Annotated in this window: 51 protein-coding genes (1 of these 51 running past the window's edge); 15 read left to right on the top strand and 36 right to left on the bottom strand. The window is 47.8% G+C overall.

All coding sequences use genetic code 11. From position 1 onward, the window contains the following. Positions 1-425 carry the 5' end (the start) of a 2-isopropylmalate synthase gene (locus KO512_RS19320; protein WP_215953957.1) on the bottom strand. 1,114 nt of this gene lie to the left of the window's left edge, so the window shows 425 of its 1,539 coding nt (coding positions 1-425); it begins with the start codon at positions 423-425; its stop codon lies beyond the left edge, outside the window. Between the two features lie 246 nt (positions 426-671). Here KO512_RS19320 and KO512_RS19315 point away from each other — a divergent pair, with 246 nt between their 5' ends. After that, positions 672-1,856: a MalY/PatB family protein gene (locus KO512_RS19315; protein WP_215953956.1), complete on the top strand. Its 1,185-nt coding sequence runs from the start codon at positions 672-674 to the stop codon at positions 1,854-1,856. 380 nt (positions 1,857-2,236) lie between these two features. Here KO512_RS19315 and epmA read toward each other — a convergent pair whose 3' ends face one another. From epmA to efp, 3 genes are all read right to left on the bottom strand, one after another. Next, a complete protein-coding gene (epmA, locus tag KO512_RS19310) occupies positions 2,237-3,208 on the bottom strand; it encodes an EF-P lysine aminoacylase EpmA (protein ID WP_215953955.1) in 972 nt (323 codons plus the stop codon). Between the two features lie 5 nt (positions 3,209-3,213). Beyond that, a complete protein-coding gene (locus KO512_RS19305; protein WP_215953954.1) occupies positions 3,214-3,573 on the bottom strand; it encodes a hypothetical protein in 360 nt (119 codons plus the stop codon). Between the two features lie 97 nt (positions 3,574-3,670). Beyond that, on the bottom strand, positions 3,671-4,234 hold the full coding sequence (gene efp / locus KO512_RS19300; protein WP_215953953.1) for an elongation factor P: 564 nt from the start codon (positions 4,232-4,234) through the stop codon (positions 3,671-3,673). Between the two features lie 110 nt (positions 4,235-4,344). Here efp and epmB point away from each other — a divergent pair, with 110 nt between their 5' ends. After that, complete coding sequence (gene epmB / locus KO512_RS19295) at positions 4,345-5,355, top strand: EF-P beta-lysylation protein EpmB (RefSeq protein WP_215953952.1); 1,011 nt, start codon at positions 4,345-4,347, stop codon at positions 5,353-5,355. A gap of 7 nt (positions 5,356-5,362) precedes the next feature. Then, complete coding sequence (locus KO512_RS19290) at positions 5,363-6,196, top strand: glucosaminidase domain-containing protein (RefSeq protein ID WP_215953951.1); 834 nt, start codon at positions 5,363-5,365, stop codon at positions 6,194-6,196. A 72-nt stretch (positions 6,197-6,268) separates the two neighbouring features. Here KO512_RS19290 and KO512_RS19285 read toward each other — a convergent pair whose 3' ends face one another. Together KO512_RS19285 and KO512_RS19280 are read right to left on the bottom strand one after the other, a co-directional pair. Beyond that, on the bottom strand, positions 6,269-9,574 hold the full coding sequence (locus tag KO512_RS19285) for an EAL domain-containing protein (protein ID WP_215953950.1): 3,306 nt from the start codon (positions 9,572-9,574) through the stop codon (positions 6,269-6,271). Positions 9,575-10,002: 428 nt separating this feature from the next. Then, positions 10,003-10,320 carry a DUF1820 family protein gene (locus KO512_RS19280; protein ID WP_215953949.1) on the bottom strand — a complete coding sequence of 106 codons (318 nt, stop codon included), beginning with the start codon at positions 10,318-10,320 and terminating at the stop codon, positions 10,003-10,005. A gap of 160 nt (positions 10,321-10,480) precedes the next feature. On the opposite strand from KO512_RS19280, the gene miaB reads away from it, so the two are divergent. From miaB to lnt, 5 genes are all read left to right on the top strand, one after another. Beyond that, entirely contained in the window at positions 10,481-11,839 is a 1,359-nt protein-coding gene (gene miaB / locus KO512_RS19275) for a tRNA (N6-isopentenyl adenosine(37)-C2)-methylthiotransferase MiaB (RefSeq protein WP_215953948.1), read from the top strand. 75 nt (positions 11,840-11,914) lie between these two features. After that, on the top strand, positions 11,915-12,925 hold the full coding sequence (locus tag KO512_RS19270) for a PhoH family protein (protein WP_215953947.1): 1,011 nt from the start codon (positions 11,915-11,917) through the stop codon (positions 12,923-12,925). After that, a complete protein-coding gene (gene ybeY / locus KO512_RS19265; protein ID WP_215953946.1) occupies positions 12,925-13,383 on the top strand; it encodes an rRNA maturation RNase YbeY in 459 nt (152 codons plus the stop codon). Before KO512_RS19270 ends, ybeY begins: the two co-directional genes overlap by 1 nt. A 28-nt stretch (positions 13,384-13,411) precedes the next feature. Then, positions 13,412-14,269, top strand: a complete 858-nt coding sequence (locus KO512_RS19260) for an HlyC/CorC family transporter (protein WP_215953945.1) — start codon at positions 13,412-13,414, stop codon at positions 14,267-14,269. Beyond that, positions 14,269-15,789 (top strand): apolipoprotein N-acyltransferase, encoded by a 1,521-nt coding sequence (gene lnt / locus KO512_RS19255; protein WP_215953944.1) that lies wholly within the window; start codon positions 14,269-14,271, stop codon positions 15,787-15,789. Before KO512_RS19260 ends, lnt begins: the two co-directional genes overlap by 1 nt. Here lnt and KO512_RS19250 read toward each other — a convergent pair. Next, positions 15,745-16,287, bottom strand: a complete 543-nt coding sequence (locus tag KO512_RS19250) for a zinc ribbon-containing protein (protein WP_215953943.1) — start codon at positions 16,285-16,287, stop codon at positions 15,745-15,747. The two genes, lnt and KO512_RS19250, sit on opposite strands and share 45 nt — an antisense overlap. Before the next feature lie 125 nt (positions 16,288-16,412). Between KO512_RS19250 and leuS the strand changes: the two genes are divergently transcribed. From leuS to holA, 3 genes are read left to right on the top strand one after another with little or no spacing between them, the layout of a single operon-like run. Continuing rightward, positions 16,413-19,001, top strand: a complete 2,589-nt coding sequence (leuS, locus tag KO512_RS19245; protein WP_215953942.1) for a leucine--tRNA ligase — start codon at positions 16,413-16,415, stop codon at positions 18,999-19,001. A 10-nt stretch (positions 19,002-19,011) separates the two neighbouring features. Further along, a complete protein-coding gene (gene lptE / locus KO512_RS19240; RefSeq protein ID WP_215953941.1) occupies positions 19,012-19,527 on the top strand; it encodes an LPS assembly lipoprotein LptE in 516 nt (171 codons plus the stop codon). Between the two features lie 18 nt (positions 19,528-19,545). After that, a complete protein-coding gene (gene holA, locus KO512_RS19235; RefSeq protein ID WP_215953940.1) occupies positions 19,546-20,565 on the top strand; it encodes a DNA polymerase III subunit delta in 1,020 nt (339 codons plus the stop codon). A 33-nt stretch (positions 20,566-20,598) separates the two neighbouring features. Here holA and KO512_RS19230 read toward each other — a convergent pair whose 3' ends face one another. From KO512_RS19230 to KO512_RS19150, 17 genes are all read right to left on the bottom strand, one after another. Further along, positions 20,599-21,231, bottom strand: a complete 633-nt coding sequence (locus KO512_RS19230; RefSeq protein WP_215953939.1) for a GNAT family N-acetyltransferase — start codon at positions 21,229-21,231, stop codon at positions 20,599-20,601. A 298-nt stretch (positions 21,232-21,529) separates the two neighbouring features. Further along, positions 21,530-21,970, bottom strand: coding sequence for an OsmC family protein (locus KO512_RS19225; protein WP_215953938.1), 441 nt, complete (start codon positions 21,968-21,970; stop codon positions 21,530-21,532). A 495-nt stretch (positions 21,971-22,465) separates the two neighbouring features. Continuing rightward, positions 22,466-23,488 carry a glycosyltransferase family 2 protein gene (locus KO512_RS19220; RefSeq protein WP_215953937.1) on the bottom strand — a complete coding sequence of 341 codons (1,023 nt, stop codon included), beginning with the start codon at positions 23,486-23,488 and terminating at the stop codon, positions 22,466-22,468. Between the two features lie 82 nt (positions 23,489-23,570). Continuing rightward, on the bottom strand, positions 23,571-24,518 hold the full coding sequence (locus tag KO512_RS19215; protein ID WP_215953936.1) for a lysylphosphatidylglycerol synthase domain-containing protein: 948 nt from the start codon (positions 24,516-24,518) through the stop codon (positions 23,571-23,573). Next, the gene (lipA, locus tag KO512_RS19210) at positions 24,518-25,522 is read right to left on the bottom strand and encodes a lipoyl synthase (RefSeq protein ID WP_215953935.1); all 1,005 of its coding nucleotides are present in this window, start codon (positions 25,520-25,522) and stop codon (positions 24,518-24,520) included. Before lipA ends, KO512_RS19215 begins: the two co-directional genes overlap by 1 nt. After that, positions 25,515-26,177, bottom strand: coding sequence for a lipoyl(octanoyl) transferase LipB (gene lipB, locus KO512_RS19205; RefSeq protein ID WP_215953989.1), 663 nt, complete (start codon positions 26,175-26,177; stop codon positions 25,515-25,517). The genes lipA and lipB overlap by 8 nt, the downstream gene beginning before the upstream one ends. Continuing rightward, a complete protein-coding gene (locus KO512_RS19200) occupies positions 26,177-26,458 on the bottom strand; it encodes a YbeD family protein (protein WP_215953934.1) in 282 nt (93 codons plus the stop codon). Before KO512_RS19200 ends, lipB begins: the two co-directional genes overlap by 1 nt. A 17-nt stretch (positions 26,459-26,475) precedes the next feature. Then, positions 26,476-27,327 (bottom strand): D-amino acid aminotransferase, encoded by an 852-nt coding sequence (locus KO512_RS19195; RefSeq protein WP_215953933.1) that lies wholly within the window; start codon positions 27,325-27,327, stop codon positions 26,476-26,478. Positions 27,328-27,394: 67 nt separating this feature from the next. Then, positions 27,395-28,564, bottom strand: a complete 1,170-nt coding sequence (locus KO512_RS19190) for a D-alanyl-D-alanine carboxypeptidase family protein (RefSeq protein WP_215953932.1) — start codon at positions 28,562-28,564, stop codon at positions 27,395-27,397. Between the two features lie 117 nt (positions 28,565-28,681). Further along, on the bottom strand, positions 28,682-29,512 hold the full coding sequence (locus KO512_RS19185) for a septal ring lytic transglycosylase RlpA family protein (protein ID WP_215953931.1): 831 nt from the start codon (positions 29,510-29,512) through the stop codon (positions 28,682-28,684). 5 nt (positions 29,513-29,517) lie between these two features. Next, on the bottom strand, positions 29,518-30,525 hold the full coding sequence (gene mltB / locus KO512_RS19180) for a lytic murein transglycosylase B (RefSeq protein ID WP_215953930.1): 1,008 nt from the start codon (positions 30,523-30,525) through the stop codon (positions 29,518-29,520). Positions 30,526-30,669: 144 nt separating this feature from the next. Next, positions 30,670-31,806, bottom strand: a complete 1,137-nt coding sequence (gene rodA, locus KO512_RS19175; protein ID WP_215953929.1) for a rod shape-determining protein RodA — start codon at positions 31,804-31,806, stop codon at positions 30,670-30,672. Then, on the bottom strand, positions 31,799-33,733 hold the full coding sequence (gene mrdA, locus KO512_RS19170) for a penicillin-binding protein 2 (protein ID WP_215953928.1): 1,935 nt from the start codon (positions 33,731-33,733) through the stop codon (positions 31,799-31,801). The genes rodA and mrdA overlap by 8 nt, the downstream gene beginning before the upstream one ends. A gap of 47 nt (positions 33,734-33,780) precedes the next feature. Further along, entirely contained in the window at positions 33,781-34,248 is a 468-nt protein-coding gene (gene rlmH / locus KO512_RS19165; protein WP_215953927.1) for a 23S rRNA (pseudouridine(1915)-N(3))-methyltransferase RlmH, read from the bottom strand. A 49-nt stretch (positions 34,249-34,297) separates the two neighbouring features. Next, the gene (gene rsfS / locus KO512_RS19160) at positions 34,298-34,645 is read right to left on the bottom strand and encodes a ribosome silencing factor (RefSeq protein ID WP_215953926.1); all 348 of its coding nucleotides are present in this window, start codon (positions 34,643-34,645) and stop codon (positions 34,298-34,300) included. A gap of 6 nt (positions 34,646-34,651) precedes the next feature. Continuing rightward, positions 34,652-35,317 (bottom strand): nicotinate-nucleotide adenylyltransferase, encoded by a 666-nt coding sequence (nadD, locus tag KO512_RS19155; RefSeq protein ID WP_252735130.1) that lies wholly within the window; start codon positions 35,315-35,317, stop codon positions 34,652-34,654. Positions 35,318-35,323: 6 nt separating this feature from the next. After that, positions 35,324-36,580, bottom strand: a complete 1,257-nt coding sequence (locus KO512_RS19150; RefSeq protein WP_215953925.1) for a glutamate-5-semialdehyde dehydrogenase — start codon at positions 36,578-36,580, stop codon at positions 35,324-35,326. Between the two features lie 206 nt (positions 36,581-36,786). Here KO512_RS19150 and KO512_RS19145 point away from each other — a divergent pair, with 206 nt between their 5' ends. From KO512_RS19145 to KO512_RS19135, 3 genes are all read left to right on the top strand, one after another. After that, the gene (locus KO512_RS19145; protein WP_215953924.1) at positions 36,787-38,181 is read left to right on the top strand and encodes a hypothetical protein; all 1,395 of its coding nucleotides are present in this window, start codon (positions 36,787-36,789) and stop codon (positions 38,179-38,181) included. 139 nt (positions 38,182-38,320) lie between these two features. Further along, positions 38,321-39,112: a sulfite exporter TauE/SafE family protein gene (locus KO512_RS19140; protein ID WP_215953923.1), complete on the top strand. Its 792-nt coding sequence runs from the start codon at positions 38,321-38,323 to the stop codon at positions 39,110-39,112. 45 nt (positions 39,113-39,157) lie between these two features. Next, entirely contained in the window at positions 39,158-39,781 is a 624-nt protein-coding gene (locus KO512_RS19135; protein ID WP_215953922.1) for a LysE family translocator, read from the top strand. A gap of 348 nt (positions 39,782-40,129) precedes the next feature. On the opposite strand, the gene rpsA is transcribed toward KO512_RS19135, so the two are convergent. From rpsA to KO512_RS19080, 11 genes are all read right to left on the bottom strand, one after another. After that, a complete protein-coding gene (rpsA, locus tag KO512_RS19130; RefSeq protein ID WP_215953921.1) occupies positions 40,130-41,809 on the bottom strand; it encodes a 30S ribosomal protein S1 in 1,680 nt (559 codons plus the stop codon). A gap of 318 nt (positions 41,810-42,127) precedes the next feature. Then, positions 42,128-44,413 (bottom strand): DNA topoisomerase IV subunit A, encoded by a 2,286-nt coding sequence (parC, locus tag KO512_RS19125; RefSeq protein ID WP_215953920.1) that lies wholly within the window; start codon positions 44,411-44,413, stop codon positions 42,128-42,130. Between the two features lie 81 nt (positions 44,414-44,494). Then, positions 44,495-46,387 (bottom strand): DNA topoisomerase IV subunit B, encoded by a 1,893-nt coding sequence (gene parE, locus KO512_RS19120; RefSeq protein WP_215953919.1) that lies wholly within the window; start codon positions 46,385-46,387, stop codon positions 44,495-44,497. Then, the gene (locus KO512_RS19115) at positions 46,380-47,024 is read right to left on the bottom strand and encodes a YqiA/YcfP family alpha/beta fold hydrolase (RefSeq protein WP_215953918.1); all 645 of its coding nucleotides are present in this window, start codon (positions 47,022-47,024) and stop codon (positions 46,380-46,382) included. Before KO512_RS19115 ends, parE begins: the two co-directional genes overlap by 8 nt. 88 nt (positions 47,025-47,112) lie before the next feature. Continuing rightward, entirely contained in the window at positions 47,113-47,877 is a 765-nt protein-coding gene (locus KO512_RS19110; protein WP_215953917.1) for a metallophosphoesterase, read from the bottom strand. Continuing rightward, positions 47,874-48,314, bottom strand: coding sequence for a DUF1249 domain-containing protein (locus tag KO512_RS19105; RefSeq protein ID WP_215953916.1), 441 nt, complete (start codon positions 48,312-48,314; stop codon positions 47,874-47,876). Before KO512_RS19105 ends, KO512_RS19110 begins: the two co-directional genes overlap by 4 nt. Before the next feature lie 74 nt (positions 48,315-48,388). After that, positions 48,389-49,033, bottom strand: coding sequence for an NUDIX domain-containing protein (locus KO512_RS19100; protein WP_215953915.1), 645 nt, complete (start codon positions 49,031-49,033; stop codon positions 48,389-48,391). Between the two features lie 293 nt (positions 49,034-49,326). Then, entirely contained in the window at positions 49,327-51,132 is a 1,806-nt protein-coding gene (locus KO512_RS19095) for an EAL domain-containing protein (RefSeq protein ID WP_252735129.1), read from the bottom strand. Positions 51,133-51,958: 826 nt separating this feature from the next. Further along, positions 51,959-53,179 carry a M24 family metallopeptidase gene (locus tag KO512_RS19090; RefSeq protein ID WP_215953914.1) on the bottom strand — a complete coding sequence of 407 codons (1,221 nt, stop codon included), beginning with the start codon at positions 53,177-53,179 and terminating at the stop codon, positions 51,959-51,961. Between the two features lie 91 nt (positions 53,180-53,270). Continuing rightward, positions 53,271-54,155 (bottom strand): HalD/BesD family halogenase, encoded by an 885-nt coding sequence (locus KO512_RS19085; protein WP_215953913.1) that lies wholly within the window; start codon positions 54,153-54,155, stop codon positions 53,271-53,273. A gap of 31 nt (positions 54,156-54,186) precedes the next feature. Next, the gene (locus KO512_RS19080; protein ID WP_215953912.1) at positions 54,187-55,776 is read right to left on the bottom strand and encodes a BCCT family transporter; all 1,590 of its coding nucleotides are present in this window, start codon (positions 55,774-55,776) and stop codon (positions 54,187-54,189) included. A 351-nt stretch (positions 55,777-56,127) separates the two neighbouring features. Here KO512_RS19080 and KO512_RS19075 point away from each other — a divergent pair, with 351 nt between their 5' ends. After that, a complete protein-coding gene (locus KO512_RS19075; protein WP_215953911.1) occupies positions 56,128-57,009 on the top strand; it encodes a LysR family transcriptional regulator in 882 nt (293 codons plus the stop codon). A gap of 226 nt (positions 57,010-57,235) precedes the next feature. Here the strand turns inward: KO512_RS19075 and KO512_RS19070 are convergent, their stop codons facing one another. Next, positions 57,236-57,496: a hypothetical protein gene (locus KO512_RS19070; protein WP_215953910.1), complete on the bottom strand. Its 261-nt coding sequence runs from the start codon at positions 57,494-57,496 to the stop codon at positions 57,236-57,238. Between the last annotated feature and the right edge of the window lie 175 nt (positions 57,497-57,671).

Below are 57,671 nucleotides of genomic sequence, written 5' to 3'. Positions count from 1 at the left end.
AGAGAAAACTCCACATCGCTGATCAGGTTACGCGCGCGTTTAACCGCATAAACCGCTTGCTCGACAACCTTATCGGGATCCATCTGCAATTTATATTTCATATGGATAGGCGAGGTGGCGATAAAGGTGTGAATACGGCCAGAGTTAGCGTTCACTAATGCCTCACCGGCCCGGTCTATATCGGCATCCAGTGCCCGAGACAGTGAACAGATAGTGCTGTCTTTAATGGTATCGGCAATCGCTTTCACCGAGGCAAAATCCCCTGGGGATGCAATCGCAAAGCCCGCTTCAATGACATCCACCCGCATTTTCTCCAGCTGTTTAGCAATCCGCAGCTTCTCTTCCCGGGTCATGGATGCGCCAGGGCTCTGTTCGCCATCTCGCAAAGTTGTATCAAAAATAATTACACGGTTATTATCGGTCATGACCGGACTCCAAAACTGATTAACGACAGCGATACCCAGCGCTGTAAACAGGCGGCATGGCTAAGCCGGAAAAGGGATCAACAGGTGGCGGTACAGAAAGTTGCAAAGGTAAAAATTTGCCGGAAAATCAGGGCCGCATCCACTATATTATCTGATTCTGACTAATATAACTTCCTGATGGCTATTTGCAACTCAATGACGTACAAATAAACCTCTGTCAGCCTCTAAATTAAAGGGACACAGCCGATGAGTAAGCGTGATTTCAACAACCCAAATTCAGCCACACCTTTCGATTGCCCCGTCGATCGTCAAACCACCTCCAGCCAGAAATGGGAAAAATACCGCGATAGCGATATTCTGCCAATGTGGGTCGCTGACACCGATTTCATGGCGCCCCCGGCCGTTATTGAAGCACTGCAGGCACGGGTTGATCATGGCATCTTTGGTTATACCAACACGCCTGCCGAACTCAATCAGTTGATCATCGAACGGATGCACTCGCTCTACCAGTGGGACATCAAAGAGGAGTGGTTAGTCTGGCTACCCGGACTCGTATGCGGCCTTAACCTTGCCTGCCGCAGCGTGGGTGCAAGTCAGGATCAAGTCGCCACCCCCAAACCGGTCTACCCACCCTTTATGTCGGCACCACGACTATCTGATCGCCGCTTAATCACCGTGCCGATGATTGAACAGCAACAACGTTGGCTGATCGATTTTGATGCCCTAGAACAGTCCATTACCGACAGTACCTCACTGCTACTCTTTTGCAACCCGCATAATCCAGGCGGCACCGTTTATCGCCCAGAAGAGCTACAACGACTCGCGGATATCTGCCTGAAACATGGGCTTACCGTCTGTTCCGACGAGATTCACTGCGATCTGATTATGGAGCCCGGCCTGAAACATACCCCCCTTGGCTCACTCAATACAGAGATCGCTGCCAAAACCATCACCCTGATGGCCCCCAGCAAAACCTTTAATATCGCAGGGCTCGGCTGCTCCTTTGCCATCATCCCTGATCCACAGTTACGTAAACAGTTTCAGCAGATACGTAAAGGGATCGTGCCAGATGTAAACTTACTGGGTTACACCGCCACCATTGCAGCCTATAAAGAGGGCGGCGACTGGCATCAGCAACAACTGGATTACCTCAAAGGCAATCGTGATTACCTGACCAAAGAGATCAATCAGATACCGGGCCTACGGCTCAATCCTGTGGAGGCCACCTATCTGGCTTGGATCGACGTATCGGCTGCGAAATTGGAAAACCCTGCTCACTTCTTCGAGCAAGCAGGGGTAGGGATGTCGCCTGGACGGGACTTCGGCGATGAACGCTTTATGCGACTCAACTTCGGTTGCCCACGCAGTATGTTAATTGAAGCGGTAGATCGGATTCGCCGCGCGATGCTAAGCCATTTGCCTAGCGGGTGAAAAGTGAAGTAAATGACTAGGCATCGCTGCCTAGTCATTGTAAAACCTCATTTTGAATAGATAGCACATCAAAAGCCTCTCCCTATGCAGGTCTTTACGCTCTGATAACTCAGATAGACTAACCCAACTAAATGAGTGACATTAATTCTGTGGCTAGTTATTTATCTTTACAATTATATTTACCACTTTTACCGTTATTCCACTTACAGACATTTGTCTCTTTTATCTGCCCCTTCTTGTTATAGGACACTACTGTAGGCGCTTCGCAATCCAATAAAAACAAAAGGCGTGAACATGCTATTTATTACTGAATGGAATAAATATTGAGCATGACGAGGAAAAAAATTCGCACAACAAACAACAGTTTAGTCACACTTTTATTAAGCCCGATCAAAGGGAAGTGCTATCACGTCGCTAATGTTTTGGGTTCCTAGCGCCAACATGACTAACCGGTCAAGCCCGATGGCAACCCCAGCACACTCAGGCAGGCCACTTTGCAATGCGTCCACCAGCAGTTGATCGGTCGGTCTAAGCGGTAAACCTTCCGTTTGACGCTGCTGGATATCCTGTTGAAAACGACGAGCCTGCTCGTCACCATCGGTCAGCTCAAAGTAACCATTTGCGAGCTCAACGCCTGCCACAAATAGCTCAAATCGACAGGCAACTAAGCCCCCTTCAGCATCGAGCGCCGTGCGTGCCAATGCCGCCTGACTCGCGGGATAATCATAAACAAACACCGCACCTTGATCCGCCAATTGCGGCTCGATCACATGGGACATCAGCAGATTCAACCAGTTATCCCGATTGTCATCTTCCATCTGAACGTCTATATGCTGTCGAGTTGCTGCAGCGAGCTCTGCAACAGTGACCGCTTGCAGGTCTATTTGAAGGTATTGCCGAAATAGCTCTGCGTAGCTGATCCGCTTAAAATCATCGAAACCGATAATGGGGCCCACCAGCGCTTCAACCTCATCCATCAACTGATAGTGATCAAATCCAGGTCGATACCATTCCAACATAGTAAATTCTGGATTATGCCGCCGACCACACTCACCGTTACGAAACGCCTTACAGACCTGGTAGATCGCCCCGCTTCCCGAAGCCAGCAAACGTTTCATGGCATATTCAGGTGAGCTTTGCAGATAACGCACCTGCTCCTGCTGCCTCGGCAGAGGATGATAACGGCATTCAATGGTATCGATGTAGGGATCACTCACCGCCGACGATGTCATCAGAGGGGTTTCAACTTCCAAAACCTTGCGCTCGGCAAAAAAAGCTCGGATCTGGGCAAGAATCTCAGCTCGACGTCGAAGGTTTTCAATCGGTGCGGTTGCCCGCCACTGTTCACTCATTAAAATCACTCATTAATACCAACAACTACGCCAAGGACAAAAAGTATATCGGCCATCTGTACATCGCCGCTCCTGCGCATCCCTGCGCCCGCGGCATACACTGATACAAATGCCTGTACATCGCCTCTCCTGCGCATCCCTGCGCCCGCGGCATACACTGATACAAATGCCTGTACATCGCCGCTCCTGCGCATCCCTGCGCCCGCGGCATACACTGATACAATTGCCTGTACATCGCCGCTCCTGCGCATCCCTGCACCCGCGGCATACACTGATACAAGTGCCTGTACATCGCAGCTCCTGCGCATCCCTGCGCCCGCGGCATACACTGATACAAACTCCTGTACATCGCCGCTCCTGCACATCCCTGCGCCCGCGGCATACCGTACATCCTGTACATAAAATGGCAGCCGAGGCTGCCATTATTAAGGTCACACTAGCGCGTTAAAAACGCGGAGTTACTTATGCACGAGAAACGTAATCGCCGGAACGGGTATCTATTTTCAAGATATCGCCCTGTTCAATAAACAGAGGAACACGCACCACCGCACCGGACTGCAATTTAGCCGGCTTAGAGCCGCCCTGCGCCGTATCTCCTTTCAGACCAGGATCTGTTTCGACCACTTCCAACTCAACAAAGTTAGGCGGTGTAATTGAGATAGGGTTATTGTCCCACAGTGTTACCAGACACTTATCCTGCTCTTTAAGCCATAGGTGGGCATCGCCGATAGCGGTTTTATCCGCAGCAACCTGTTCATAGCTTTGCGGGTCCATGAAGTGCCACATCTCGCCATCGCAATACAGATATTCCATATCCGTATCCATAACATCAGCCCCTTCTGCCGTTTCATTCGACTTAAAGGTACGTTCCCAGGTACGACCGGTAATCAGGTTTTTCAGTTTTACGCGGGTGAAAGCCTGTCCCTTACCTGGTTTAACGAATTCAACATCTACCATTGAACAAGGATCACCCTCGATCATCACTTTCAGGCCGTTTTTAAACTGGTTGGATGGGTAATTTGCCATATTGATCTCGAAATAGATTAGACTCAGGTGATCTGTTGCCACCGCAAAATTGACACACATTCTACTTGAAAGGAGAATGCGAGCAAATTTTCCAGCGAAATTAATCAAATATGAACTCAATCATTCCATTGCCGGACGCTTGGCAGACCCTGCTTAGCCAGACATTAGAAAGTCCGGAGGAGCTGATTCGTTATCTCCAATTGCCAGAAACCCTGTTACAGGGCGCGCAGCTTGGCCATGCAGAGTTTGCCATGCGTATTCCCCGCCCTTGGTTGGACCGTATTGAGAAGGGTAACCCTGATGACCCACTCCTGCGACAAGTATTACCTTTGGGTGAAGAACTGGATGATGTGCCTGGGTTTACCAAAGATCCCCTGGAAGAGATGGACAGTAACCCGATCGATGGTTTAATTCACAAATATAAAGGCCGAGTACTGATCATACTCACCGGCGCCTGTGCGATTAATTGTCGCTACTGTTTTCGTCGCCACTTTCCCTACGCGGACAATCGTCTCGGGCCACAGCAATGGCAGAAAATTCTGGACTATATTTCCGCCGATAGCAGTATTACCGAGGTGATTTTTTCCGGTGGTGATCCGCTGGTATCCAGCGATGCCCGCTTGAAACAGTTTATTTCGGATCTCGAGCAGATCCCCCATCTCACTCGATTACGCATTCACAGTCGCTTACCGGTAGTGCTGCCGCAACGGATTACCGACGGTCTAACATCGATTCTGAGCCAGAGTCGTCTCAAAGTGGTTACGGTCATTCATAGCAACCACCCACAAGAGCTCGATGACCAAGTGGCCTCAGCGATCCAGCGTCTTCGCCACGCCGAGGTGACCGTATTAAATCAGGCGGTCCTCCTGAGAGGCATAAATGACAGCGTTGACACTCTTAAGGCGCTGAGTGAAAAGTTGTTCAATATCGGTGTATTGCCCTACTACCTGTTTACCTTTGATCCGATCAAGGGAGCAGCCCACTTTGATCTTCCTGATGAGGAAGCAAAACAACTATTACGCCAATTACAGGACCAACTGCCCGGCTATTTAGTACCCCGCTTAGCACGAGAGATTCCCGGACGAGGCTCTAAAACTTTGCTATCGATCGATCAGGATTAAATCAACCATGTCCCACAAGGCAGAACGAAATCCGTTACAAACCGTGCTGTTGTTTATCGTCGCCTTAGGCTTTGGGTTTGGAACCCTAGTGCAGATCGCCGATCAGTCCCAGCAACATGATCAGCAGTCTCTGACGATTCAATATAAATCACTAAAAACAGCTGACGACATCGTTCAGTTAAGCAATCCCACACGCGCTATTGCTTACACGTCGGTTGTCTCCTTAGCAAAACTGCCGGTAGCTGATAAAAAACAACGTTTTATCGCTCTCCTGTTACCCGCTATCCTCATCAGCAAACAGAAACACCAACAGCAACGGCAAAAACTGGACAAAATTCTCGCGACTGATCACCCAACCAACCTTGAGCAAACATGGCTTAACCGTCAGATGGCGCTATATGATGTTGAAACACCCGCCCAACTGAAACAACGAATGATCAACCTACCCAATAGCCTAATACTGGCTCAGGCTGCACTTGAAACTGGCTGGGGAAGTTCTCGATTTTTTGTCAAAGCGAACAATGTTTTCGGTATCTGGTCATTCGATCCCGATGAGAAACGGATGATGGCCAGCCAACAACGGGAGGGGAAAAAAATCTATGTTAAGCGCTATGACTCTCTACTCGGCGCGATAGATGATTACTTTTTAACACTCGGCCGGGGTAGCGCATACAAGGAGTTACGTCAGGCTGCGCGCAAAACCCAAAACAGCCAGCAACTGATCCGCCACTTGCATCGCTATAGTGAACTGGGAGAGGACTACATTCAGCGCTTAGATTCGCTGATTCGGCATAATAATTTAAAACAGTACGATAATTATCACTTACAAAACAAGGCATAAGTTTCGGTTACAGCACGCATAGGTTTATTGATTTAACCCTAAACACTCGCTGCAGATGACGTTAGCAGATCACTAACGATCATCTTCACCGCTAACCTGCTGTAACAACTTATCGAGAGGTTCCGGATAACCCAAGCCATACCCCTGACCATAATCGACACCGATCTCACGCAACATGTCACAGATTTCATCATTTTCGACAAACTCGGCAATGGTCGTTTTATTCATCACATGGCCAATATCGTTGATCGATTTAACCATCGCTTGATCCAGTTCATCATCCAAAATGCCTTTCACAAACATGCCATCGATCTTCAAATTATCCACAGGCAAGTTTTTCAAATAAGCAAAAGAGGATAACCCACTACCAAAATCATCTAATGAAAACTGACAGCCATAAGCCTTCAGCGCATTAATAAACCGCTGCGCTTCCAGTAGATTTGCAATCGCAGCGGTTTCCGTGATTTCAAACTTTACTTTGTAGGGCAGCAGTGTCGAGCTTTCCAAATGACCAATAATAGCCTCTTTAATACGCTGATCCCCTAAGCTGCTACCGGATAGATTAATCGCACAGCAACCAAAATATTGGCTGAACTGAGTAAAGTTCCGATTCAACCAAGCAAACGCATGACTCACGACCCACTCATCGATCCGGCCTGCTAACTGATATCGCTCGGCTGCGGGCAGAAACGCACCGGGCGGAATAATATGACCGTCTCGATCTTTCATTCTAAGCAGAATTTCGATATCGGGCTTAAGGTGTTTGTTTTGCAATGGCACAATCAGTTGGCCATAGAGCGTAAAGCGATTCTCTTCAAGGGCCGCATTAATTTCAGAAACCCAATGCATCTCACCTTCCCGCTGAGCCAACATCTCATTGCCTACAGTGTAAAGGTGGACTCGGTTACGCCCAGCATCCTTAGCGGTATAGCAGGCGGAATCAGCCTGCTTCATGACTTCAGTTAAATTAGCCGAGTGTTCTGTGATCGCAACAACCCCAACGCTGACGCCAATATTAAACGACTGCTGCTCCCAGCAAAATTTAAACTCCGCGATCGCATCTCGTAAGCTCTCAGCCACCGTGTGTGCTTTTTCTAGCGAGCAGTTTTGCAACAGAATCCCGAACTCATCACCCCCTAATCGCGCAAGGGTGTCATTGGCGCGCACATGGCTTTGTAATATCGAGGCGATCTGTCGCAGCAGCTCATCACCCGCCACATGCCCACAGGTATCATTGACCACTTTGAACTGGTCTAGATCTAAAAAGCAGAAAGCATGTTCACAACTAGGAGAGCGCTGATGCTGAAACATCGACTGCAAGCGCATCTCAAACTCTCGCCGATTGATCAGGCCAGTCAACTGATCGTGGCTGGCATGGTAACTCATCTGCTCTGAAATCAGACGATTCTCGGTAACATCCAACAACGTCACGACATAATTGGTCAGTTTGCCCATAAAATCATAGATAGGAGCGATATTTACCTGTGCCCAGAAAAGGACATTCGACTTCCGCCGATTACCCAGAATACCTCCCCAATTGGGCTGCTCGGCCAGTTTCGGCCAAAGTTCTCGGTATGAAGTTTCCCCCGGTTGATCGAAGTGGAGCATATTGATATTTTGACCGACAACATCCTCAAGCGTGAAGCCGGTCTCTTCGGTAAATCGCGGACTGGAATACTCAATCTCACCGTCAGGCCGTGTAATCAAGACCATATTAGGACTGAACTCTACCGCCTTTGAAACTTTCATCAACTCCTGCTCGGCTCGCCGACGCTCTTCGACTTCATATTGCAATAAAGCGGTTCGTTCTTTGACCAGCTGACTAATGCGTAAAGTGCTGCCGGTTAGGGAAAGTAGCCAGCCCCCAACCAACGCGGTAAATAACATCCCCCCAATAAGAATAATCCAACTGCTCCACTGGGAAAAGTGGTATAAAAACTCAGGCTTAGCACTGTATTTGAACAGATAGACCCGTTCTCCCATCAGGTATTCTCGGTTCCAAACAAGCTGCTCTGCTGCAACCGGCGGCGACACCTCCGTGGGATAGATCTGTACCTGACTATCGGTAATATCAAACAGTTCTAGCTTTATCTGGTTCGCCTGATTAACCCGTTCGTTTAACACCGAATCGATAAAATCAGCTATCCGATAAACCGTTGCAACAACACCTTCGTCAGAGACACCATCAATACCCGCATGACTAACATGCAGGTACTCAACGATTCCCCATTGCGCACCAGACTCCTGAACCAGCTTGAAGGGAGCTGTCGCAATAGGCACATTAAGCTGTCGTGCTTTTTCCACCGCCACAAGTGCAATAGGGTTGCTCGCTATATCGAAACCAAATGCCCGCTTATTTTCAAAAAAGGGTTCGATATAGCTGATGGGGTAATAAAAGTCTCTTTCACCTGCGACAACTAAAGCGTCATTTCCATTTTTTTCCACTATACGCTCAGGAAAACCTTGAGACCTTTCGTACACCGATCGATTAGCGCTAGATATACGAGGCGTCCACTCCAGAGCCTGTAATTCAGGATAACGCTGCAAGATATGCACCGTAAAATTAGAGAAATCTTCTTTATCAATATGGTCGCTGCTTAAAAAAAGACTCTGCAACGAGAAAAGCACTTCACGGCCCGCTTCCAGCCGCCCTTCTATATTTGAATGCAGTTGCTCTGCCTGTTGAGTAAACTTTAAGCGACGTTCTTCCAGTTCGTAATTTTTAGTAATTAAAAACAAAACCGCAATAACAATCAGCAACCCAATCATCGGTAACACGACTGCCAGCTTGCGTGAATACAACGAACTCTGCTGGCGCGCAAAAAGCGCAAGTAAAACCGGTGCCACAACAATGGCGCCAATGCTATCGCCAATAAACCAAGTGAGCCAGCCAACAAAAAACTGTTCACTATCGACAACACCAAACAGCAGTAAAGTCATATTAGCCATAAAACTGGAAAGCACCGATGCCAGCGGACCGATAATCAGTAGAAAAAAGGCGATCTGTTTATCATCTATCAGGTTCGGAAAACCGCCTAATAAACGGTAAACCAGCCATACGGCGCCTGCCGCTTCTAATAAAGCCGCGCCACTAAGCAGGAACATCAACATCAACGACCGTAACAATGCCTCGATACTACTGATATCTAGCCAACTGCTGGCATAAAAAATCATAAAAGCGACAAATAAGCCGAAACAGGCTCGATAACCCCGCAACAAGATAGCCGTGATCGATACGCCGGCCGCAGGCCATACCGCTGAGGCATCACTAGGTGGAATCGATAACAAGCCTTCTGATAGATATGCCAGCAACAAATAAGCCATACCCGGCAGAACATGGGTACAAAATAGATCCGTAAAACGATCGAATAGTCTCATTGAAGAAGTTAGCTGTGATGACATATTTAAACGGCGTTCTCTATAAATGCTGGGCGTAGTAAAACTATATACGCTAAGTAAAACTCAACTTCGCATTGATATTGGGCTAAAACAAGCTAACGTGCAAAATAACTTTCTATTGCGGAACCTTTAAATAGCCAATTAGATTTCTTGAGTTTAACTCACTAACCCCATTCACTGATCAGAATTATCAAGAAAACGCCAGCCCTATCGACTAAGGCAGTTGATATTTAGCACCGCCAAAAAAACAGCCGCATGTCATAAAGCAATTGAGTAGATTGGGAAAAGCGCAGAAAATCTTAGAAAGCCGCTATCGGCGAGGTCAGGACACAATATTTTAGGCTAGAGATGGACAGCCGCATGAAGCGTCAACACAGATATTATGTTGCCGCTCTTGGCTCGATTTTTTATGGATTTCTAGGAGGCATTACCGGAAAAGGTGTCACGGTGCCTTTTACTTCAGTAATTTTTGCTGGGCCTTGATGCTTGACCTCGTCGATACGAATAACCGCTTGCATCGGAATATAACTGCGTTCGACATCTTCAAACTGCTTTTTTAACTTCTCTTCAGCGGGGTCGACAACCATTGAACTCTGACTACCAAAGACGATATTTTCTATCTCAAGAAAGCCCCAAAGATCACTTTGATAGACGTTCTGCGCATAGATCTCATAGATCTCGTTCTGATTTAGAAATTTTATCCGGTAGATCGGGTCACTTGCCATAGTTCATCATACTCAACAAAAAGGTTAACTGCGGTTATTATGGGGGCGCTTTATCTGATTACAAGTGGTCAGCAGCAGCGGTTAAAAACTATGCAGTTGAGTTGCCATAAAGTATAATTCCTGCCCTTTTCATTTCTCCAAGCGGTAGAGCAGGTGTGTCATGGCCAAAAAGTTATTTATTAAAACCCACGGTTGCCAGATGAACGAATATGATTCATCTCGTATGGCTGATCTACTGGGAGAAAGCCATGAACTGGAGCTAACCGACAATCAGGCAGAAGCCGACGTGCTGCTACTGAACACCTGTTCGATTCGGGAAAAAGCTCAAGAAAAAGTATTTCACCAGCTGGGCCGTTGGCGCAAACTGAAAGCTAAGAACCCCGATCTAAAGATCGGTGTCGGTGGCTGTGTCGCCTCGCAAGAAGGTGAAGCCATTCTTAAACGTGCGCCCTATGTGGACATGATCTTTGGGCCACAAACCCTGCACCGTCTGCCTGAGATGATCGATATCACCAATGCCGGCACCCATAAGAAAGGTATCGTTGATATCAGTTTCCCTGAAATCGAAAAATTCGACCACCTCCCCGCCCCACGGGTTGAAGGTGCCGAAGCATTCGTTTCCATTATGGAAGGCTGCAGCAAATACTGCACTTTCTGCGTTGTGCCCTACACCCGTGGTGAAGAAGTCAGCCGGCCAATGGATGATATTATCGCCGAAGCGGTTGAACTCTCAGAACAGGGCGTTCGCGAAATCCACCTGCTAGGCCAGAACGTTAATGCCTACCGCGGCAACACCCATGACGGTGATAGCGCCGATCTCGCCGAGCTGATTCGTTGTATCGCTGGCATCGATGGTATCGATCGTATCCGCTTCACCACCTCGCATCCGGTTGAATTTAGCGATAGCTTAGTCGAAGTTTACCGCGACGTACCAGAACTGGTGAGCTTCCTGCACCTACCCGTACAAAGTGGTTCGGATCGTATTTTGATGGCGATGAAGCGGGGCCACATGGCGCTGGAATACAAATCATTGATTCGTAAAATTCGCGCCGCCCGCCCCGATATCACTCTGTCATCAGACTTTATAATTGGCTTCCCTGGCGAGACTGAAGCTGACTTTGAAGCCACCATGAACTTGATTGCAGAGATCGGCTTCGACAACTCCTATAGTTTCATTTATAGCCGCCGCCCCGGCACACCCGCCGCCGATCTGCCCGATGATGTATCGGAAGAGACTAAGAAGCAGCGGCTCAATATTCTGCAGAACCGTATCACCCAGCAAGCATTGCAGATTAGCCGGCGCATGGTCGATACAGTACAGCGTATTCTGGTTACCGATTATTCCCGCAAAGACCCAGGCATGCTGCAAGGGCGTACCGAAAATAACCGAGTGGTTAATTTCCGCTGTGAAAACCCAGATCAGATCGGTCACTTTGCGGATGTGCGCATCGCCGAGGTTTACACCAATTCATTACTGGGTGAGTTGGTCGGTTCTGAACTGGACGGTACACTGCAATAAGCGATGCTGGTTCGCCTCTCATTCGGCCGACCTAATCGCTACTTTAAATAGATTCGTTATCTTAAGGATGCATTCTTGAATACAGCGCAAACCATTCAGCTCACCCTCGAGCCGAATAATACCCAATCACTCGCTAACCTTTGTGGTCAGCTCGATGAACATCTGCGTCTAATAGAGCAAAGGCTTGGTATCGAGATCAGCAACCGAGGCAACCATTTTAAACTAGCGGGCAAATCCAATGTCGTGCGAGCTGGGGCCAAAATGCTCGAACAACTGTATGAAGATGCGCAGCAGGGCGAAGAGATAACCCCAGATCAGATCCACCTACTACTGCAACAATCCGGTGTCGAACAGCTCTCCGGCGGTGAAGCTACTGCACCGGTGTATCAGGCCGATATCGCCATTCAAACCCGCAAAACGCTGATTCGTCCCCGTGGGCCGAATCAACAAACCTATGTGCGTACAATACTGACCCATGATATTAATTTCGGTATAGGCCCTGCCGGCACCGGCAAAACCTACCTTGCTGTGGCCTGTGCCTGTGAAGCTTTGGAGCGTGAAGAGGTCAGTCGCATCTTACTGGTGCGCCCTGCGGTTGAAGCAGGTGAGAAGCTAGGTTTTCTACCCGGCGATTTAAGTCAAAAAGTTGACCCTTATCTACGCCCACTCTACGACGCCCTCTATGAGATGCTGGGTATCGAACGGGTTAGTAAGCTGATTGAGCGCAATATTATCGAAGTGGCACCACTGGCCTATATGCGCGGTCGCACCCTCAATGGCTCGTTTGTTATCCTCGATGAAAGCCAAAACACCACCCGGGAACAGATGAAGATGTTTCTCACCCGGATCGGCTTTGGTTCAACCGCGGTAATTACCGGTGACACCACCCAGATCGATTTACCTAAGGGTGTCCGCTCCGGCCTGATTCATGCCAGTGAAGTCCTCAAAGACGTCAAAGGCATCGGCTTTACCCGCTTTACCGCTAAAGACGTGGTGCGCCATCCACTGGTCGGACATATCGTTGAGGCCTATGATCACTATGAACAACATCACGACGCTCAGTCGGGCAATCAGCAGGGACACTAATGACTTACTATGTTGACCGCCAATGCCAAATAGCGGATGAGAACCTACCCAGCGAAGCGCAGCTCACGGAATGGGTTAGCGCTGCCTTGAAGGGCCGGCTAGAGGATGCTGAACTATCGATCCGTATCGTCGACGCTGAGGAGAGCCAAGCACTGAACCATCAGTACCGTGGCAAAGACAGCTCCACCAATGTGCTATCCTTCCCATTCGAGATGCCAGAGGGCATAGAGCTCGACCTACTGGGTGATCTGGTCATCTGCGCCGAGGTGGTTGCCCGCGAGGCGGAACAGCAAAATAAGCCACTTTTAAATCATTGGTGTCATATGGTTGTGCATGGAGTCTTGCATCTGCTTGGATTCGACCATATAAATAACGATGAAGCGGAAGAGATGGAACAGCTTGAGCGGGACATTCTTGCCAGTTTAGAGATACCTGACCCTTATTTAGTTTCTGAATAAGCCTGACACCTAACACACGGAGCACCACATGAGCGAAGAGCGATCGGGACATAGCCAGCATAAATCCTGGCTGGGCAAGCTCTCCCAGATTTTTTCTGACGAGCCGAAAACCCGAGAAGACCTGTTGGCCGACCTAAAGGACGCCACCGATGAAAACGTTCTAGATCAAGAAGCCTTCAGCATCATTGAAGGCGCCATGCAAGTTGCTGATCAGCAAGTGCGTGATGTTATGATCCCCCGTTCGCAGATGATTGTGGTCGAAGCCGACCAAACCCCGAAAGAGTTTCTACCTATTATCATCTCTTCGGCTCACTCCCGTTTTCCCGTGATTGGCGAAAACCCCGATGATATTCTCGGACTATTGTTGGTGAAAGACCTATTGCCACTCATTCTCGATGAAAACCATCTGGAAAACTTCGATATTCGTCAATATGTGCGTAAAGCGACCTTTATTCCTGAGAGCAAACGCCTTAACGTGCTACTCAAAGAGTTTCGTGCGACCCGTACTCATATGGCCATTGTGGTCGACGAATACGCCGGCGTTTCTGGGGTCATTACTATCGAAGATGTGCTTGAGCAGATTGTCGGGCAGATTGAAGATGAACACGATGTCGAAGATGATGACGGCAATATCAAGCCCTTTGATGATAACGGCTATATCGTTAAAGCCCTGACTCCCATCGAAGACTTTAACGAATTTTTCGATATCGGTATGCCAGATGACGACTTTGACACCATCGGCGGCCTAGTCACGCAAAAATTTGGTCACCTGCCCCGCAAAGATGAGAGCGTTGAAATCGATGCTTTTACCTTTAAGATTCTAAGCGCAGACAACCGTCGAATCCGCCTGCTTCAGGTAATTCGGTCAGAATCGGTCAAACAATAATGACTAACCATACCTCTTTGATATTCTGGCGAGTATTGCTAAGCACTATAGCAGGCGCGCTTGCCCCGCTATCGCTAGCACCATTTGACTACTGGTATCTGGGAGGTGTGTCTGTCGCCTTATTGTTTACACTGCTACATAACTGCTCACCCCGCGTGGGCGGCTGGCTCGGCTGGTGCTACGGTTTAGGCTTCTTCGGCAGTGGTGTGTCTTGGGTGTTTGTCAGTATTCATGAGTATGGCAACGCATCGACACTCTTAGCAGGTTCGATGACGGCTCTGTTTGTCGCCGCACTGGCTATCTTATTCGCCATACAGATATGGCTTTATACCCGACTCTTTCGCAACCTCATTGGTTTCTGCGCCTTATGGATACTATTTGAATGGCTGCGTAGCTGGTTATTCACCGGGTTCCCTTGGCTTTATCTTGGCTATGGCCTCATCGATACACCACTGGCGGTATTTGCACCACTAGGCGGTGTATGGCTGCTTAGCCTCTATGTTGTTTTAACCGCCACGCTACTAATCACCCTCATTAAACGTCTTAAACAGCCCTTACAAGCCGCGACTATTTTAATGGTGCTTGGGTTGCCTTGGATTGCGATAGAACAGAACCAGATCCCTACTCGTTGGACCACCCCCGTCGGCGAACCGCTCAAAGTAATGGTGGTACAAGCCGATATTCCACAACAACTTAAATGGCGTCCGAGTGAACTGGAAACGATTTTACAAACCTATGTCGATCTCAGTCAGGACAGCGATAAGGTTGATCTATTAGTCTGGCCAGAAACAGCGATCCCCAGCTTTTATCGCACGGCTAAAACGATGCTCAGCCCACTCATAAGCTATTTAGAAAACAACGATACCGCACTCATCAGCGGCATCCCCTCGATCTATCGTGACCCAGAAGCACCGAAAGGCCGACGCTACACCAATAGCCTCACACTGTTTGCTGGCGGTAGCGGCAGCTACGATAAGCAGCGCTTAGTGCCGTTTGGTGAATATGTACCACTGGAAAACCAGTTGCGCGGCATTATCGACTTCTTCGACCTACCTATGTCGGAGTTCAGCCTTGGAGCCTCGAATCAGCCGCTGTTAGAAGCCGCTGGCACTCAGATCGCGCCCTTTATCTGTTATGAAATTGCCTATCCAGAATTGGTGAGAGAACAGAGTTTACAAAGTGACCTATTACTCACCGTCAGCAATGATACCTGGTTTGGCCACTCAAGTGCCCCAGCACAACATCTGCAGATCGCCCGTATGAGAGCATTAGAAAACGGCCGCTGGGTGATTCGCTCAACCAATAACGGTATTAGTGCGTTAATCTCCCCCGAGGGTAAGATCGACACAACCATACCGCCCTATGAGCAAGCGGTTATGATCGGCGAGGTTCGCCGTATGCAGGGCCACACTCCCTATCAGGAGTGGGGCATTAAGCCGTTACAGATTGTTATCGGCTTGTTATTACTATTCGGATTATTCACTGCCCCACGGAGCAGACTGGCGCGTAAAGACCTCTGAGCCACACTTAGGGCAGGCTTCCAAACGACTCGTACTGGTATGCACGACGGATTCACCACACGCAACACAGGTGAACGTTCCTGGGGCGGCAATCTCACCAGCAGTATACTGATCATCCCCTTCGGCTAAACGCTGCTGTAATTCGGTGATACCGATTCGCGTTTTATCGGCTAAATCCATCAACTGAGTGGCGATGGTTTGCTCAAGATAATCAAGATCAAAATTCAACCAAGCGGCAATCCCCTCTCCAGTTTCATGGGCGTAATAACCCAGCTGTTTTAAATCGCGTTTGAGGTAGGCGCTTAGTAGGTCCATCTCGTCACGGGTCATATCTTCAGCGGCTAACTCTAACTCGACAGCCTCTTCGATTTTCTCCTGCAAGTAACTCCATGACCAATGTTCTGCAGATTCTAAATCCTGACGTAAACGGTTTAATACCCGATCATATTGCGCGCTACGATCTTTACCACGACTTTCTTTACTTCCCTTGTTACTCATATCACTCTCCAAAGCCGACTTAAAACTATATGTAGCATTACATATATTGTATCCTATGCAACACACTTGAAACTATCCTTTGACCGGCACCCTATAATAGCCGGTTTTTTATCATCAGAGTCAAAATGAACGAACAATATAACCCGCAGCATATTGAGCCTGAAGTCCAGAAACACTGGGTCGACAACGAGAGCTTCAAAGCCACTGAAGACCTGTCAAAAGAGAAGTTCTACTGTCTCTCCATGTTCCCCTACCCGAGTGGTCGGCTACACATGGGACACGTACGTAACTACACGATTGGCGATGTGGTTTCACGTTACCAGCGAATGCAGGGCAAAAATGTCCTACAACCGATGGGATGGGACGCTTTCGGCTTGCCTGCGGAAAATGCGGCTCTGAAAAATAAGGTCCCACCGGCTAGCTGGACCTACGAAAACATCGATTACATGCGCACCCAGCTAAATCTGATGGGTTTCGGCTATGACTGGAGTCGTGAGATTGCCACCTGCCACCCCTCTTATTACCGTTGGGAGCAGTGGTTCTTTACGCGACTGATGAAGAAAGGTCTGGTCTACAAAAAAGACTCTGAGGTTAACTGGGACCCCGTCGACCAGACCGTATTAGCCAATGAACAGGTGATCGATGGTCGCGGCTGGCGTTCCGGCGCACTCGTCGAGCGTAAAAAGATCCCTCAATGGTTCTTGAAGATCACCGATTACGCCGATGAGCTGCTGGATGACCTCGACAAGCTGGATGAATGGCCTGAACAGGTTCGCACCATGCAGCGTAACTGGATTGGCCGCTCTGAAGGGGTCGACCTGAGCTTTCATGTCGACGGTTTTGGCGAACTCGAAGTGTTCACCACCCGTCCTGACACCCTCATGGGCGTGACCTATGTCGCCGTTGCTCCTGGCCACCCTCTGGTGCAACAGGCTATCGCCAATAACCCTGAGTTGGCAGCGTTTGTCGACGAATGCAAAAACATGAAAGTGGCCGAAGCCGACATGGCCACCATGGAGAAAAAAGGCTTTGCTCTCGGCATTGAAGCGACCCACCCGCTTACCGGCCAGAAAGTCCCCGTTTGGACCGCTAATTTCGTCTTGATGGACTACGGCTCAGGCGCTGTTATGTCGGTTCCTGCACACGATCAGCGGGATTACGAATTTGCTAAAAAGTACAACTTGCCAATCAAACAGGTTGTCCGCCCAGCCGATAATCGTGAAATCGATATCGACAAAGAAGCCTTCACCGATAAAGGTGTATTGGTTAACTCTGGTGATTTTGATGATTTAGAGTTCGAAGTCGCCTTTAAAGCGATCTCCTCCGAGCTGCAAAGCAAAGGCAAGGGCAAAACCACCATTAATTATCGCCTACGTGATTGGGGAGTCTCCCGTCAGCGTTATTGGGGTACGCCTATCCCAGTGATCAACTGCGATCGCTGTGGCGCCGTGCCCGTACCTGAAGATCAACTGCCTGTAGTATTGCCTGTTGATGTGACTTTTGACGGTGTTGGCTCACCAATCAAGAAGATGGATAGCTTCAAGAAAACCACCTGTCCTTGCTGTGGTGGTGATGCAGAACGGGAAACCGATACCTTCGACACCTTTATGGAGTCCTCTTGGTATTACGCTCGTTACGCCTGCCGTAATGCCGATACCATGCTAGAACCCGAAGCAGCTAATTACTGGTTGCCGGTAAATCAGTATATTGGTGGTATCGAACACGCTATCCTGCACCTACTTTACTCGCGTTTCTTCCACAAACTGATGCGTGATGAAGGCCTAGTGAACTCTGACGAGCCGATCGAACGCCTGCTGTGTCAAGGCATGGTATTAGCTGACACCTACTACCGCGAAGATGAAAATGGCGGCAAGACCTGGATTTCGCCAACTGAAGTAAAGGTTGAGCGTGACGAAAAAGGCCGTGTTACTCAGGCCGTTCATCTCGCCGATGGCCAACCTGTTGATTCCGCTGGTATGGGCAAGATGTCCAAGTCGAAAAACAACGGTATCGATCCCCAAGTGATGATCGACAAATACGGTGCCGACACCGTTCGTCTGTTTATGATGTTTGCAGCCCCGCCAGAACAATCATTGGAGTGGTCTGATTCCGGTGTCGAGGGTGCTCACCGCTTCCTCCGTCGCCTGTGGAAACTGGTGTTCGATCATCTTCAACTCTCTGGTGAAGTGGTAGCACTGCAGCCGGATAGTCTTAATGATCGCCAAAAAGAGCTGCGCCGCAAAACACATGAAACCATTAAAAAGGTTTCCGATGATATTGAACGTCGCCAAACCTTTAATACCGCCATTGCTGCGGTAATGGAACTCAGCAACGCCATTAGTCGGTTTGTCGATGACAGTGATCAAGGCCGTGCAGTCGTTCGTGAAGCACTCACAGCCGCCGTGCAATTGCTCGCGCCGATTGTGCCACATATTACCCATCAACTATGGGCAGACCTCGGTAATAGCAACAACCTGCTAGAAGCCCCTTGGCCAACCCTTGATGAAGACGCATTGACGCTAGCGAATGTACAGATGGTGGTTCAGGTTAACGGTAAGGTCCGTGGTAAAATCACCCTGCCTGCCGACTCCGAAGAAAGCATCGTACTGCATACCGCGCTCGCCGATGAAGGTGTTCAGCGTCACATGGAGGGTAAAACAATCCGTAAACAGATTGTGGTACCCAATAAACTCGTTAACATCGTGGTAGGTTAAGGAAATAAACATGACAAGCTGCCAAAGCCGGCTATCGGCTACCGTATTCTTTATTGCTTGTTGTCTGCTGCTGTCAGCCTGTGGGTTTCACCTACGTGGCAGCGCAGATATAGCCGAGCCACTACGGCAGCTAACGCTGAAAACGCCAGAACGCTCCCGTAGCCAACTGGCGCCTATTCTTCGTCGACAACTGGAAGCCAACGGCGTCAGCGTCAATCAGGGCGCAGGTTATTTGTTAACCATCGTCTCAGAGAAGCGTAGTCGACGTGAAGCAACCTTGGGAGCCGATGCCGATATTGATGAATACGAACTCACCACTAAAGTGAACTTTATCGTTAGAGATCCACAGGGAGAGATTGTCTTAGAGCGTGATATCGAAGCCGAACGCACCTATGATTACGATACAGATGCCGAGACCGCCAGTAACGCGCAAGAAGCGCAACTGTACACCGAAATGGACCGTCAGCTGGCTAATCAAATTCTGCGCCTCTATACCCATGTAAAACCGACGACCCTGACCCCTTAACTGCAGACATTAGGTCCTATGAAAATAAAACCGGAGCAACTTGCCAGCAAACTTAGCCAGCAACCGGCTCCGGTCTATCTTGTCACCGGGGATGAAACCCTACTAATTGAAGAAAGCTGCGATCTATTACGTCAGCACCTCCACACTATTGGCTTTAGCGAACGGGAAACCCTTCATGTCGAGAGCGGCTTCAAGTGGGAATATCTACTCGAATGCGCTAACGCGCTCTCACTATTCGCCGAACAAAAAATCATTGAACTCCGACTCGGTAGCCAAAAACTCAACAAGCAGTCTAGCGAAATTCTGCGAGAGTACCTGCAACGCCCCGCTGAAGATAATGTGCTACTCATCATTGCGAATAAACTGGATGCCTCTGCCAAGAAGAGCGCCTGGTTCAAAGCAATTGATCAGCAAGGGATTATTGTCGAAATCTGGCCTGTCGATCTGCAACAGTTACCGAACTGGATCAATCAGCGTGCCCAGCAGATCGGCTTGACGCTGGAAAACGATGCGATCCAACTGCTCTGTGAACGCATCGAAGGCAACCTACTCGCCGCTAAACAAGAACTGGACAAACTCAACCTGCTGTACGCCGGCCAGAATGTCACCGTCGATATGGTGATGGACAGCGTTTCAGATAGCTCCCGTTATGATATCTATGGCCTGACTGAAGCCGCGATTCTACAGCAGGTGCCTCGCTGCACTAAAATCATTGAAGTACTGCGCCAAGAAGGCACTGAAGCCTCCGTTGCATTATGGGCCATCGCTCGCGACATTCGCTCCCTGATCGCTCTTCAGAGCGGCCTACACAAGGGCACACCCTTCGACACTCTCTGTCAACGAGAACGAATCTGGGGCAATCGTAAAAATCAGATGCGCAACGCCGCACAGAGGCTCTCTTCAGAAAAACTCAATAGAATGCTTAGCCGCTGCTCCCAAGCCGACGCCCAGATTAAAGGTGAGCCAGGCGATGCTTGGCTAACCCTTACGGGCATTGTCTTGCAACTGGCCGGAATCGAACTATTATTAGGTCAGTAAATAAATGCTATCCCCTGTGTTCCACCTAAAGGGCTACTCATCGATAACTCGCTCTTGCTTTTCTGTCGTCTCTGACGACTTTGTCAACGTCAAAATACTATCGCCTGGAAGCAAGCGTCCTAATAACGGCAGTTTACGTGCTTTTTTAATCCTAAATCCGTGCTTTTGATATAACCCAATCGCTTTAAAATTCTTTTCATAAACATCTAAATCGACATGGCTAATGCCATGATCATGCATATATTTTAACCAATACTCTAACAACTGCGATGCCAATCCTAACTTACGAGCCGAAGGACGGATAAAAAAATGGCTAATATAGCTTTCGGGATAGGTGAATCGAATAGTGACAGCACGATAGATTAAAAAACGAAACAATCCCGATACAGGATTAAACTGACGTGAGAAATCAAGATACCCTAGATTGTAAGGCCCTACTTTAGCAAGATAAAATGAAAGAACCCCGACAACATTTTCACCCTTTTTAATAAGAAAAAACCTTTCCCAATTAAGCTTTTTCCCAAGCAGACTGCGCTGGTCAACCTCTCCTCCCATAAATGGACGAAAACTGCCAATCACTTTAGTGGCAATTTCAAATTCTTCAGCTGTCGGTTGTCGCCCCTCTGGGACCTGATAAATTTTAAACGAATCTAACTCTATTCCCATTAGATCACATCCTCTACAAAGCAATAATTAATGCTTCAACATACTAATACAGAAAATTATAGAACAGAGCCGTTTCTCTTTATGGAGGCCCTTCTCACTACCCAAAAAACTTAATATATTATGTCTAGAGTTACTTGATAAATAGTATTTATAGATTTTTGGATGTACATCCACGATCATAATTTTGTAGAAATGCACTAATAATGGCAACCTAGATAGATGACTTCGGCTAGGAACAATATCGCATTGAGTATAATATACCATAATCGAAAAATTCCTTAGCTCATAACTATTTGCACTACCCCTCCAAGACCAACTCAACCTTGGTTTCATGCATAATATTGTCATCCAGTGGACAGCGGTGGCAGACAGCCTGAAAGAATTCCTCTTTTTCCTCATCACTCAGGTCAGCATCAATCTTCGCTTTAACGGTAATCGTCTGAAAACCTATTCGATCGTCTGTCGGCTTACCTAACAGCCCCGCTGGATTCATCGTACCGGCTACGTCGATATCGATACCACGCATCGTAATACGTTGCTGATTTGCCGCCAAGCGGGCAATACTGCCGATACAGCCCGCTAGTGAAAACAAAAACAACTCCAACGGAGACGGTCCTTTATCGGTACCACCGGCATGAATGGCCTGATCAATAATAACTTTATGACCTCGGATATCAGCATGAACCTGACAATCCGCTTTCATTGACGCTGAAACAGAGATAACTTTATTGGCTGACATAGCAAACACCTTGGACTAATAATAATTAAATAAGAATAATCTAATATAGCTATTATCACACATCTCTGACGATCAGATGAAGAGCAAAGCGAGTTGTAACCAATTCTTAATTGATATGCGTTAGTAAAACTTCACTTGCTACACAGACAGAAAAAAAACACCTTTCTATCGGCAAACGTAAAACTAATTCACTGGGTATTAGGCATCATCAGCTTCTCTTTCATTGTATTCGACAGTAGCCTGCATTCACCGCTCAAAGCAGTTGCTGATGATATTGTAGGGAGTATTCGCTTAAATCTAACAAGAGAAACGAAACAACTGAAATGAGTATTAGTTTATCGTAGCGGGGACATCTTCGAGACAGTCGCAGCAAAGTACCGTTTGCTAACATCTCACTGGGAGCTTCACCCTTTTTTAGACTTCAAAGGGGAAAACCCACCTATTCAGAAAAAGACAAAAAGAGGTGCTAACAACAGCCCTTAATAAGGCAGGTTATTATGACCCGTCAGCATCATGGGTTGTGGTCTTAGTACCTGACTGCGGATCACACCAACGCCCCTCTTCATCATGATCCAGCGTTTCACGCAGGGTATAACCACGGGTATTCGATGTTTCAAAGAAGATCCGTGACATCATTTCAGCCAACACACCGGTGGTGATAAATTGCAACGAAACCACCAATAGGAATATCCCGACTAAGAATAAGGGACGGCCGCCGATATCTTCACCAAGAAACAGTTTGACGCCAATGAGCCAAGTCATAATCAATGATCCAGCGACTCCCATCGCGAGACCAAGATAACCGAAGAAATGCCCAGGACGCGCTTTAAACTTAAGGAAAAAGAACACCACTAATAGATCAAGAATAACTCTAAAGGTGCGCGACAGACCGTATTTAGACTCCCCAAATTGACGGGCATGATGGTCTACCACCGTTTCACCGATGCGTGAGGGCTTAGTCACCGAGGCAACCCATACCGGAATAAAGCGATGCATTTCACCAAACAAACGCACCTGTTTAATAACGCTGGCACGATACACTTTCAGGCTGCAGCCATAATCATGCAAATTGACGCCAGTGACCTTAGCAATCAATCGGTTGGCTTGGCGGGAGAAAAACTTGCGGGTCGACTCATCTTCCCGCTGCTTTCGCCAGCCCTGCAACATATCGAGGTCGCGCTCTTCCATCTCCACGATCATCCGTTGGATATCAGCGGGATCATTTTGTAGATCGCCATCCATAGTGACAATAATTTCACCACGGGCGGCATCAATACCTGCCTGCATCGCTGCAGTCTGACCAAAGTTACGCTGCAACTCGACAATCCGCAGGTGATCGCCCCACTGTTCCCGAGCTTCCTTTAACCGTCCCACGGTGTTATCTGGACTACCATCATCGACGCAGATCAGCTCCCACTTACCGGAGTAATCACTAAGGCACTCATGCACTCGCTCAACCAGCGGAAATACGGAGTCCTCTTCTTTATACATCGGTACGACGATCGATAATGATTTCATAAACTACCCAGATTCAGGACATAAAATTGTTTTTGGACTCTATCACAAAGCCCTTTTGATATGAAGGTAAAGCCCATGACAGCTAGTCTACAGCTCGTTCGATTGTTGCCTGCAGCGGCTCTTCATGGTGAAAAATCTTCGCCACTAACCAACCCAAACCAAAGGCAATAAATGACATCAATAACAGAAACAGATGCAATTGCACCGCCACTTTTAATAACGCCGTGGTATCGATGGTATAAAACTGACCGGCCAATACAAACGCAGCTTCAAAGGTACCAGACCCCGCCACCCCGTGAATGGGAAGAATAGACGAGAGATCAGCCACCGCAACACTGGTAACAGCCTGTGCCAGCGTCAGCTGTGATAACTGCAATACCACCCCAAGAAACGCCAATAGCTTAGTCAACCAAACGGCATAAGTGGTTATTACAATTGCACCAAAGTGACCGCCACGGGTGGGCAAATCATGGAAAGCCTGCGCTAACGTTGCCAATTTAGCGCTGTTTGAATGGCCCAACAACCAAACCACCAACCGCTTACCTTGATTAAACAGTAACAGACCTACCACCGTCACCAGTGCCAACCCCAATGAGGCCCAAGGGCTGAATTGCCAAAGCGCCAGAATACCAGCCACCGACAGCAGCGCCACCAGATCAAGCAATCGATATAACAGAAGATGAGAAGATGAATTCACCACGCCAATGCCAAAGTATCGTTTGATCAACACGGGGAAAGCCACTTCGCCGGTACGCATCGGCAACAGATTATTGAGCAGGTTATGATTGGTGCTGAGATAAAACATCTGTGGATAACGGCTGGCAGGTAGCGCAAAACTTACTTTAATCCGCAGCGCTCGCAATGCATTACTGGCTAGCGATAACACCACCAACAATGCCAGTGTTGCACCGCTAAATCCCTGCCACGAGGTTAACAGGTTGTACCAGCCGATCTGATACTCGACTACTGCTAGAGTGATGAATAGAATCACCACCGATAGCAGCAGTTTAAGCAGTTGAGCGCGACGCATCAGCTGATTGTTTCACCTTTGGCTTGCAGATCAGCATGGTAGGAGGAGCGCACCAGCGGCCCACTCGCAACCTGAGAGAAGCCCAGCTCTTTAGCCACCTTCGCATATTCATCAAACTCAGCCGGCGTCACATAGCGATCAATCGGCAGATGATCACGGCTAGGCTGTAGATATTGGCCAATGGTCAACATATCCACATCATGGGCGCGCAGATCTTTCAATACGTCAAAGATCTCCTCCTTCGTTTCACCCACACCCACCATCAAGCCAGACTTAGTCCGCACATCGGGGCAGCGCTGCTTATATTTCTGCAGCAGATCGAGTGACCACTGATAATCAGCACCAGGGCGTACTTTACGATATAACCGCGGCACTGTTTCCATGTTGTGATTAAACACATCCGGCGGTGTTTGCTGGAGAATATCTAAGGCGATATCCATCCGACCACGGAAATCTGGCACCAGTGTTTCAACCTGAATAGATGGCACCGCCTTACGAGTTTCAGTGATACAGCGAGCAAAGTGATCGGCACCACCATCACGCAGATCATCTCGGTCTACCGAGGTAATCACCACATAACGCAAACCCATATCGGCGATGGCTTCCGCTAACTCTTTCGGTTCATTTTCCGGTAGTGCTTTAGGGCGACCATGGGCCACATCACAGAATGGACAGCGACGGGTACAGATATCGCCCATAATCATGAACGTTGCCGTACCATGACTGAAACACTCGCCCAAATTGGGACAACTGGCTTCTTCACAGACTGAGGCAAGCTTATGTTTACGCAGCTTATTCTTAATGCCCTGAACTTTAGGCGTGGTTCCCAGAGAGACCCGCAGCCATTCAGGCTTACGCAGAATCTGATCTCGCTCAGTGGGGATAACCTTCACTGGGATACGGGATACTTTTTCAGCCCCCCGCAGTTTTACACCCGCTTCCGCACGTTTTGGCTTATCGTCCGCAGACCCTGCACTTTGCACATTTACGCTATTTTCAGACATCTATACCTTCCAACGAATTAGCATTGGTGCGCTCGTTATATTCGAGTCTTTTCACCAGAATTTCTATAAGTGAATCCTTAACGGATTCTCTGTCGACATCGTCGACTAGGTTTTTCAGCCGAGTCACAGCCATACCGGCATAGCCACAAGGGTTTATCCGGTTAAAAGGTTCGAGATCCATATCTAGATTAAAAGCCAACCCGTGAAACGAACAGCCTTTACGTACCCGCAATCCCAGCGAGCAAATTTTTGCTTCGTTAACATAGACGCCCGGAGCATCGGCCTTCGCATACGCCTCAACACCATAACGAGCCAGCAAATCAACGATGCTAGCCTCCATCCGCGCAACCAGCTCTTTAACGCCAAATTTCTTACGGCGGATATTCAATAAGAGGTAAACCACCAACTGCCCTGGGCCATGGTAAGTTACCTGACCACCGCGGTCGACCTGCACCACAGGGATATCACCGGTGCTTAGCAGATGCTCCTCTTTACCGGCCTGCCCTTGGGTAAACACAGGTTGATGTTCCAGCACCCAGATTTCATCGACCGTCTCCGCCGTACGCGCCGCCGTGAAATCCTGCATGGTTTGCCAGGTCGGCTGATAGTCCACCAGCCCCAAATCACGAATAACAAGCTGTTCAGACAAGGCCATCATATCACCATCGTGACACGGCCCGTCTCTAACAGATCCTCATGCAGTGCTTTCAGTTGCTCATGACCGGTTGCCGTAATTTTCATGCGAATCGATGTAAAGGTGCCTTTGCTGCTCCCCTGCATCTCAACTTTGGTGATATCCAAATCAGGCACATGGATACGCACCACCTCAATCACCACATCTTGAAAATCAGGTCCGTCACGCCCAATCACTTTAATCGGATAATCTGGACAAGGAAACTCAATTTTAGGCGCTTCTTGCTTTGTTTCTTCTGCCATAATTTTCTCTCACGCATTCAGCCATTCATCAGGTTATCTTGATAACGGGTAAACAGCTCGAACATTCTTGCCCATAACGGGCCCTTGTTTCCATCAGCCACCGGCTGACCATCAATTTCAACCACCGGCACCACCGCCCGAGTTGAACTACTCACCCAGACCTCATCAGCCGCCAGTAATCGAGCATAGCTGATATCCGCTTCCTGCATCGCAATACCGCCCTGTCCCGCCAACTCAAGGATCAATTCTCGGGTCGTGCCACCAAGAATTTCAGAGCCTCGCTTAGGTGTGTAGATAACACCTTTTTCCACGAGCATCAGGTTACAGGAAGCGCCTTCAGTCAGCAGACCATCACGCATCATTAATGCTTCTTGCGCGCCTGCCTGCTTGGCCTGCTGCATGACCAAAATATTGGGTAGCAGACCCGTACTCTTAATATCACAACGCCCCCAACGTAGATCATCGGTAACGATTGCCCGAACGCCTGATACCGCATCAGGCCCCGCATTATAAATATCCTTGATAGGATTACAGCAGGCAAACACGGTGGGTATCATGTCGGCATCATAAATATGGCTTCGACGGCCAGTATTACCACGGCTAATCTGAAGGTATACCGATAGATTACCACCGCCATTCAATTCAACTAGGCGGGTAAGAATAGTGTTCCAGTCAAAATCGGCAGTAATCTGTATCGCCCGCAGGCTATATTGTAGTCGCTGTAGATGCTCATCCAGCCGGAAGCTCACCCCTTGGTAAAAGGGAATCACTTCGTAGACACTATCACCAAACAGAAACCCTCGGTCAAAAACCGACACTTTGGCTTGATCTTCGGAGATATAGTCGCCGTTCAGAAATACTATATTCATCTTCGTTTAACGACAGATGCCCGGACTCATTAACTAAGTCCGGGCATCCACGCCTCAAAACCTACGATTAGTTAATCAGGTTATAAAAGAATAACGCGATGGCATCCCAGATACGTTGCAACAAACCCGCTTCGGCAATGCTCTCCAAAGCGACAACCGGCGCTTCAGCAACCACTTTATCTTCCAACATCACTTTTAGGGTACCAAAGCTTTGACCTTTTTCGATCGGCGCTTTAATCACTTTATCCAAGTCTAACACCGCTTGTAGCTGCTCGCCTTCACCCCGTGGGATGGTGATCGCCATCGCATCGGTCAAGCCAACTTTCAACTGATTCTGCTGACCTGCCCACACCTTAGTGGTTTCCAATACCTGACCGGCATCATAAAGCTTATGGGTACGGAAATAACGGAACGAGTAAGCTAACAACTTCTGGCTTTCCTGAGCACGCGCTTCTTCACTGCTGGTTCCCATCACCACGGTGATCAGACGCATTCCATCCCGCTTTGCCGATGCAACTAGGCAATAACCTGCAGCATCGGTATGGCCTGTTTTCAAACCATCTACAGAATCATCCCGCCACAACAACTTATTACGATTAGGTTGGCGGATTTTGTTATAGGTAAAATACTTTTCAGAATAAACCCCATATTGCTCGGGATAGCTTTTAATGATTGCCCGCGCTAGCAAGGCCAAATCAAAAGCTGATGAGTAGTGATCATCGGCCGGTAACCCAGTGGCATTCATGAAGTGGGTATTTTCCATACCTAATAACGCGGCATGCTGATTCATCATATCGGCAAAGGCGGCTTCACTGCCGGCAATATATTCGGCCACAGCCACACTGGCATCATTACCCGACTGAATAATGATCCCTTTCAATAGGTCACTCAATAAAACCTGAGTACCTTCCTGAATAAACATACGTGAACCTGGCGCGCGCCAAGCCTTCACTGAGATAGGTACCAGATCATCCTTACTGACATTACCTTTAGTCAGCTCTCCCTCAAGGATATAGCTAGTCATCATCTTCGTCAGACTCGCTGGCGGAAAACGCTCGTTCTCACGGCTAGCCATGATGACCTTTCCGGTATCCGCATCCATAACAATATAAGCCCGCGCTGCAACCTGTGGAGGAGCTGGGGTAATCTTTGCTGCCTGCACCGGCAGAGAAAAGATACACAGTGTTAACAGAACGAAACGAATTAGAGCCGAACGACAAATAAATTTTCTAATCATAGTGTTATAGATACTTTTTTCGGTTGCAGAAGGTCTAGATACTGCTCAGACCTAAAAACAGACTAAAGGTTCGCGAAGAATTCAGCAGTTACCGATAGCCGATCCATTTAAACGCGTCTAGTCTACCAAATGTGGCTGCAGATAGCCTGCCGCTTCGATTCGAGACACTAATTCAGCTAAATTAGCATTCAACATAACAGGGCCGACTTGGACACGGTATAGCGTGCGGCTCGAGCGTTGCAGTGGCACAATTCGAACCTGATACCCCGGCAACATCGTCTGCAATTGCTGTTGTGCATCGATTGCCGTTGTTTCCAAACCAAAAGCACCCACCTGCAGATAACGAGCACCATCAGACGGCGTCGCCGTTGTTGGCGCCGGCACTGTACTAACAACCGTGGCAGTCGAAGTGCTCCAACGGCTTGGATCAATCGCCTCAACCTCAACATTCGCAGTACCTTGGCCCAGCATATCTAACTTAGACGCGGCGGCATACGAAAGGTCGATAATCCGTCCACCGTGGAATGGCCCTCGGTCATTAACTCTAACAATCACCTTACGGCCATTCTTAAGATTGGTTACCTGAACATAACTCGGCAATGGTAACGCCTTATGTGCTGCGCTCATCGCATACATATTATAGGTTTCACCATTTGACGTTTTATGGCCATGGAACTTCTTGCCATACCAAGAAGCGACACCACGTTCCTTATAGCCATTACCCGATGCCATCACATGATAGGTTTTACCCAGCACGGTATAGGGACTTTTATTTCCTCCTCGGCTTTTAGCTTCAACCCGAGGTACGGCATTCGGCACATTGGACACATCAACATTACTCGAAGGTCCGTAGTCCTGATCCACAGAATAGCGGCTTCCAGAAGAGGAACAACCCGCTAATAGCGCGACCATTGATAGCACTAAAAGATTGTGGATAACTCGACTCATGTTAATTAACCCGCCGTTGCATTATGTTTTTCAGCCACCGCCTGCCCCAACTCATAAACAGCCATGGCGTATAACCGACTATGATTGTAGCGGGTAATGACATAAAAGTTATGTAATCCGAACCAATGCTGAAATTCGCCATCTTTTTCCAACCGCATAAGCGTCGCCTTGCTATCAAGGTTCAGATCTTTGCGGGTACGAATTCCTCGCTCAGCCCACTCAGCTAATGTCAGCTCGGGTTTCAAACCGTTATTAATCCACTCTTCATTGGCCAGTTGCTGCATCACCACATTGGAACGCACCGCTTCACCTTTTTTCCAGCCATGGGCGCTGAAATAATTGGCCACACTACCGATCGCATCAACGGGGTTGTTCCAGATATCTTTCTTACCATCACCATCAAAATCAACCGCGAAACTTCTGAAGCTACTCGGGATAAATTGACCATAGCCCATCGCTCCTGCATAGGAACCTTTTAAGCCGAATGGATCGGCTTTCTCTTCACGTAACAGGTAAAAATACTCTTTCAACTGACCCTGAAAAAACTTACCACGGGGTGGATAATCAAAACCCAGCGTCGATAACGCATCTATGACCCGGTAGCTACCCATATTCCGGCCATAACGGGTTTCAACACCAATAATCGCGACGATAATATGCGCTGGCACACCATATTCTTTCTCTGCCTTATTCAGGGCATCGCTATATTTATTCCAGAACTCAACGCCCTGCTTGATGCGCGCATCCCGCAAAAAGATATTACGATACTCGCCCCAGTTAAGACGTTTTTCAGCCGGACGGGAGATCGCTTTCAGAATACTTTCCTGACGTTCTGCAGACTGTAAAATCGTTCGGACCTGAGACTCGTCAAACCCCTCTTTTGCCATATCCGAGATGAACTGCTGCGCAGCAGGATGATCGCTATATCCATTAGCCGCCACCTGAGTTCCCCATACCAACCCAGTACAGAGCGCAACTCCAGCTAGCAAGCCTGAAAATTTAGTTCTGAACATATCACCCCACCTTAAATTAACCATCGTCATGATGGCATTGCTAAATTATTGTATCGCTATCAACAGCGCTCTCAGCAGTATCCTGACTTTATCACAGAGTCACAACAACAAAACCGCTGAGTTACTATCTTTCCTCATACCCGATTAATGAGTAATCATCTGCCGGTGCGCCTGCACCGACATCAACAATCCAAAACCGGCCATCAATGTCACAATAGAGGTACCACCATAACTAACCAGCGGTAGCGGCACCCCCACCACGGGCAAAATGCCCGTCACCATACCGATATTCACAAACACATAGACAAAAAAGGTTAACGTGACACTGCCAGCCACCAGCCGACCAAAACTATCTTGGGCCTTAACAGCAATCACGAGCCCTCGACTAATAATCAACAGGTAAATCAGCAGTAGCACCAAAATACCGATCATACCAAGCTCTTCCCCCAAAACCGCGATAATAAAATCGGTATGGCTTTCAGGTAAAAAATCTAGCTGCGACTGAGTGCCCAACATCCAGCCTTTACCCTCAATACCACCAGACCCGATAGCAGCTTTCGACTGAATAATATTCCAGCCAGCCCCCAAGGGATCACTCTCGGGATCAAGAAAAGTCAGAACCCGCTGCTTTTGATAATCTTTCATCACCATCCACAGCCCTGGCAATCCTGCAGCGGCGACCATTAATGCACCAAAGATATAACGCCAATAAATACCCGACAGTAGTAACACAAAGATTCCAGAGGCGGCTATCAGCAACGATGTGCCCAAGTCGGGTTGCTTCATGATCAACACCACTGGCAAGAAAATCAGTATCAGCGAAATCACAATATGCCGAAAACTAGGTGGTAATGGCCGATTCGCCAAATAGCAGGCTACCATCAAAGGTAGTACTAATTTAACAACCTCTGCCGGCTGAAAGCGGAACCCAGGTAGCGCGATCCATCGCTGCGCCCCTTTAGCACCAACCCCCACCAGTAATACCGCCAACAGCAAGCCGAGACTCACCACATACATCGCCGGAGCCCAGCGAGCAAACAGCTGCGGCCTCATCTGAGCAAAAACCGTCATAATAAACAGCCCAGCGCCCATGCGAATCGCCTGTCGAATCACATAGTCCATATCGCCACCTGATGCACTGTAAAGCACCAATAAACCGTAACCACACAGAATCAAAATCAACAGCAGCAATATGCCATCTAAGCGAGTATATGACCAAAAACCTCGACGTCTCGCTAGGTGAGGATGAGCATCCGGCATTGTTCGTTGAAAATCAGCCATCGGTTGCAACTCCCGTCATTTCGGTCTCGCCCGCATCCTGTTTTTTCAGGGCCATAAAGGCATTAATCACTTCTCGTGCTAACGGTGCTGCGGTGCTCGAACCACCACCCCCATTTTCAACAATCACCGAAACGGCAATCTCTGGCTGATCCGCCGGTGCAAACGCTAGAAACAACGCATGATCTCGGTGACGCTCGGCTAAACTCTCAGCATCGTAGACAGCATCCTGCTTAATCCCGACCACCTGGGCGGTACCCGTTTTACCCGCTATTTGAAAATCCAATCCATGACCGACTTTACGGGCGGTACCACGAGGGCCATGCACCACCGCCACCATGGCATCGATAATCCGCTGCCAATACTGTTCATTTTTTAACTCAATATTGGGTAACACTGCACTAGTGCCCTCAAGACCACTAATCTCCACCACGCTACCATCAATCACTTTGGGGTCGCGTTTTTGGTTGTGAGTCATCACCCCTTTAAGCATTCGCGGCTGTTTCCACACACCACGATTTGCCATCACCGCCGCGGCTGTCGCCAACTGTAATGGTGTTGTCAGCATCCAGCCTTGGCCAATACTCAGGTTAAGCGTATCCCCAGAAAACCATGACCCTCGGCCAGTGCTACGCTTCCAAGCTTTAGAGGGCAGAATACCGGGTAATGCCTCAGGCAGATCAAGACTGGTCACCTGACCAAAACCAAACCGACCAAGATAATCCGATATAATGTCCACTCCCGTACGGTTGGCAACATCATAGAACCACACATCACAGGATTGATAGATCGCCATATCTAACCCCACCGTGCCATGCCCGCCACGTTTCCAATCTCGGTAGCGACGGCCACCATGGGTCAAAGTGTAAAACCCAGGATCATATACGGTATGGGAAGGACTGACGGCACCACTATCGATCACGCCTAACGCAACCATGGGTTTGATCGTAGAACCGGGAGGGTACTGTCCCCGTAGCGCCCGATTGAACAGCGGCAGGTCTGGGGATTCCCGCAGTGCTTTATAAGCTTTCGTACTGATGCCGGTAACAAACAGGTTCGGGTCATAACCGGGATTACTCACCAACGCCAGAATCCCACCGGTTTTAGGGTCTATTGCCACAATGGACGCCCGGCGCCCTTCTACCAGCTTTTCGGCCGCCTGCTGCAAACGTATATCGAGATGCAAAACGATATCTTTACCCGGCACCGGATCGGTCTGCTCAAGCACCCGCATTACTCGTCCGCGGGCATTGGTCTCAACCTTGTGATAACCCACTTGGCCATGCAAAAGTGGCTCATAAAAACGTTCTATCCCCAGCTTACCGATATAGTGAGTGCCACTATAATTTTTCGCATCGACTCGCTGCAGCTCTTTCTCATTGATACGCCCAACGTAACCCAGTGCATGCACTAGACTCGCGCCAAAGGGGTAATAACGAATCAAATCAGCCTCTACCTGAACCCCCGGCAACCGCTGATAATTAACCGCAATTCGCGCGATCTCATCATCCGTTAGCCGAAAGCGCAAAGGCACGGTTTCATAGGGGCGCCGACGCTGCTTCAAACGTTTACGGAAGGACTTCAACTCTCTTTCCGTGATAGGAATAAGGCGCTGCAGTTCCGTCAGCGTGGCCTCAAGATCACCCATCTTCTCTTTCAGCAGCGTCACACTGTAGCTTGGGCGATTATCAGCGAGCAAGGTACCATTACGGTCGTAGATCAACCCCCGGGTCGGGGCGACCGGCTGTAGCTGAATACGATTATCATCGGACACCGCCGCTAACTGATCATGCTGAACAACCTGCAAGAAATAGAGTCGTCCGATCAAAACACCCAGCAACAAAAGAACCACCATGAAGGCAATCACTGACCGTGCTAAAAAGACCCGTCCCTCTTTGGTATGATCTTTCAGGCTATCAAAGGCTGACATCTAAGCAATTCTTCACAGGTTGGTTTTCACGGATAGGTCGTTGGCGATTATTTATGATAGGGATGGCCTTGCAAAATACTCCACGCCCGATATAACTGCTCGGCAAGGAGGATACGTACCAGAGGATGCGGCAGAGTCAGTCCCGACAGGGACCATTTCTGATCAGCCAACGCAACACACTCAGGAGCGAGCCCGTCAGGACCGCCAACGAGCAAACTGACATTGCGGCCAGACATCTGCCATTGCTCGGCCTGTTCGGCTAACTGCTCGGTACTCCAGTTACGACCGCCGACTTCCAGAGCAATGACCTGATCACCTTTTGGAATCGCCGCTAGCATCAATTCACCTTCTTGACGTTTGGCACGGGCCAGATCAGCCCCTTTACCTCGATGCCCCAAAGGGATCTCGATGATATCAAGGGCAAACTCGTTCGGTAGGCGTTTCTGGTACTCATTAACCCCTTCGATAACCCAGCTAGGCATTTTGGTGCCTACGGCAATAAGGCGTATTTTCATACTAAGATCGGTGTCCTTCTATCTGATGGAGATAACAACTCAGCGCTAACTAAACGGTTTCCGGTTCAGTAACGCTATCAAAACCCCACAGTTTTTCTAAATCATAGAAGCTACGCGCATCTGGCATCATGACGTGAACCACTAGGTCGCCTAAATCCACTAAGACCCAATCACCTGTATCTACACCTTCAATACCCAACGGCATAACACCCTGACGCTTCATCTCTTCCTGTACATGTTGTCCTATAGACATCACATGTCGCTTAGAGGTTCCGCTGGCAATCACCATCCGGTCAGTCACTGTTGATTTATTGGTGACATCAATCTCGACAATATCCCGTGCTTTCATATCATCAAGGGCTTCACGTACAGCGACGATCATCTGATCCATTTCCATTAGTAATTATTTACCTTCAGTTGGTTGCTCATAATTATAGAGCTTGTTTTGTTTTATATAGTCCCACACCGCATCCGGTATGAGGTAGCGAGGCGAGTGTCCAGCACTGATCAACGCTCTAATCTGTGTCGCAGAAATACCCAGCGGCGTCAGTTCACGAAAAATCACATGACCTGCCGGAAATTGCAGCATAGTATCAATATCGTCAATTTCATGTTTTTTGCTGATCTGTTTCATCTGATCGCAAGGCTCATAAATCCACCCTGGACGTTTGACCACCACAATATGGCAAAGATTCAGAAGTTCTTGCCACCGATCCCATTGTGGCAGAGAAAGGTATGCATCCATACCCAGTATCATACAGATAGGCAGATTTTCACCCAGTTCACGGCGAAAAGACTCCAACGTTAATACCGTATAGGAAGCTTCGGCAGAGACAACCTCTCGATCATCCGCTACCAAGGCGCGCTCATCGGCAACCGCTAAGCGCACCATATCTAAACGTTGCTGACCACTGCGCTCCGGTTGTTTACGATGCACTGGCGCTTTAGACGGCATCAAAGCGACTTGTTCGACACCCAGCCACTGTTGAATTTCCAGCGCGGTGCGCAGGTGACCATTATGGATAGGATCGAAGGTCCCACCCATAAAAACCTTAGCCAATTGGCTCATCACGTATTATTGACGGACATGACCATCACCAAGTACCACATATTTTTGCGAGGTTAAACCTTCCAGACCCACCGGTCCTCGGGCGTGTATTTTATCTGTTGAAATACCCACCTCGGCACCCAAGCCATACTCAAAGCCATCAGCAAAACGGGTAGAGGCGTTAACCATCACTGAACTGGAGTCCACTTCCCGCAAGAAGCGCCGTGAACGCGTGTAGTTCTCAGTGATAATCGAGTCCGTATGATGAGAACCATAGCGGTTAATGTGCTCAATCGCTTCATCCATATCATCAACCAGTTTAATCGACAGAACAGGCCCTAAGTACTCGGTTTCCCAATCGATTTCGGTGGCTTCCTTAATATCGGGCAACAACAAACGGGTTTTCTCGCAACCACGCAGCTCAACGCCTAGTGACTGATACTGTCCCGCCAATTCTGGCAGAATATCTTCAGCGCGTTCGCTATGCACCAGCAAGGTTTCCATGGTATTGCAGGTGCCGTAACGATGCGTTTTAGCATTAATCGCCACGTTGATCGCCTTGGATTTATCGGCATCCACGTCAATATAGACATGACAGATACCATCCAAATGCTTAATCACCATCACCTTCGCATCACGACTTACTCGTTCGATTAGGCTTTTCCCACCACGAGGCACAATCACATCGACATATTCAGGCATAGTGATCAGCTCACCCACGGCCTCTCGATCGGTTGTTTTCACTACCTGCACGGTATTTTCCGGCAGCCCAGCGGCCTTAAGTCCAGTTTGAATACATTCCGCCACCGCGGTATTACTGTGAATCGCCTCAGAACCACCGCGCAAAATAGTGGCATTACCCGATTTCAGACACAGGCTCGCCGCTTCAACCGTCACATTAGGGCGGGACTCATAAATAATACCGACCACCCCAAGAGGCACTCGCATTTTACCCACTTGAATCCCACTGGGTTGATAGTTCATATCAGTAATCGCACCGATCGGATCGGGTAGAGCAGCCACCTGACGCAAACCTTCAATCATGGTATCAATCTGAGACTGCTTTAGTTCCAGACGATCCAGCATGGCATCATCAAGGCCATTCACACGACCCTGCTCTAGGTCTTTAGCATTCGCCGCCACCAACTGGTCACGGGATGCATCAATCGCATCCGCCATTGCCAGTAAAGCACGGTTCTTTATTCCGGTATCTGCTTTCGCTATCGCTCGTGAAGCAACACGCGCCTGCTGACCCAGTTCTGCCATATACTCTTTAACGTTCATAACCTTCCTTCTCCGTCGAGACCGCGCATTATAACCTGCCCGACAGCAGGGGTCATCGACAGAGAAAGCAAAACAGCAAAAAACCCGTTTTTGCGGGGTAACTTAGCTGCTATTATCTGCAGGCTCTACTGTGCCGGAATATTTACTGTCGGAATATGGCTAAACCGCAACGATCTTTAATCACTTTGCATCAGCGCACTTGGCTGATGCTGACAATCGCCGCTATTTTATTGGCAGGCTTACTGCTGTCTGGCATTTACCTATCAGTGGTCGCAGGAAAAATCGCCCAACAGCAGACCCGACAACAGGGAACACTCCTAGGCCAACAGACCGTTACACTGATCAAACCCGCACTCATGGCCGGCGATTCGGTGAGCCTTAACTTCATTCTCAATCAACTCGTACAACAGCCCAGCGTTGACGCCATTATTCTCACTGATCCTAAAGACCGATTACTAGGACGGGCCGGCGATGTTAAGCATGATAATTTAATACATCAAGAAATTTTGATCCGGCAGCAAAAAGAAACACTCGCTATTCTTGAACTTCGCCTCAATCCCGCATCAAACAAAGCCAACCTCAACGCCATTCTGATACAGGCTGCGATCTTAGCGCTGATCACCGCCATTTTAGCCCTGCTCGGCTGCTGGTTTTTCCTGACTCGCCATACCTCATTCGGCTTACAAGACAGCTCAACAACAGCAGCTCCTTTAGAAAATACCGAGCTAAGCTTAGCCGAGGCCACGCCACTGAATGAAGAGATCGACACGGCAAGCGGTGATAATGAGCAGCTGGTCGATCTACTAAGACCCGCCGATGATGCCCCTCATATGCCAGATTTCGCCCCTTTTTCTGATCATAAAGAGAGCCCACCGGACGAACCTTCCTTAGAGCTCACGCTGATCGAAGAGGTCGATTTAGAAGTAGAAGCGCCACGCGCCAAACCTCTCAATCCATTATTTGCAAACAATAAACACGAAGTTCAACTCGATCTATATGCTTTTGAACAGGAACTAGAGTTAATCGTCTCCGCCGACGAAGCGGGCTATCTACTCTACCTCGATCTATCGTCCGGCCACGCTGACAACTTACTCAGTGAAGAGCTACAAGAACTACAGGCATACTATTATCGAATGCTCGATATGGTGGTGACTATCTATCAGGGCGAAGCAACACGCCTCGATAACGGCGACCTACAACTAGCCTTTCTTAAACCCCATAAAGATGATTCCCACGGCATCAACGCCATCTGCGCCAGCCAATTATTTAATCGCCTCTATAAGCTATTTAATCAGCAACGCATTCGCAGCTTACAACCCGTACTCAATTTACATATGGCGTTAGTGCGGGGCCATTATCAAAAATTAGCCCGCATGCAAGAAGAAGCACGCTACCTAACCCACAGCACCGATAGTAACGAACTGATCACTCACACCACCCTAAGTGAAGCACCCGATCTAAAAGTCAGTTTATTAGCTGGGGCCAACATTGTGCGTGCCGAAGAAGATAAAGTACTGATTAAATCCGTTAATGAAAACTACCAAAAATTACTGGATAAACAGGCACGCCATCTGCTGAGCAAGCTATTCCCGGCAAGCTAATCGATATTGATCACATCTGTATCGCCAGAGCAATACAGTTTACTCGAAATTTAGCTTTTTCTTGTATCTGTACTGCTTGATGTACCCTCCCTATACTCAGCTTTCGTCATCACCGTCAGATTTAGCCTAAGGTAACACCATGTTAAACGATCTCATTATTCTCTTTATTGCGGGCTTTCTCGGCGGCATCTTAAATTCAATTGCTGGCGGCGGCAGCTTTATCACCTTTCCCGCGCTGCTATTTGCCGGCGTACCACCGATCAGCGCCAACGCCACCAACACCTTCGCTTCATGTTCTGGCTATATGAGTGGCACCTGGGCCTTTCGTAAAGACCTGGCAGAGATCAAAGAGCAGCTACCACGCTTTATTCTCATCAGCCTGCTCGGCGGCATTAGCGGCGCTTGGCTGTTATTACAAACACCGGAAGCCTCATTCGAAATGGCAGTGCCTTGGCTGCTGCTGTTTGCCACCTTGCTGTTTATCTTTGGCGGCCAGCTCAACCGCAGTCTCAAAAAGCTCAGCACCAAACACCGCCACGCCTCTTCGACCGGTGCCGCGCTGCTGATCATGCTGTTATTTGGTGTCTGTTTATATGGCGGTTTTTTTAATGCAGGCCTTGGCATTATCTCACTGAGCTATCTCGCTCTCGCTGGACACACCGATATCAATCGAATGAATGGATTAAAACTGCTGATATCAACCTTCGTCTCACTGATTGCCATCATCTTATTTGCCTATGATGGTGTCATTGCCTGGTATGAAGGCTCTATTGTACTGGTCGGCACTGTGCTTGGCGGCTATATGGCTGCCCACCTATCTCGCCGACTGCCACAACAACTGGTGCGCAACTTCGTTATCATCGCCAGCATTGGTATCACCCTATACTTTTTCTATGATGTCTATCTGGTCAAACCGGCCTTAGAGGGCTAGCATAACGCTAAACAATAAGGGTCCAAAAAGACCAGGCATTCGACCATGGAAATGATAACGCTGCTGCTGTTTATACCCACCTGCTTTGCATTGAATATGTCACCTGGGCCTAATAACCTACTGGCGATGAGTAACGCAAAACGCTATGGCTTTCGCAGTGCCGTTATCGCCGGTGCAGGCCGCTTACTCGCTTTCTGCGGCATGATTTCCCTCGCCGCGACCGGGTTAGCGGTGGTGCTACTGGCCTCGGAAAAAGTATTTATTGCCGTTAAGATTGCCGGGGCCTGCTATCTGTTCTGGCTAGCCTTTAAGCTCTGGCAAGCCGACACAAGCCAATCGAACGAACTACCCAACAGCACAAAAAAAACGCTACTCGGTTTAGCCCAGCAAGAGTTTTTGCTGGCGGCCGGCAATCCTAAAGCGATACTGTTCTTTACCGCCTTTTTGCCACAATTCGCCAACCCAGCGGCGCCTGCAGGCCCACAGTTCTTCCAGCTTGGCATCACCTTTCTGATACTGGAATCCATCGCAATCACCTCCTATGCTCTGTTCGGCATCTATCTGCGCCAGTGGTTTGCTCAACCCCACAAAAGACGCTGGTTTAATCGTAGCTGCGCCACCCTACTTGGCAGCGCAGGCATCGGCTTGTTAGCCAGCCGCCAACACTGAGACAACCCTGTTAGAACGCCAAGATATAGCCTTTCGCCTAGCTCGACGGGGCCTTCAATACCTACAGAACACCTGCACATTAGTAATATAAAGCACGAGAGACTCTTAAGATGAACCTGATTAATAGACTAGCGGGGAATTCATGAAGAGGGATAACGAGGCTAAGCCAAGCTTATACTCAGTCACTACGCCAATTACGCGATAACAACAGAGACTCTAGCTGAAACAGTTCGATGGGGAAACAACAAGCACTGAGGGGTTTTACAAACAATACTGATGCTTGGCAGCACAGTAAAAAATCAAAAAAAAGGAGCGCATCAGCGCTCCTTTTTTATCAGCTTAGAAGTTTTACTTCTTAGCTGCCATCTGTGCCTTGATCAGGTCACCGATAGTAGTAGGTCCAGCCGTTTCAACCGGTGCATCAGCAACCGCTTTGATTGCCGCTTTCTCATCAGCCTGATCTTTCGCTTTAATAGACAGAGTGATTGAACGGTTACGACGATCCAAGTTAACGATCTTCGCTTCAACTTCTTCGCCTACTTTCAGGACAGTAGAAGCATCTTCGATGCGATCGATGCTGATGTCAGACACTTTCAGGTAACCTTCGATGCCTTCAGCCAGCTCGATGTTAGCGCCTTTAGCGTCTACAGACTTAACAATACCTTTAACGATAGTGTTTTTGTCGTTGGCAGCAGCGTACTCAGAGAAAGGATCGCTTTCCAGTTGCTTGATACCCAGAGAGATACGCTCTTTCTCAGCATCAATAGACAGGATAACGGCTTCAACTTCTTCGCCTTTCTTGTATTCGCGCAGTGCAGTTTCACTGTCGGCATCCCAAGAGATGTCAGACATGTGAACCAGACCGTCAAGATCATTTTCCAGACCAACGAAGATACCGAAGTCTGTAATAGTCTTGATAGTACCAGTCACTTTATCGCCAGCAGCGAACTGCTCAGCAAAAGTAGACCATGGGTTAGGGATGCACTGTTTCATACCTAGAGAGATACGACGACGCTTCTCATCAACATCCAGAACCATCACTTCAACTTCGTCGTTCACTTGAACAACTTTAGAAGGGTGGATGTTTTTGTTTGTCCAAGACATTTCAGAAACGTGGATCAAACCTTCAACGCCATCTTCGATAGAAGCGAAGCAACCGTAGTCAGTCAGGTTAGTCACACGTGCAGGAACTTTAGTTCCAGCAGGGAAACGAGCCAGGATAGAAGACCAAGGATCTTCGTTCAGCTGTTTCAGGCCTAGAGACAGACGGTTAGTTTCTTTATCAAACTTGATGATTTGAACAGTAATCTCATCACCCGGAGTCAGCATATCGCTAGGGTGAGAAATACGTTTCCAAGCCATGTCAGTGATGTGCAGCAGGCCGTCAACACCGCCCAGATCTACGAATGCACCGTAGTTGGTCAGGTTCTTAACGTAACCCTTAACTTGCTGACCTTCTTCCAGAGTAGCCAGCAGCTCATCACGTTGAGCGCTGTTAGCTTCTTGAAGAACAGCACGACGAGATACAACGATGTTGTCGCGCTTCTGATCCAGCTTGATCAGTTTAAATTCCAGCTCTTGACCCATCAGGTGGTCAACGTTTTTAACTGGACGAACATCTACCAGTGAACCTGGCAGGAAGCCGTTGATCTTGTTAACGGTAACGGTGAAGCCACCTTTAACAGTACCACTGATGAAACCTTTAACCGTTTCTTCAGCTTCGAATGCAGTTTCCAGAACGCCCCAAGACTCAGCGCGTTTAGCTTTTTCACGAGACAGACGTGTTTCACCGGAACCATCTTCAACGCTTTCCAGTGTAACCTTAACCATGTCACCCACTTGAACTTCAAGTTCTTGGGCATCATTAAGGAACTGGCTGCGGGCAATAACAGCCTCAGATTTCAGGCCAGCATTTACGGTAACCCAGTCACTATCGATGTCGATAACTTCACCCATAACGAGGGTGCCTGGCACCATAGCAACGAGTTCAAGGGATTCTTCAAATAAGTCAGCAAAGCTTTCGGTCATGCTTTTTCCTATACAGCAAATCCGTAGGTAGACAGGATTCGCAGGGGGTCAACCTGTATTGTCAGTTGATACAGGGCAGTTTAATTATCTTGTTAGGTTGCACAGACTGACTAAAAAACAACCAAACAAGAGAGGTAGGGGCGGTATTTTACAGAAAACTGTCTCGATTTGAAAGTAAATGAGTAAAGTCAGTTGTATTTTAACCCGCTACTGGGCCGAAACCCTCTTAACAGGGGCCCATAACGAAAAAAGAGCGATCCAAGATCACTCTTTTTCTGTCACTTAAGCAACTCGGCTAAAAGTAAACAGCGAACAGCGTTACTCGGATTCCGACGAAGCGCCATCCGCGGAGACCTTAGCAATCACTTCGAGTGAATCAACTCGCTGATAACCCCGCGGCAGTTTATTACCCCGGCGACCACGTTCACCACGGTAATGCTCCAAATCAGACGGCTTCATTTTCAGATGCTGACGGCCAGAATTAACCTGTAGGGTATCCTGCTCAGACAGGGTCACCATCGCGATCAGCAACTCCTCCCTCGTGGCGGCTCTGGCGGACGGGATATTGATAATTTTATTACCTTTACCACGACCTAACTCAGGCAGGTCTTTTACTGGGAACACCAGCATCCGCCCTTCATTCGTCACTGCCACCAACAGATCACTATCTTTGTTGGTCAAGGCCATCGGCGGCATCCCCTTCGCACCTTTTGGCAAGGTCAGCGCGGCTTTACCGGTACGGGTTTTACTGGTCATATCGGCAATTTTAGTCACGAAGCCATAACCTGCATCCGAGGCTAGCAGCACCGCATCATCATCCTTACCCGCAATCGCGCCGTCAATGGTGGCACCTTTCGGTAAGGTTAGTTTTCCGGTCACCGGCTCGCCCTGGCCTCGTGCAGATGGCAGCGTATGCGCTTCCAACGAATAGGCCCGCCCCGTACTATCGAGCAAAATGATCGGCTGGTTCATTCGCCCAAAACAGGCTAGCTTAAAGCCATCACCGGATTTATAGCTTAACCCTTCAGGATCGATATCATGCCCTTTCGCAGAACGAATCCAGCCCTGCTTAGAAATCACAGCGGTAATCGGATCCGCCGTCAGCAGCGCTTTTTCATCCATCACCTTGGCTTCTTCACGGGCCACGATCGGAGAACGACGATCATCGCCATACTCTTTCGCATCGGCCTTCAATTCGTCGCGAATCAGCTTACGCATGAGTTTTTCAGAGCCTAGAATCTCTTCTAGGTAGTTACGCTCTTCGGTGAGTTCATCAATCTCGCCGCGAATCTTAATCTCTTCCAGCTTAGCCAACTGACGCAGTCTGATCTCTAAAATAGCCTCAGCCTGAGTCGCTGTAATACCGAAGCGCTCAATCATCACCAGCTTAGGCTTCTCTTCGGTACGGATAATCTCAATCACTTCATCGATATTGAGATAGGCCACCATTAAGCCTTCGAGAATATGTAACCGAGCTAGCACTTTATCCAAGCGGAACTGCAGGCGGCGGCGCACGGTTTCAGTACGATAAACCAGCCACTCGGTAAGAATTTCCTTAAGGTTTTTCACCTTCGGGCGACCGTCGATACCGATCATATTCATATTGACGCGGTAGGTACGCTCTAGGTCAGTACTAGCAAACAGGTGCGCCATCAACTGCTCAACATCGATGCGATTTGAGCGAGGTACAATCACCAAACGGGTTGGATTTTCATGATCCGACTCATCTCGCAAATCAGATACCATGGGCAGTTTTTTCTGCTGCATCTGCTGGGCGATCTGCTCCAAGACTTTCGCCCCAGACACCTGATAAGGCAGCGCGGTAATGACAATGTCGCCCTGCTCACGGCTGTAAACTGCCCGTGCTCTGAGACTGCCTTTACCGGTCTCATACATCTTCTGCAGTTCTTTACGCGGAGTAATCAGCTCTGCATCCGTGGGCATATCCGGGCCGGGGATAATCTCGCATAACTCATCGACGCTCATGCTCGGCTTAGACAGCAGCTTAATACAGGCTTGCGTGACTTCCCGTAGATTATGAGGCGGAATATCGGTTGCCATACCCACCGCGATACCGGTGGTACCGTTTAACAGAATATTCGGCAGCCGAGCCGGCAAGGTGAGTGGCTCATCAATGGTGCCATCAAAGTTTGGCCCCCATTCGACGGTACCCTGTGCTACCTCTTTGAGTAACACCTCGGCATATTTCGCCAGTTTAGACTCGGTGTAACGCATCGCTGCAAAGGACTTCGGATCATCCGGCGAGCCCCAGTTACCCTGACCATCGATCAGTGGGTAACGATAAGAGAATGGCTGCGCCATCAACACCATCGCTTCATAGCAGGCGCTATCACCGTGAGGATGGAATTTACCTAGCACATCACCCACGGTACGAGCTGACTTTTTGTACTTAGCGGTTGATTTCAACCCGAGTTCAGACATTGCATAAACAATGCGTCGTTGCACCGGTTTCAGGCCGTCGCCGATATTTGGCAGCGCCCGATCAAGGATGACGTACATGGAATAATCCAGATACGCCTTCTCGGTATATTCTTTCAGTGACAGGCGTTCAATGCCTTCATCAATATGTACTGTTCCGCTCATCTTTTATCCCGGCGCTCATCAAACTCAACTATTGCTTCAGCGTACTTATCAATATAACTGCGAGGTCGTTAAACCCCAGGGTTATACGTCTGCCAGATTACCTTTACTTTCCAGCCACTCTTTACGATCAGGGGAACGTTTCTTCGCCAGCAACATATCCATCACTTCATTAGTGCCATCACCCGGTTCGATGGTCAGTTGAACCAAACGACGGGTATCACGGGACATGGTGGTTTCACGCAGTTGCAATGGGTTCATCTCACCCAAACCCTTGAAGCGCTGCACACCGATTTTGGCATTTTTGCGCTCCTTCTTAATCCGTTCAACAATACTGTCTTTCTCATTATCATCGAGGGCATAGAAGACATCCTTGGCCACATCGATACGATACAGTGGCGGCATCGCCACATAGACATGACCGGCGGCCACCAGCGGCTTGAAGTGACGCACAAACAACGCACACAATAGCGTGGCTATATGCAGTCCATCAGAGTCCGCATCGGCAAGGATACAGATTTTGCCATAACGCAAACCGTCGAAATTATCGGTGCCTGGCTCTACACCAATGGCGATGGAGATATGATTTACCTCCTGAGACGCCAACACATCGTTATGATCGACTTCCCAAGTATTAAGGATCTTACCCCGTAGTGGCATCACCGCTTGGTATTCACGATCCCGCGCTTGCTTGGCAGAACCACCTGCCGAATCCCCTTCCACTAAGAAGAGTTCCCCTTGCATCGCATCGTTGCCGGTACAGTCGGCCAGCTTACCCGGCAGCGCAGGCCCCGAGGTTACTTTCTTACGGATGACTTTCTTATTCGAACGTAACCGTTTCTGCGCATTACTGATCACTAGTTCAGCGATCTTTTCACCGTCTTCGACATGACGGTTAAGCCACAGGCTGAAGGCGTCCTTCACCGCACCAGATACAAACGATGCGATTTCGCGCGACGACAGACGCTCTTTGGTCTGTCCAGAAAACTGTGGATCCTGCATTTTCACCGAGAGGATATAGCAACAACGCTCCCAAATATCTTCGGCAGAGATCTTAACGCCACGGGGCAATAAGTTACGGAATTCACAAAACTCCCGCATCGCTTCCAGCAGCCCGGTACGCAAGCCGTTCACATGGGTGCCGCCCTGCGCCGTCGGAATCAAGTTGACGTAACTCTCACCGGTCAGTTCACCACCTTCCGGCAGCCACTGAAGTGCCACATCTAAGCCGTCGCGTTCGCCTTGAAAAGACACCGTAAACGGCTCTTCCGGCAGTGTTTCAAATACTTGAGTGGTGCCTTTAAGATAATCCACCAAACCATCTTCGTAATACCATTCATCTTTTTCTTTGGTGCTGCCCGAAGCGTCGGTAAAGGTCACCCGCAAACCAGAACAGAGTACCGCTTTCGCGCGTAGCATATGCCGCAGTTTAGTCAGATGATATTTAGGCGTATCAAAATATTTTGGATCGGCTAAAAAGCGAACTTCAGTACCGGTATTACGCTGACCACAACTATCGATAATTTCAAGATCAGATACTTTTTCGCCGTCGGCATAGGTCATGCGATAAACATTACCGCCCCGACGAATGGTGACTTCTAACAGCTTCGATAGGGCATTGACCACCGAGACCCCCACGCCGTGCAAACCACCGGAGTAGTTGTAGTTTTCATTGGAAAACTTACCCCCAGCATGCAGCCGAGTCAGAATCAGCTCAACACCGCTAACACCCTCTTCAGGATGGATATCCACTGGCATGCCCCGACCATTATCTTTAACACTAATAGCGCCATCTTTATGCAGGGTAACATCCATCTGGGTCGCATGACCGGCCAGTGCTTCATCCACACTGTTATCGATCACTTCCTGAGCCAGATGGTTAGGCCGATCGGTCTCGGTATACATACCAGGACGACGACGCACCGGGTCCAGCCCGCTCAGTACCTCAATTGCATCAGAGTTATAGGTATTACTCATCGGAAGTTTCAGTCCTTATTTGCCCAGCGGTCAGATCAGTGATCGCTGGCAACTCAATCCGGCCTTCGGCAAATGCCAGAATCGCCGGAATAACAGATTCAAATTGGTCAAAACCATGACTGCCACCCGTCTGAATCAACATGGGTGAAGCCTTAAATTTACTCACCGCTTCGCGATAATCGAGCGTTTCATCGCCGGTTTGGGTCAGCAGTAGATAGCGGGATGGATCTTGTAAATGGTTGCAGTTAATCGCGAGCAACTGCTCCAGATGCTCTCCGGTTAGCTCATATTGTTCATCGCTATAATAGTTGCCCTGCTCGCCAAGCATCTCCGCCAATAATTCAAACGGGCGTACCGCCGGATTGATCAACACCGCCCGCAGGCCGTATTTTTCAACCAGCCAGGTGCTGTAATAGCCCCCCAACGAGCTGCCCACCAGCACAATGGTGCGTTCAGAATGACTTATGATGAGTTGCTCAAGCAGCGCGATGGCCGCAGCAGGCCAATGGGGCAGCGCAGGCACTATGACTTCATCCCCACGCCCGGCCGCCGTCATCCAGTCGACAAAAAAACGCGCCTTAAAAGAATCCGGCGAGCTGTTGAAACCGTGAATATAGATAAACAGTGGTTGGGCCATTAATAACCTTTACTCTCTGCCATAAACTTTATCTGTATATATATACATGCTTTCGGTAAATTACCGGAGAGTGCTGAGTGTTGCAACCTTAACACGCGACTCTTTTGACCAGGGTGGTTATTCGACCATCCGGATAGAGCTGTAATAATCGATAGCCTGGTAACTCAAGCGTCGGGGAATCCTCAAGGATTATTTGCCGACACCGCGCCTTAAACTGCACCGAACTCGCTGGCGTCATCAACACGCGCACCCCTTGATGCAAGCAATCACCCGGCTGATGAACATGGCCATGAACGATGCCTTTAACCTGTTGATGCGAGGCCAGAATACGCCAAAAGGCACCGGCATTCGCTAGCATGATACTATCTTGCCACTCGCTATCGACCGGCAGTGGATTGTGATGCAGCCCGATCAGGCAATGATAATCCTTGTACAGCAGCAACTGCTGTTCCAGAAAATCCAACTCCAGCGACGCTAAAGATCCGCCCCCCTGACCGTCTGGCTCTGAAGTGCTATCGAGCAGAATAATCGCCCAACCCTGCTGAACCACTGTCCGTTGATTCAGTTCGCCGCCCCGTTGCCGCATCAGGTCGGCATCATCATGATTACCGGGAATCCAATAACTGGGTAGCGGCAACCCCATCAGCCGCTCATGCAGACGGGTATAACCGTTTAAGGCGCCGTGGTGGACTAGGTCTCCAGTCCAGAGGATCAGCTCAGCGGCTGGAGTTTGACAGAGCACATCATCAACCACCGCATTTAAACTCTGCTCAACATCCCGACCACGGTAATCTTGGCTCGGATCATTTTGCAGATGACAATCGGTAATCTGCGCAACAATTAACGGCTTCATGTAAAACTATACGCGGGTTCTGCGGCCTGGCCATGGGTGAGACAGTGACTAAGCCATTCGCCTAGATACTGATTAAGCTGTGCCTTCTCGTCTTTTTGGTGCATCTGCGCGTTCGGGTAACTGTAAACCCCACGAAAATGACGCTTACTTTTTAGGCAAATAACCTCTGCTGCCCGAGCATCATGGTACATCCTGACAATCAAGCTCGGCGCTTCCAGCCAACGATGATCCGAACTCTGAGATACCAATACAGTGGTGGTATAGGTAAAACGCTCCTCAATCTGCAGGCGCACGGTACTCTGCTGTTGATGGCAGCTAACCTCGAAGACGCGTTCATCACGCTGTTCGATATCCGGCATCAACCGCATCAGACGCAGATAGTTGGCCTCACAGTCAGCCATCTGTTTCACCAGATCAGGTACATAACGTTTTTTCATTTTCTCTACAGCTCTTAAATCTACAGCGTTTAAAATTTAAGCTTTACTCTTCATCGCTCATGTACGTTCATCGCTCATCGCTCATCATCAAGGGATGACTGATAACCCCAGCGTTGCAGCAGTGTTTGCCGGTTTAACTGTAGCCATTGTACCGCAATGATGCTGGCCGCATTATCGATCACACCATTGGCCACCAACTCACAGACCTCGGCAAAGGGTAGCACATGCACTCGAATATCCTCGCCTTCCTCAGCCAGTCCATGCACACCACCGACGACGGTGCTATCCACGCGGGCACAGAGTAGATCAACATATTCGTCACATCCACCAGCACTGGGCAGATAACGGGTAATCGGTACAATATTGTCAATATAGGCGCCGGCTTCCTCTTGCGATTCACGCAGAGCGACATCCTTCGGCGTTTCACCTGGCTCGACAATACCCGCCACCAGCTCTAACAACCACGGGCTATCCGCTTTACCCAACGCGCCAACACGAAACTGCTCCACTAGCACCAAGGCGTCCTGATCGGGATCAAACAACAATACACAAACCGCATTCCCACGCTGAAATTGTTCCCGCACAATCTCTATTTTCCCGCCTTCGAATAGCGCATGACGGATCGTTAATCGGCGGATTTTAAAAAAACCATCATAGGTACGTTCCTGCGCAATGATGGCAGCATCCGCAGCGGTAAAGGTAGGTTGCCAGTTAGCCATCGCTAAGCTCCCAGTTAAGTGCTAAGTGTTACATTTGAATATGAACGCTAGGTTGACGACTCAGTTCAGCGCCAACGATGTATCCTGCTTTAACAAGCCTGAGGCTAGAACACCTCGGCACATCAACAATGCAGTCATGATAAACCGTGCGCCAATATACCATGACTGGTCAGGCACTCTAAACAGGAGTTATGGTTTTGGGGAATATAGAATAATCGATTGGGCTCTATAAGATAAAACCGTGAGCGCACTGAGACAATCGCCCGCCCAAGAAAAGTCTAGCAGCACTTAACTCAGTTGGGACGCATTTTTCGCCGTTGAGAGATAAACAGATAACTACCCTCGCGCTTTTTCGCTTCTTTCTTGGCCTGCGCCGCCAACTCGGCGACTTCATGATAACTGACGCAGCAGTAGGGATCTGGGTGTACCACCCCACAGGAAAGACTGAGTACCGGATAAAAGGTCGTATCGCCGTTACGACTCGCAGCCCAAATACCCCCTTGTTCTAAGTCTTTTGGGCTATAGAACTCCCGTATAGCCTGATCAAACTCCTGCAAAATCAACTCACAGCAGGCTTGCCAGTCTTCCGTACGGAACACCACCACAAAATCGTCACCGCCAATATGGCCGGTAAAATTTTCGCCGTTCGCATGGCGGGTCAGCAGCTCACCCAATAGCTGGATAAGACGATCCCCTTTCACATAGCCATAACTATCATTGAATGGCTTAAAGAAATTGATATCAAAATAGGCCACACGAAAGTTTTCCGTCTGTTTTAACAACCCATCAATTTCTCGATTGATCGGCACATTACCTGGCATTAGGGTTAACGGATTGGCATAGCGGGCATTACGGATTTTCAGTTCAGTGATATTTTTCAGCAAATCCCGGACATTGCCAATGCCTTGATAATGGCCGTCTTTGGTAATCACCAACCCCTGATGCAGATACACCGCATCCTGCTCGGTAATCAACCGCGAGACCTGCTCTAGGCTGGTGTCCGATTCAATAATGATAGCCTTGCTATCCAGAATTCGAGTGACCGGACGGTTCTCATATAAAGCGCGACCATACTGGGTGGAAAACAGCTCTAGCAGATCAGAACGATGCACGGTGCCGATCGGACGCCCCTCCTCCAAAACCGCCAAAATATCATACAGAGGGTTATCGCTAAACAGCTGAGCCGTATACCCCATCTGATCATCAAAACTAAGCGCAGGCGCCGGATGAATCAGCACCGCGGCGGTCTCGGCCATATCTTTTTCACTGCCGGCACGCCGTTTACGGGGCAGCCACTCCTGGCTATCACACTCCATTTCCGGCTGCTGTGTGGGCATCCCCAGATAAAAACCTTGACCGATCGTCGCCCCCAACTCTTTTAGGGTGACCAGCTCTGAACGGGTCTCTATTCCCTCAACAATCACCTTCGAGCCAACCCCATTGGCAATACTGCAGATCGATTTCACAAACTGCCGTTTAATCGGTTCACGATCGACGTTGTGGATAAAATGACGATCAATTTTGACATAATCTGGCTGCAGCTCAGACCAGAGTTTCAGCCCTGAGTAGCCCGTGCCGAGATCATCCACCGCTACTTTAAAACCCATCTGTTTATAATAGTTAATCGCGTCCAGCGTTAGCCCGTAATTATCAAACGGATGCTGTTCAGATATCTCAATAACGATGGAATCTAATGGGATATTAAGGGATTTCAACCATTCAGCGGTTAACCCCTGACGATGTTCCGGGGTTCCTAAAAGAGATGCGCTAACATTGAGAAATAATTTACCTTCCAGCTCCTGCCGCGCATAGGCTTCCAGCGAAAGTCGACGACACAGAAGCTCTAACCGATGCTCCAGACCACAGGCCATCGCGGTCTCAAATAACACCTGCGGGGAGTGAAGCTGACTATTTTCCGGCCCACGAATAAGTGCTTCATGGCCCAACACCTCGCCCCGACGCAGATCCACGATCGGTTGAAAGTGAGGATATAACTGTTCCGTTTCAATCAGCTCCTGAAGCTGGGCATAACGGTCGGGTATCATCTGCGAAACGGTCATATTCAAAGTGTCGGCAATGGTGGCTAATTCCGACAGCATATTAAGCTCGAGTGACAGTAAGATGACAAGCGGGCCCTTTTACCTCGGGTAAGCACACTGACTATGCGTCGGGGCCTCCCGCCATCAGAACACCTCGTTCAGAGCGCCCGCTACTCGCCTAAAGAAAAGCTCCGGAGCATTTGAATCTCCTCTGCCCAGATGGTGCCGAAAGTGGGGATATTTACTCCTGCATTAAACCTATTAAGTTAATAAACCAGCTTGTTATCTGAGTAAAGCCAACTTAGTTAATCAATATCAATCCATACAGTAAAAATAGATCCTGTATGCATCAGAAGGAGACAACTAACTTAAGATATGAAAACAATTTCCTGTATTAAAGTCAGCTCCGCAAGATGCGACTATGTAAGAATCGTTTCATTGATACCCAAGGGAAAGTGTGAGAAAGAGACTTATGTTCACTTCTCAAATTTAGCCTTAGTAGCATTTTCAGCATAAGTCTCTTAGGTGACTTTTACGATTAGGGAAATGGCCTTGTTGATGACCTGTTTGTCCTAGCGAATTTTAACAACGATACAGTCAAGATAAATAATGGGGTATACCTGTCGTAACCCAGACGTTCATCCAGTTCGGCATTAAGGGGCGTTTCAACGGTGACTTTGGTTAGCATCTGCCGAAAGTCATTGAGATCACTTTCGTTTTTAATGCTTTTAGCCGCTTAGCGTTGCGTTTTATCCATGCTGCCTATCCTTAGCCATTACTGGCTCTATGATAGGCAGCTACACAATTTACAGGGTCGGCAAGTCCTACAGTACGAACATTGAGGTATTTAAAGAGTCAGATCCCTTGCTACGGGGATCTGAGTAACTCAGCTCAAGAGTTGAGCAGAGTATCCGTATGATGACATTCTTCTTACTCCAGTTTCTGTAACCAGAACCTGCTCTTCTAATTTTACGCCCTCCTCACCCGTTTCATGACCAATATAGGATTCAACGCATAACGTCATACCGGGTTTGATAATGCCGTCATAACCTACTTCGTCCCAGTCTATATTATGGTTAATGACTGGCCATTCCCCCGTCATCCCGCAGCCATGTACAACGGCTATATAGCGGTTTTTTTGGTATTCTTTTGGGATTTTCCAGGCTTTTTGCGAATACTCTCTAAAGCTCATTCCCGGTTTGATCAACTCTATATTGGTTTCAATCTCTTCGCTAGAAAGTTGATATAAAGCTTTCTGAGTCGCAGTGGGTTCTTTACCGGGAACAACAAAAGTTCGAGAAAAGTCTGTGTAGTAACCAAAAATACCGACAGTATCTGTATCAAAAGCAACCAACTCACCCGCGTTCATTATTTTATCTGAACATTCTTGAAACCAGGGGTTGGTGTGACTTCCTGATGAAAACAAGCGAGTTTCTATGTATTCACCACCTTTTGCCAGAACCTCTTTGTTAAACACAGCCCAGGCTTCATTTTCTGTAATCCCAGGCTTAAGGTAGTTTTCAAGAACAGACATGGCACTTTCGGTCAAAGTGACAGAACGAGCAATGAGTGCGAGTTCGTCCAAGCTTTTAATGGATTTAGCCACTTCAATAGGACGAGAAGCGTCTATGACCTCAAAACCTGCTCTAATGGTATCGACTAACAATTCCGTCGGTGCAGACTCAATACCAATGCGACCGAAATTCTGTGTGGATCGGCTAAGAATATCTTTTAATGAAGTAATAAAGTTTTGTACATGACGGTGCGAATGATCGCCACTATGTAGTGGCATGATAGGGCTGGCTGGATGTACTTCATCTAGAGTAACGACACCTTCTCCCAGATGCGCACAGGAGCGGTATTCAAAAAGAGCAACGGGGCCTTCCGCTGGCACGATTAAGTAACGAGCAGGATTGCGTTGAGAATAGACTTGCATGTTACGAACACCGCATGCATAGCGAATATTAACAGGTTCAAATAACACAACAGCATCGAGTTTAAAGTTAACAATTTGTTCTTTTAGTCGATTTAGTCGATACATAGCGACACGATCTTCTAATCCTTTGTCGATTATTTGATTATAAAAATCGGTGGTTGCATAGCTCATTTGTAAGTTTACCTTTTTAATAATAGTGGTTTAAAAACAATTAAAACTGAAAGGCGGCCAGTCTTTAGAAAGGCAGCCTTATAGACTGAATTTAGCCTGCTAAGCCGTCTTCTCTGGCTTGTTTTTCAGCTTCAATGTGAGCATCTGTTACTCGGCCATACACATCCTTTGTTCGTTTGATTCTCCCTATCATTCCAGGTTTTTCAGCATAGCCAAAAAGTGTAGATAGCCTTTTCCCTTTGGCCGGGGCAACACGGTGTATAGAAAAACGGCCCATAAACAGCTGTAAATCACCTGTATTCAGAGTAAGTGATTTCACTTTTGTAAGATCGCCATCTAGTATCTTCTGAACTTCTTCGTAGTTTTCGTCACCGGGTTGACGAATCCCTGGGGAATATTGAAATTCTCCTCCTTCTTCTGGGCGAAGAATCATCAAGCTGACAATAAATTCATTCGTGTCATAGTGCCAAGGCAATGTTGTATTTTCAGGATTAACATTAATCACTAAGCCTGCAATAGGGTCTGCGTATTCATAAATTTTATCTTTTCCTAAGCAATCTGCGATAAAGGACTGGAAAATAGTATTTGCATACAATTTTTTAATAATCATGCTTTCTGGCATTAGATCTTTTGCGACAAAACCATTACTAAATGTTTGGAATCGATTAACAGGATGACTTTCGCTTAACTCAGGATTGCCTTCGGTAGCATAAGGATTCACTTTATTTTCGTGAAAATTTGCTAAATGAGATACTGCCTCACTCTGCTCTCTAATTAACTCTATTTTATCTTCACGAATTAAGTTGGGTAAGTGAGCACAGCCATCATTTGCTAGCTGCTGCTGACAAACAAGTACCGCCTTTTTATATATTTCTGAATTTTTGTCATCTAGAGGGTAATCTAACATATTTACCATCTGATAAAGACTTTCTAATTCAGTCATATCGTCTTGATGTTTAGTATCTGCACAGCTCATAATTAAATCTCCTTTTATTTAAAATAAATTTTTATATAGTAACAGTAGCTGTTTTATATGTTTTTTGTGAAAGATTATCGGCGGTATCAAGTAATATTTTCTTTTTATGAGACTTAGAAAAACACAAGCGAAGTAAGAATACTTGAGCACATACCACTATAAGCATTCCGAAGAAACCACCGAGTGTTGATACTAATTTTAAGCCATCCAAACCATTATTTAGCGTTAGGATACAGGCTAATAGTGCAATTATTCCGCCCCAAATTAATTTAATAATAAGTGGTGATTTAGGTTCTGAATCCTGCTCATTGGAAGATTGAACACAGGTTCCAGAGATCGCATCAATAGCTGAATCTGCTGCGGTAACATAAGAAACAAAAGACATGATCAGAAAAAATCCAATAAAGAAAATGGAGGCAGGCAGATCTCGAAATAGTTCCCAAATGATAGCGCCAGGACCCTGTTCGATTAGTGTATTAGACAAAACATTATTGGCTGTTAACTCAAGATAAATTGAGTAACCACCAAAGACAGAACACCAGAACGTAACAAAAACGGAAGGTATTGCCACATTAAAAATAAGAAACTCTTTAACCGTGTAGCCACGTGAAATCTTACCTAGAAAAATGGCAACTATGGGTGCCCATGCATACCAATTAGCCCAAAAAAAGATGGTCCAATCTTTTGGCCAAGAGTCTTCTGTGACAACGCCTGTATCCAGACTCCAGGCAACAAAGTTTGAAAGGTACATGGAAAGGCTATCTAACCCTGCATTGGCAATAAAACTAGTAGGACCAAAAATTAAAACGAGTAATGAAAAAGCGATAAATGCTTTTGCATTCCAATTGGATAAGAAGGCAATTCCTTTATGTAATCCTGAGGCGGCAGAAATAGAGGAAGCGACTATCACTGATGCCGCAATTAGAGCAAGAGCTGTCGTGCCTATCTGAGTGTCAAAAAGGGCGTTAATACCCCCTTCAAGCATTAGAATACTTGCCCCTAAAGAAGTAATCATTCCTGCCGCTAAGGCAATTAGGGCAACCGCATCGATCAACTCTCTAATTGTTGATTTTAATTCAAAATTACTACCAACAAACATAGCCGAAGAAATACTGAACTCACTCTTATAATTATAATAAGCAAGGGCGAATGCTAACGCTGGAATGCTATAAAGAGCATAGGTAGTCAGCGACCAATGCATAAAGACAGCCGCCAAACCGAATACGGCCGTTTCATTTGAAAGTGGTTCGGCGCCTAAAAATTTTGGAGGGTACAGCATATCGATGATAGGTTCAGCTGAAGCAAAAAACAGCAAACCGATGGCAACAGAACTGCATAAAGTAATCGAAGACCACTGCCACTTTGTCAAAATAGGTTTTGCATCTTTACCCCCAATTCTCATATTACCAATTGGCGAAAAGAAAACGACAAAACAGGATATTACTAAGAAAAAAGCGGATAGGAGGTACATCCAGCCAAAATTATCTAATAACCAATGATGCATTGTTGATGTAATTTCAAAAAAATTAGCATTATCAAAAAGTGCTAAGTAACTTAATGTTCCTAAAATAGTAAGTGAGGGATAAAAGGTATAGGGCCTTATCTTTAAATTCTTTTCCATTATATTTCTCTGCTTTTTATTTAGGTTGTCGTAGTGTAAATAATGTAGAGAGCGGAAAAAAATAAAGTAGTGATCGAATAAGTCATCATTTTTTTATACATAAAACAATCAGCATTAACTTAAATTTTATTAAAGTTTATAATTTTCATAGTGTTATGTAGTTTTCTTTGATTTTTTTATGAAAAAAAATAATGGAAATTTTATGTTTTTTATGTCTTAATCAGTTCTATCCTTGTCGTTAACAGTCATTTATGGATAAAAAATTCACTGAGATCGTTGTTAATTCAGAAATAGGATCTACGAACAAACCCAGTACACTGTGTTATTTCCATCATTTCATTGAGATTTCTTATGTTAGACATAAAACACTATGAGTTGATATGCGCAATTGATGAACATAATTCGTTAAAAGACGCAGCCTCTGCAATAGGGTTGACTCAGCCGGCTGCAACCTATCGTCTGCAAGAAATAGAAAAACGATTAGCAGTAAATATCTACGATAAAAGAGGAAGGAAGTTAGTACTCTTACCCGCAGGAGAGAGGCTATTAACAGCAGGGAAACTGCTGCTCCCGTTTGTCCGTAAAGCGGAAATTGAAGCTATGATGCTTAGTCAATCAGCCAGCTATATTAGATGGGGAGTTAGCGCCTATGATACCTTTGATATAATTCTGAAATATCTTCCTGAAGATTCTTTTGATAATTTTGATATAAAAAGATACAGCACATCCAATCTTGTTAACGCTCTCTTCGAGCGAGAAGTAGACTTTATTATCGATACCACGCCGGTCAACACGAAAGACTTTCATTGCGAAAAAATATTTGATGATGAACTTTTACTTACTATGAACAACAAACATCCCTTAAATTATATTCCAGATTTTGATATAGAGGAAATCGCTAAGTACCCCTATATTACGTACAGCCGACTCCGTGAACCTGACAAGGAATTCGATACAATATTTAGTCCAAATAGCTGCATCCCTAACACCACTAGAGAAGTAGGTTCTATTTCATTGATTTTGAAAATATTATCTGTTAATCAACGTTATGTTTCGTTTCTTTCCGCTTGGGCAATAAAAAAATCATCCTTTAAAAATGTAATAACATTAAAAAATTCTACTTATTCAGTTCCTTGTACTTGGTACATTATTTATCATCAATCGGTTGAATACAGACCTGAAATACAAGAGGTCATTACAGCATTGCAAAGAATCGCTGATATTAAAGAGTAATAAAGGATAAATAGGTAATCCCAGTGGCTTGAGGCATTTCCTATTAACGATACGAAGGGCAGGTCTTTCATCGTGCGCACGATGGAAGACCTGGCCCCCTATAAGGGCCTCTTCTCAGCTAAAAAAGGATTTTACGCGTGAGCCAGCTATTCGACGTTTTACGAAACACTTTACTGCTGAGCGCGGTTATAGCGCTCCTGACAATCGCTAATGCCCAGGCAACGACTCAGCATAGGCTACTGCCGATGTAACCTCCTCGAACGGCCTGGAAGTGACAGCAGGGACGATCGTTAGCGTGCTGAGGGTTAATCTCATCTATTGCTTTCTGACCCAACACCTCGCCCCGACGCAGATCCACGATCGGTTGAAAGTGAGGATATAACTGTTCCGTTTCAATCAGCTCCTGAAGCTGGGCATAACGGTCGGGTATCATCTGCGAAACGGTCATATTCAAAGTGTCGGCAATGGTGGCTAATTCCGACAGCATATTAAGCTCGAGTGACAGTAAGATGACAAGCGGGCCCTTTTATCTCGGGTAAGCACACTGACTATGCGTCGGGGCCTCCCTCCATCAGAACATCCCGTTCAGAGCGTCCGCTAATCGCCTAAAGAAAAGCTCCGGAGCATCTGAGTGTCCTCTGCCGATATTGTGCCATCTATTG

It is taken from the genome of Amphritea atlantica, assembly GCF_018860855.1.
Classification (GTDB): domain Bacteria; phylum Pseudomonadota; class Gammaproteobacteria; order Pseudomonadales; family Balneatricaceae; genus Amphritea; species Amphritea atlantica_A.
The sequence above is the reverse complement of the archived record's forward strand: the minus strand, read 5'-3'. Positions and strand labels throughout refer to the sequence as shown.

Excerpts from the sequence above, each read along its gene's own strand:
- KO512_RS19315 (WP_215953956.1), top strand. The coding sequence starts at position 672 with ATGAGTAAGCGTGATTTCAACAACCCAAATTCAGCCACACCTTTCGAT.
- epmA (WP_215953955.1), bottom strand. The coding sequence starts at position 3,208 with ATGAGTGAACAGTGGCGGGCAACCGCACCGATTGAAAACCTTCGACGT.
- KO512_RS19305 (WP_215953954.1), bottom strand. The coding sequence starts at position 3,573 with ATGTGCAGGAGCGGCGATGTACAGGAGTTTGTATCAGTGTATGCCGCG.
- efp (WP_215953953.1), bottom strand. The coding sequence starts at position 4,234 with ATGGCAAATTACCCATCCAACCAGTTTAAAAACGGCCTGAAAGTGATG.
- epmB (WP_215953952.1), top strand. The coding sequence starts at position 4,345 with ATGAACTCAATCATTCCATTGCCGGACGCTTGGCAGACCCTGCTTAGC.
- KO512_RS19290 (WP_215953951.1), top strand. The coding sequence starts at position 5,363 with ATGTCCCACAAGGCAGAACGAAATCCGTTACAAACCGTGCTGTTGTTT.
- KO512_RS19285 (WP_215953950.1), bottom strand. The coding sequence starts at position 9,574 with ATGAGACTATTCGATCGTTTTACGGATCTATTTTGTACCCATGTTCTG.
- KO512_RS19280 (WP_215953949.1), bottom strand. The coding sequence starts at position 10,320 with ATGGCAAGTGACCCGATCTACCGGATAAAATTTCTAAATCAGAACGAG.
- miaB (WP_215953948.1), top strand. The coding sequence starts at position 10,481 with ATGGCCAAAAAGTTATTTATTAAAACCCACGGTTGCCAGATGAACGAA.
- ybeY (WP_215953946.1), top strand. The coding sequence starts at position 12,925 with ATGACTTACTATGTTGACCGCCAATGCCAAATAGCGGATGAGAACCTA.
- KO512_RS19260 (WP_215953945.1), top strand. The coding sequence starts at position 13,412 with ATGAGCGAAGAGCGATCGGGACATAGCCAGCATAAATCCTGGCTGGGC.
- lnt (WP_215953944.1), top strand. The coding sequence starts at position 14,269 with ATGACTAACCATACCTCTTTGATATTCTGGCGAGTATTGCTAAGCACT.
- KO512_RS19250 (WP_215953943.1), bottom strand. The coding sequence starts at position 16,287 with ATGAGTAACAAGGGAAGTAAAGAAAGTCGTGGTAAAGATCGTAGCGCG.
- leuS (WP_215953942.1), top strand. The coding sequence starts at position 16,413 with ATGAACGAACAATATAACCCGCAGCATATTGAGCCTGAAGTCCAGAAA.
- lptE (WP_215953941.1), top strand. The coding sequence starts at position 19,012 with ATGACAAGCTGCCAAAGCCGGCTATCGGCTACCGTATTCTTTATTGCT.
- holA (WP_215953940.1), top strand. The coding sequence starts at position 19,546 with ATGAAAATAAAACCGGAGCAACTTGCCAGCAAACTTAGCCAGCAACCG.
- KO512_RS19230 (WP_215953939.1), bottom strand. The coding sequence starts at position 21,231 with ATGGGAATAGAGTTAGATTCGTTTAAAATTTATCAGGTCCCAGAGGGG.
- KO512_RS19225 (WP_215953938.1), bottom strand. The coding sequence starts at position 21,970 with ATGTCAGCCAATAAAGTTATCTCTGTTTCAGCGTCAATGAAAGCGGAT.
- KO512_RS19220 (WP_215953937.1), bottom strand. The coding sequence starts at position 23,488 with ATGAAATCATTATCGATCGTCGTACCGATGTATAAAGAAGAGGACTCC.
- KO512_RS19215 (WP_215953936.1), bottom strand. The coding sequence starts at position 24,518 with ATGCGTCGCGCTCAACTGCTTAAACTGCTGCTATCGGTGGTGATTCTA.
- lipA (WP_215953935.1), bottom strand. The coding sequence starts at position 25,522 with ATGTCTGAAAATAGCGTAAATGTGCAAAGTGCAGGGTCTGCGGACGAT.
- lipB (WP_215953989.1), bottom strand. The coding sequence starts at position 26,177 with ATGGCCTTGTCTGAACAGCTTGTTATTCGTGATTTGGGGCTGGTGGAC.
- KO512_RS19200 (WP_215953934.1), bottom strand. The coding sequence starts at position 26,458 with ATGGCAGAAGAAACAAAGCAAGAAGCGCCTAAAATTGAGTTTCCTTGT.
- KO512_RS19195 (WP_215953933.1), bottom strand. The coding sequence starts at position 27,327 with ATGAATATAGTATTTCTGAACGGCGACTATATCTCCGAAGATCAAGCC.
- KO512_RS19190 (WP_215953932.1), bottom strand. The coding sequence starts at position 28,564 with ATGATTAGAAAATTTATTTGTCGTTCGGCTCTAATTCGTTTCGTTCTG.
- KO512_RS19185 (WP_215953931.1), bottom strand. The coding sequence starts at position 29,512 with ATGAGTCGAGTTATCCACAATCTTTTAGTGCTATCAATGGTCGCGCTA.
- mltB (WP_215953930.1), bottom strand. The coding sequence starts at position 30,525 with ATGTTCAGAACTAAATTTTCAGGCTTGCTAGCTGGAGTTGCGCTCTGT.
- rodA (WP_215953929.1), bottom strand. The coding sequence starts at position 31,806 with ATGGCTGATTTTCAACGAACAATGCCGGATGCTCATCCTCACCTAGCG.
- mrdA (WP_215953928.1), bottom strand. The coding sequence starts at position 33,733 with ATGTCAGCCTTTGATAGCCTGAAAGATCATACCAAAGAGGGACGGGTC.
- rlmH (WP_215953927.1), bottom strand. The coding sequence starts at position 34,248 with ATGAAAATACGCCTTATTGCCGTAGGCACCAAAATGCCTAGCTGGGTT.
- rsfS (WP_215953926.1), bottom strand. The coding sequence starts at position 34,645 with ATGGAAATGGATCAGATGATCGTCGCTGTACGTGAAGCCCTTGATGAT.
- nadD (WP_252735130.1), bottom strand. The coding sequence starts at position 35,317 with ATGAGCCAATTGGCTAAGGTTTTTATGGGTGGGACCTTCGATCCTATC.
- KO512_RS19150 (WP_215953925.1), bottom strand. The coding sequence starts at position 36,580 with ATGAACGTTAAAGAGTATATGGCAGAACTGGGTCAGCAGGCGCGTGTT.
- KO512_RS19145 (WP_215953924.1), top strand. The coding sequence starts at position 36,787 with ATGCTGACAATCGCCGCTATTTTATTGGCAGGCTTACTGCTGTCTGGC.
- KO512_RS19140 (WP_215953923.1), top strand. The coding sequence starts at position 38,321 with ATGTTAAACGATCTCATTATTCTCTTTATTGCGGGCTTTCTCGGCGGC.
- KO512_RS19135 (WP_215953922.1), top strand. The coding sequence starts at position 39,158 with ATGGAAATGATAACGCTGCTGCTGTTTATACCCACCTGCTTTGCATTG.
- rpsA (WP_215953921.1), bottom strand. The coding sequence starts at position 41,809 with ATGACCGAAAGCTTTGCTGACTTATTTGAAGAATCCCTTGAACTCGTT.
- parC (WP_215953920.1), bottom strand. The coding sequence starts at position 44,413 with ATGAGCGGAACAGTACATATTGATGAAGGCATTGAACGCCTGTCACTG.
- parE (WP_215953919.1), bottom strand. The coding sequence starts at position 46,387 with ATGAGTAATACCTATAACTCTGATGCAATTGAGGTACTGAGCGGGCTG.
- KO512_RS19115 (WP_215953918.1), bottom strand. The coding sequence starts at position 47,024 with ATGGCCCAACCACTGTTTATCTATATTCACGGTTTCAACAGCTCGCCG.
- KO512_RS19110 (WP_215953917.1), bottom strand. The coding sequence starts at position 47,877 with ATGAAGCCGTTAATTGTTGCGCAGATTACCGATTGTCATCTGCAAAAT.
- KO512_RS19105 (WP_215953916.1), bottom strand. The coding sequence starts at position 48,314 with ATGAAAAAACGTTATGTACCTGATCTGGTGAAACAGATGGCTGACTGT.
- KO512_RS19100 (WP_215953915.1), bottom strand. The coding sequence starts at position 49,033 with ATGGCTAACTGGCAACCTACCTTTACCGCTGCGGATGCTGCCATCATT.
- KO512_RS19095 (WP_252735129.1), bottom strand. The coding sequence starts at position 51,132 with ATGCTGTCGGAATTAGCCACCATTGCCGACACTTTGAATATGACCGTT.
- KO512_RS19090 (WP_215953914.1), bottom strand. The coding sequence starts at position 53,179 with ATGAGCTATGCAACCACCGATTTTTATAATCAAATAATCGACAAAGGA.
- KO512_RS19085 (WP_215953913.1), bottom strand. The coding sequence starts at position 54,155 with ATGAGCTGTGCAGATACTAAACATCAAGACGATATGACTGAATTAGAA.
- KO512_RS19080 (WP_215953912.1), bottom strand. The coding sequence starts at position 55,776 with ATGGAAAAGAATTTAAAGATAAGGCCCTATACCTTTTATCCCTCACTT.
- KO512_RS19075 (WP_215953911.1), top strand. The coding sequence starts at position 56,128 with ATGTTAGACATAAAACACTATGAGTTGATATGCGCAATTGATGAACAT.
- KO512_RS19070 (WP_215953910.1), bottom strand. The coding sequence starts at position 57,496 with ATGCTGTCGGAATTAGCCACCATTGCCGACACTTTGAATATGACCGTT.